The organism is Bacillus badius NBRC 15713 (assembly GCF_001591605.1).
Classification (GTDB): Bacteria; Bacillota; Bacilli; order Bacillales; family Domibacillaceae; genus Pseudobacillus; species Pseudobacillus badius.
Genome location: NZ_BCVF01000007.1, coordinates 56,810 through 110,674, shown reverse-complemented (window position 1 = coordinate 110,674; position 53,865 = coordinate 56,810). Strand labels below are relative to the sequence as shown.

Annotated in this window: 67 protein-coding genes (1 of these 67 running past the window's edge); 38 read left to right on the top strand and 29 right to left on the bottom strand. The window is 45.4% G+C overall.

The genetic code is table 11. The annotated features are described in order from the left end of the window. Positions 1–1,072, top strand: partial view of a non-ribosomal peptide synthetase family protein gene (locus BBA02S_RS05825; RefSeq protein ID WP_052477267.1) — the 3' end only. 2,651 nt of this gene lie to the left of the window's left edge; 1,072 of the gene's 3,723 nt are visible here — the last part of the coding sequence; its start codon lies beyond the left edge, outside the window; its stop codon occupies positions 1,070–1,072. 215 nt (positions 1,073–1,287) lie between these two features. Further along, the gene (locus tag BBA02S_RS05820) at positions 1,288–1,986 is read left to right on the top strand and encodes a 4'-phosphopantetheinyl transferase family protein (protein ID WP_041094739.1); all 699 of its coding nucleotides are present in this window, start codon (positions 1,288–1,290) and stop codon (positions 1,984–1,986) included. Positions 1,987–2,042: 56 nt separating this feature from the next. Here BBA02S_RS05820 and BBA02S_RS05815 read toward each other — a convergent pair whose 3' ends face one another. The 6 genes from BBA02S_RS05815 to BBA02S_RS05790 all read right to left on the bottom strand — a co-directional run bounded on the left by BBA02S_RS05815 (position 2,043) and on the right by BBA02S_RS05790 (position 6,142). Then, positions 2,043–2,645 carry a DedA family protein gene (locus BBA02S_RS05815; RefSeq protein ID WP_041094737.1) on the bottom strand — a complete coding sequence of 201 codons (603 nt, stop codon included), beginning with the start codon at positions 2,643–2,645 and terminating at the stop codon, positions 2,043–2,045. 221 nt (positions 2,646–2,866) lie between these two features. Further along, positions 2,867–3,280: a MarR family winged helix-turn-helix transcriptional regulator gene (locus BBA02S_RS05810; RefSeq protein WP_041094735.1), complete on the bottom strand. Its 414-nt coding sequence runs from the start codon at positions 3,278–3,280 to the stop codon at positions 2,867–2,869. Positions 3,281–3,438: 158 nt separating this feature from the next. Beyond that, complete coding sequence (locus tag BBA02S_RS05805) at positions 3,439–4,173, bottom strand: SDR family NAD(P)-dependent oxidoreductase (RefSeq protein ID WP_041094733.1); 735 nt, start codon at positions 4,171–4,173, stop codon at positions 3,439–3,441. A 15-nt stretch (positions 4,174–4,188) separates the two neighbouring features. Continuing rightward, positions 4,189–4,938 (bottom strand): SDR family NAD(P)-dependent oxidoreductase, encoded by a 750-nt coding sequence (locus tag BBA02S_RS05800; protein ID WP_041094730.1) that lies wholly within the window; start codon positions 4,936–4,938, stop codon positions 4,189–4,191. 131 nt (positions 4,939–5,069) lie between these two features. Beyond that, positions 5,070–5,522 carry a YndM family protein gene (locus BBA02S_RS05795; RefSeq protein ID WP_041094728.1) on the bottom strand — a complete coding sequence of 151 codons (453 nt, stop codon included), beginning with the start codon at positions 5,520–5,522 and terminating at the stop codon, positions 5,070–5,072. Positions 5,523–5,653: 131 nt separating this feature from the next. Next, complete coding sequence (locus BBA02S_RS05790) at positions 5,654–6,142, bottom strand: spore coat protein (protein WP_041094726.1); 489 nt, start codon at positions 6,140–6,142, stop codon at positions 5,654–5,656. Between the two features lie 142 nt (positions 6,143–6,284). Between BBA02S_RS05790 and BBA02S_RS05785 the strand changes: the two genes are divergently transcribed. Together BBA02S_RS05785 and BBA02S_RS05780 are read left to right on the top strand one after the other, a co-directional pair. Then, the gene (locus BBA02S_RS05785; protein ID WP_087903742.1) at positions 6,285–6,914 is read left to right on the top strand and encodes a spore coat protein; all 630 of its coding nucleotides are present in this window, start codon (positions 6,285–6,287) and stop codon (positions 6,912–6,914) included. A 173-nt stretch (positions 6,915–7,087) separates the two neighbouring features. Then, the gene (locus BBA02S_RS05780) at positions 7,088–8,302 is read left to right on the top strand and encodes a DEAD/DEAH box helicase (protein WP_041094722.1); all 1,215 of its coding nucleotides are present in this window, start codon (positions 7,088–7,090) and stop codon (positions 8,300–8,302) included. Between the two features lie 65 nt (positions 8,303–8,367). Here the strand turns inward: BBA02S_RS05780 and BBA02S_RS05775 are convergent, their stop codons facing one another. Next, positions 8,368–10,518: an MMPL family transporter gene (locus BBA02S_RS05775; protein WP_041113464.1), complete on the bottom strand. Its 2,151-nt coding sequence runs from the start codon at positions 10,516–10,518 to the stop codon at positions 8,368–8,370. 162 nt (positions 10,519–10,680) lie between these two features. Between BBA02S_RS05775 and BBA02S_RS05770 the strand changes: the two genes are divergently transcribed. From BBA02S_RS05770 to BBA02S_RS20195, 8 genes are all read left to right on the top strand, one after another. Further along, on the top strand, positions 10,681–11,196 hold the full coding sequence (locus BBA02S_RS05770; protein ID WP_041113465.1) for a DUF3231 family protein: 516 nt from the start codon (positions 10,681–10,683) through the stop codon (positions 11,194–11,196). A 443-nt stretch (positions 11,197–11,639) separates the two neighbouring features. Further along, positions 11,640–12,590 (top strand): ABC transporter permease, encoded by a 951-nt coding sequence (locus tag BBA02S_RS05765; RefSeq protein ID WP_041094716.1) that lies wholly within the window; start codon positions 11,640–11,642, stop codon positions 12,588–12,590. Further along, positions 12,583–13,533 carry an iron chelate uptake ABC transporter family permease subunit gene (locus BBA02S_RS05760; RefSeq protein ID WP_041094714.1) on the top strand — a complete coding sequence of 317 codons (951 nt, stop codon included), beginning with the start codon at positions 12,583–12,585 and terminating at the stop codon, positions 13,531–13,533. The genes BBA02S_RS05765 and BBA02S_RS05760 overlap by 8 nt, the downstream gene beginning before the upstream one ends. Beyond that, the gene (locus BBA02S_RS05755; RefSeq protein ID WP_041094711.1) at positions 13,527–14,285 is read left to right on the top strand and encodes an iron ABC transporter ATP-binding protein; all 759 of its coding nucleotides are present in this window, start codon (positions 13,527–13,529) and stop codon (positions 14,283–14,285) included. Before BBA02S_RS05760 ends, BBA02S_RS05755 begins: the two co-directional genes overlap by 7 nt. An 18-nt stretch (positions 14,286–14,303) precedes the next feature. Beyond that, positions 14,304–15,260 carry a siderophore ABC transporter substrate-binding protein gene (locus BBA02S_RS05750; protein ID WP_041113466.1) on the top strand — a complete coding sequence of 319 codons (957 nt, stop codon included), beginning with the start codon at positions 14,304–14,306 and terminating at the stop codon, positions 15,258–15,260. 209 nt (positions 15,261–15,469) lie between these two features. After that, positions 15,470–16,294: a manganese catalase gene (locus BBA02S_RS05745; protein WP_041113467.1), complete on the top strand. Its 825-nt coding sequence runs from the start codon at positions 15,470–15,472 to the stop codon at positions 16,292–16,294. A gap of 24 nt (positions 16,295–16,318) precedes the next feature. Further along, on the top strand, positions 16,319–16,483 hold the full coding sequence (locus BBA02S_RS20200) for a DUF1540 domain-containing protein (protein ID WP_082027992.1): 165 nt from the start codon (positions 16,319–16,321) through the stop codon (positions 16,481–16,483). A gap of 108 nt (positions 16,484–16,591) precedes the next feature. After that, the gene (locus tag BBA02S_RS20195; RefSeq protein WP_065849525.1) at positions 16,592–16,747 is read left to right on the top strand and encodes a DUF1540 domain-containing protein; all 156 of its coding nucleotides are present in this window, start codon (positions 16,592–16,594) and stop codon (positions 16,745–16,747) included. An 81-nt stretch (positions 16,748–16,828) separates the two neighbouring features. Here the strand turns inward: BBA02S_RS20195 and BBA02S_RS05740 are convergent, their stop codons facing one another. The 3 genes from BBA02S_RS05740 to BBA02S_RS05730 all read right to left on the bottom strand — a co-directional run bounded on the left by BBA02S_RS05740 (position 16,829) and on the right by BBA02S_RS05730 (position 19,369). Next, complete coding sequence (locus BBA02S_RS05740) at positions 16,829–18,250, bottom strand: HAMP domain-containing sensor histidine kinase (RefSeq protein WP_041095719.1); 1,422 nt, start codon at positions 18,248–18,250, stop codon at positions 16,829–16,831. Beyond that, positions 18,237–18,926 (bottom strand): response regulator transcription factor, encoded by a 690-nt coding sequence (locus BBA02S_RS05735; RefSeq protein WP_041094705.1) that lies wholly within the window; start codon positions 18,924–18,926, stop codon positions 18,237–18,239. The genes BBA02S_RS05740 and BBA02S_RS05735 overlap by 14 nt, the downstream gene beginning before the upstream one ends. An 80-nt stretch (positions 18,927–19,006) precedes the next feature. Next, a complete protein-coding gene (locus BBA02S_RS05730; RefSeq protein WP_041094703.1) occupies positions 19,007–19,369 on the bottom strand; it encodes a hypothetical protein in 363 nt (120 codons plus the stop codon). Between the two features lie 300 nt (positions 19,370–19,669). Here BBA02S_RS05730 and BBA02S_RS05725 point away from each other — a divergent pair, with 300 nt between their 5' ends. From BBA02S_RS05725 to BBA02S_RS05715, 4 genes are all read left to right on the top strand, one after another. After that, positions 19,670–20,725 (top strand): S-layer homology domain-containing protein, encoded by a 1,056-nt coding sequence (locus tag BBA02S_RS05725; protein ID WP_052477268.1) that lies wholly within the window; start codon positions 19,670–19,672, stop codon positions 20,723–20,725. 179 nt (positions 20,726–20,904) lie between these two features. Then, positions 20,905–21,075, top strand: coding sequence for a hypothetical protein (locus BBA02S_RS20565; RefSeq protein WP_156136528.1), 171 nt, complete (start codon positions 20,905–20,907; stop codon positions 21,073–21,075). Positions 21,076–21,154: 79 nt separating this feature from the next. Continuing rightward, positions 21,155–21,577, top strand: a complete 423-nt coding sequence (locus BBA02S_RS05720) for a GlcG/HbpS family heme-binding protein (protein ID WP_041094701.1) — start codon at positions 21,155–21,157, stop codon at positions 21,575–21,577. A gap of 28 nt (positions 21,578–21,605) precedes the next feature. Then, on the top strand, positions 21,606–22,583 hold the full coding sequence (locus BBA02S_RS05715; protein ID WP_041094699.1) for a S66 family peptidase: 978 nt from the start codon (positions 21,606–21,608) through the stop codon (positions 22,581–22,583). A 65-nt stretch (positions 22,584–22,648) separates the two neighbouring features. Here the strand turns inward: BBA02S_RS05715 and BBA02S_RS05710 are convergent, their stop codons facing one another. Further along, entirely contained in the window at positions 22,649–23,197 is a 549-nt protein-coding gene (locus BBA02S_RS05710) for a methylated-DNA--[protein]-cysteine S-methyltransferase (protein ID WP_041113468.1), read from the bottom strand. Positions 23,198–23,199: 2 nt separating this feature from the next. Then, positions 23,200–23,778 (bottom strand): bifunctional transcriptional activator/DNA repair enzyme AdaA, encoded by a 579-nt coding sequence (locus tag BBA02S_RS05705; RefSeq protein WP_041113469.1) that lies wholly within the window; start codon positions 23,776–23,778, stop codon positions 23,200–23,202. A 351-nt stretch (positions 23,779–24,129) separates the two neighbouring features. Here BBA02S_RS05705 and nagB point away from each other — a divergent pair, with 351 nt between their 5' ends. The 3 genes from nagB (at position 24,130) to adh (ending at position 27,771) form a co-directional block, all read left to right on the top strand. After that, the gene (gene nagB / locus BBA02S_RS05700; RefSeq protein WP_041113470.1) at positions 24,130–24,876 is read left to right on the top strand and encodes a glucosamine-6-phosphate deaminase; all 747 of its coding nucleotides are present in this window, start codon (positions 24,130–24,132) and stop codon (positions 24,874–24,876) included. A gap of 312 nt (positions 24,877–25,188) precedes the next feature. Continuing rightward, on the top strand, positions 25,189–26,199 hold the full coding sequence (adhP, locus tag BBA02S_RS05690; protein WP_041095717.1) for an alcohol dehydrogenase AdhP: 1,011 nt from the start codon (positions 25,189–25,191) through the stop codon (positions 26,197–26,199). A 54-nt stretch (positions 26,200–26,253) separates the two neighbouring features. Further along, positions 26,254–27,771 (top strand): aldehyde dehydrogenase, encoded by a 1,518-nt coding sequence (gene adh / locus BBA02S_RS05685; protein ID WP_041113472.1) that lies wholly within the window; start codon positions 26,254–26,256, stop codon positions 27,769–27,771. A gap of 36 nt (positions 27,772–27,807) precedes the next feature. On the opposite strand, the gene BBA02S_RS05680 is transcribed toward adh, so the two are convergent. The 4 genes from BBA02S_RS05680 to BBA02S_RS05665 all read right to left on the bottom strand — a co-directional run bounded on the left by BBA02S_RS05680 (position 27,808) and on the right by BBA02S_RS05665 (position 32,744). Next, complete coding sequence (locus tag BBA02S_RS05680; RefSeq protein ID WP_041113473.1) at positions 27,808–29,229, bottom strand: sigma-54-dependent transcriptional regulator; 1,422 nt, start codon at positions 29,227–29,229, stop codon at positions 27,808–27,810. 8 nt (positions 29,230–29,237) lie between these two features. Beyond that, the gene (locus BBA02S_RS05675; protein WP_041113474.1) at positions 29,238–30,872 is read right to left on the bottom strand and encodes a sensor histidine kinase; all 1,635 of its coding nucleotides are present in this window, start codon (positions 30,870–30,872) and stop codon (positions 29,238–29,240) included. A gap of 9 nt (positions 30,873–30,881) precedes the next feature. Next, positions 30,882–32,024: an iron-containing alcohol dehydrogenase gene (locus tag BBA02S_RS05670; RefSeq protein ID WP_041094687.1), complete on the bottom strand. Its 1,143-nt coding sequence runs from the start codon at positions 32,022–32,024 to the stop codon at positions 30,882–30,884. A 120-nt stretch (positions 32,025–32,144) separates the two neighbouring features. Then, positions 32,145–32,744: a nitroreductase family protein gene (locus BBA02S_RS05665; RefSeq protein WP_082028044.1), complete on the bottom strand. Its 600-nt coding sequence runs from the start codon at positions 32,742–32,744 to the stop codon at positions 32,145–32,147. 201 nt (positions 32,745–32,945) lie between these two features. Between BBA02S_RS05665 and BBA02S_RS05660 the strand changes: the two genes are divergently transcribed. Together BBA02S_RS05660 and BBA02S_RS20560 are read left to right on the top strand one after the other, a co-directional pair. Beyond that, entirely contained in the window at positions 32,946–33,257 is a 312-nt protein-coding gene (locus BBA02S_RS05660; protein ID WP_041094683.1) for a winged helix-turn-helix transcriptional regulator, read from the top strand. A gap of 156 nt (positions 33,258–33,413) precedes the next feature. Further along, on the top strand, positions 33,414–33,551 hold the full coding sequence (locus BBA02S_RS20560; protein ID WP_156136527.1) for a hypothetical protein: 138 nt from the start codon (positions 33,414–33,416) through the stop codon (positions 33,549–33,551). A 177-nt stretch (positions 33,552–33,728) separates the two neighbouring features. Here BBA02S_RS20560 and BBA02S_RS21725 read toward each other — a convergent pair whose 3' ends face one another. Next, on the bottom strand, positions 33,729–35,042 hold the full coding sequence (locus BBA02S_RS21725) for a globin-coupled sensor protein (protein ID WP_052474958.1): 1,314 nt from the start codon (positions 35,040–35,042) through the stop codon (positions 33,729–33,731). Positions 35,043–35,238: 196 nt separating this feature from the next. Here BBA02S_RS21725 and BBA02S_RS05650 point away from each other — a divergent pair, with 196 nt between their 5' ends. Then, complete coding sequence (locus BBA02S_RS05650; RefSeq protein WP_041113475.1) at positions 35,239–35,640, top strand: hypothetical protein; 402 nt, start codon at positions 35,239–35,241, stop codon at positions 35,638–35,640. 125 nt (positions 35,641–35,765) lie between these two features. Here BBA02S_RS05650 and BBA02S_RS05645 read toward each other — a convergent pair whose 3' ends face one another. Continuing rightward, on the bottom strand, positions 35,766–36,080 hold the full coding sequence (locus BBA02S_RS05645) for a thioredoxin family protein (protein ID WP_041094679.1): 315 nt from the start codon (positions 36,078–36,080) through the stop codon (positions 35,766–35,768). A gap of 166 nt (positions 36,081–36,246) precedes the next feature. On the opposite strand from BBA02S_RS05645, the gene BBA02S_RS05640 reads away from it, so the two are divergent. Next, positions 36,247–36,714: a hypothetical protein gene (locus tag BBA02S_RS05640; protein ID WP_041094677.1), complete on the top strand. Its 468-nt coding sequence runs from the start codon at positions 36,247–36,249 to the stop codon at positions 36,712–36,714. 133 nt (positions 36,715–36,847) lie between these two features. After that, positions 36,848–38,017, top strand: a complete 1,170-nt coding sequence (locus tag BBA02S_RS05635) for an FtsW/RodA/SpoVE family cell cycle protein (RefSeq protein ID WP_041094675.1) — start codon at positions 36,848–36,850, stop codon at positions 38,015–38,017. 207 nt (positions 38,018–38,224) lie between these two features. Here the strand turns inward: BBA02S_RS05635 and BBA02S_RS05630 are convergent, their stop codons facing one another. Next, positions 38,225–38,665: a universal stress protein gene (locus BBA02S_RS05630; protein ID WP_041094673.1), complete on the bottom strand. Its 441-nt coding sequence runs from the start codon at positions 38,663–38,665 to the stop codon at positions 38,225–38,227. Between the two features lie 184 nt (positions 38,666–38,849). Between BBA02S_RS05630 and BBA02S_RS05625 the strand changes: the two genes are divergently transcribed. Continuing rightward, a complete protein-coding gene (locus BBA02S_RS05625; protein ID WP_041094671.1) occupies positions 38,850–39,170 on the top strand; it encodes a YnfA family protein in 321 nt (106 codons plus the stop codon). Between the two features lie 73 nt (positions 39,171–39,243). Then, entirely contained in the window at positions 39,244–39,375 is a 132-nt protein-coding gene (locus BBA02S_RS20555) for a YfhE family protein (protein WP_156136526.1), read from the top strand. Positions 39,376–39,415: 40 nt separating this feature from the next. Here BBA02S_RS20555 and BBA02S_RS05620 read toward each other — a convergent pair whose 3' ends face one another. Both BBA02S_RS05620 and BBA02S_RS05615 read right to left on the bottom strand, forming a co-directional pair. Further along, complete coding sequence (locus BBA02S_RS05620) at positions 39,416–40,294, bottom strand: alpha/beta fold hydrolase (protein WP_041094669.1); 879 nt, start codon at positions 40,292–40,294, stop codon at positions 39,416–39,418. Between the two features lie 62 nt (positions 40,295–40,356). Next, positions 40,357–41,226, bottom strand: coding sequence for an alpha/beta fold hydrolase (locus tag BBA02S_RS05615; protein WP_041113476.1), 870 nt, complete (start codon positions 41,224–41,226; stop codon positions 40,357–40,359). A 120-nt stretch (positions 41,227–41,346) separates the two neighbouring features. Between BBA02S_RS05615 and BBA02S_RS05610 the strand changes: the two genes are divergently transcribed. Beyond that, positions 41,347–41,721, top strand: a complete 375-nt coding sequence (locus tag BBA02S_RS05610; RefSeq protein ID WP_061786748.1) for a DUF3888 domain-containing protein — start codon at positions 41,347–41,349, stop codon at positions 41,719–41,721. A 215-nt stretch (positions 41,722–41,936) separates the two neighbouring features. On the opposite strand, the gene BBA02S_RS05605 is transcribed toward BBA02S_RS05610, so the two are convergent. From BBA02S_RS05605 to BBA02S_RS05590, 4 genes are read right to left on the bottom strand one after another with little or no spacing between them, the layout of a single operon-like run. Then, positions 41,937–42,347 carry a DUF3021 domain-containing protein gene (locus BBA02S_RS05605; RefSeq protein WP_041094663.1) on the bottom strand — a complete coding sequence of 137 codons (411 nt, stop codon included), beginning with the start codon at positions 42,345–42,347 and terminating at the stop codon, positions 41,937–41,939. Next, positions 42,344–42,802: a LytTR family DNA-binding domain-containing protein gene (locus BBA02S_RS05600; protein WP_041094661.1), complete on the bottom strand. Its 459-nt coding sequence runs from the start codon at positions 42,800–42,802 to the stop codon at positions 42,344–42,346. The genes BBA02S_RS05605 and BBA02S_RS05600 overlap by 4 nt, the downstream gene beginning before the upstream one ends. Further along, the gene (locus BBA02S_RS05595; protein ID WP_041113477.1) at positions 42,786–43,034 is read right to left on the bottom strand and encodes a hypothetical protein; all 249 of its coding nucleotides are present in this window, start codon (positions 43,032–43,034) and stop codon (positions 42,786–42,788) included. Before BBA02S_RS05595 ends, BBA02S_RS05600 begins: the two co-directional genes overlap by 17 nt. A gap of 30 nt (positions 43,035–43,064) precedes the next feature. After that, positions 43,065–43,520, bottom strand: a complete 456-nt coding sequence (locus BBA02S_RS05590; RefSeq protein ID WP_041094657.1) for an OsmC family protein — start codon at positions 43,518–43,520, stop codon at positions 43,065–43,067. Between the two features lie 187 nt (positions 43,521–43,707). Between BBA02S_RS05590 and BBA02S_RS20190 the strand changes: the two genes are divergently transcribed. Then, the gene (locus tag BBA02S_RS20190; protein WP_082027987.1) at positions 43,708–43,842 is read left to right on the top strand and encodes an FbpB family small basic protein; all 135 of its coding nucleotides are present in this window, start codon (positions 43,708–43,710) and stop codon (positions 43,840–43,842) included. Positions 43,843–43,847: 5 nt separating this feature from the next. Here BBA02S_RS20190 and BBA02S_RS05585 read toward each other — a convergent pair whose 3' ends face one another. Next, entirely contained in the window at positions 43,848–44,312 is a 465-nt protein-coding gene (locus BBA02S_RS05585; protein ID WP_041113478.1) for a nucleoside deaminase, read from the bottom strand. 165 nt (positions 44,313–44,477) lie between these two features. On the opposite strand from BBA02S_RS05585, the gene BBA02S_RS05580 reads away from it, so the two are divergent. Both BBA02S_RS05580 and BBA02S_RS05575 read left to right on the top strand, forming a co-directional pair. Further along, positions 44,478–45,764 carry a glycoside hydrolase family 18 protein gene (locus BBA02S_RS05580; protein ID WP_041094653.1) on the top strand — a complete coding sequence of 429 codons (1,287 nt, stop codon included), beginning with the start codon at positions 44,478–44,480 and terminating at the stop codon, positions 45,762–45,764. A gap of 32 nt (positions 45,765–45,796) precedes the next feature. Next, on the top strand, positions 45,797–46,312 hold the full coding sequence (locus BBA02S_RS05575) for a ferritin (protein ID WP_041094651.1): 516 nt from the start codon (positions 45,797–45,799) through the stop codon (positions 46,310–46,312). A 72-nt stretch (positions 46,313–46,384) separates the two neighbouring features. Here BBA02S_RS05575 and BBA02S_RS05570 read toward each other — a convergent pair whose 3' ends face one another. Then, positions 46,385–47,011, bottom strand: coding sequence for an FMN-dependent NADH-azoreductase (locus BBA02S_RS05570; protein ID WP_041094649.1), 627 nt, complete (start codon positions 47,009–47,011; stop codon positions 46,385–46,387). Between the two features lie 204 nt (positions 47,012–47,215). Further along, positions 47,216–47,434, bottom strand: coding sequence for a hypothetical protein (locus tag BBA02S_RS05565; RefSeq protein ID WP_041094647.1), 219 nt, complete (start codon positions 47,432–47,434; stop codon positions 47,216–47,218). A gap of 162 nt (positions 47,435–47,596) precedes the next feature. On the opposite strand from BBA02S_RS05565, the gene BBA02S_RS05560 reads away from it, so the two are divergent. The 5 genes from BBA02S_RS05560 to BBA02S_RS21250 are packed head-to-tail and all read left to right on the top strand — an operon-like array spanning position 47,597 to position 52,246. After that, complete coding sequence (locus BBA02S_RS05560) at positions 47,597–48,400, top strand: formate/nitrite transporter family protein (protein WP_041113479.1); 804 nt, start codon at positions 47,597–47,599, stop codon at positions 48,398–48,400. Positions 48,401–48,402: 2 nt separating this feature from the next. After that, a complete protein-coding gene (fdhF, locus tag BBA02S_RS05555) occupies positions 48,403–51,384 on the top strand; it encodes a formate dehydrogenase subunit alpha (RefSeq protein WP_041094642.1) in 2,982 nt (993 codons plus the stop codon). After that, a complete protein-coding gene (locus BBA02S_RS05550; RefSeq protein ID WP_041113480.1) occupies positions 51,359–51,856 on the top strand; it encodes a helical membrane plugin domain-containing protein in 498 nt (165 codons plus the stop codon). The genes fdhF and BBA02S_RS05550 overlap by 26 nt, the downstream gene beginning before the upstream one ends. Positions 51,857–51,874: 18 nt before the next feature. After that, entirely contained in the window at positions 51,875–52,099 is a 225-nt protein-coding gene (locus BBA02S_RS05545; RefSeq protein ID WP_041113481.1) for a heavy-metal-associated domain-containing protein, read from the top strand. A gap of 15 nt (positions 52,100–52,114) precedes the next feature. Further along, complete coding sequence (locus tag BBA02S_RS21250; RefSeq protein WP_255211744.1) at positions 52,115–52,246, top strand: hypothetical protein; 132 nt, start codon at positions 52,115–52,117, stop codon at positions 52,244–52,246. Positions 52,247–52,333: 87 nt separating this feature from the next. On the opposite strand, the gene BBA02S_RS21245 is transcribed toward BBA02S_RS21250, so the two are convergent. Further along, positions 52,334–52,459 carry a hypothetical protein gene (locus BBA02S_RS21245; RefSeq protein WP_255211743.1) on the bottom strand — a complete coding sequence of 42 codons (126 nt, stop codon included), beginning with the start codon at positions 52,457–52,459 and terminating at the stop codon, positions 52,334–52,336. A gap of 194 nt (positions 52,460–52,653) precedes the next feature. Between BBA02S_RS21245 and BBA02S_RS05540 the strand changes: the two genes are divergently transcribed. The 3 genes from BBA02S_RS05540 (at position 52,654) to BBA02S_RS05530 (ending at position 53,864) form a co-directional block, all read left to right on the top strand. Next, positions 52,654–53,148, top strand: a complete 495-nt coding sequence (locus BBA02S_RS05540) for a hypothetical protein (protein WP_041113482.1) — start codon at positions 52,654–52,656, stop codon at positions 53,146–53,148. A 214-nt stretch (positions 53,149–53,362) separates the two neighbouring features. Beyond that, positions 53,363–53,689, top strand: a complete 327-nt coding sequence (locus BBA02S_RS05535) for a nucleoside triphosphate pyrophosphohydrolase (RefSeq protein ID WP_041094634.1) — start codon at positions 53,363–53,365, stop codon at positions 53,687–53,689. Continuing rightward, the gene (locus BBA02S_RS05530; protein ID WP_041094632.1) at positions 53,682–53,864 is read left to right on the top strand and encodes a phospholipase D-like domain-containing protein; all 183 of its coding nucleotides are present in this window, start codon (positions 53,682–53,684) and stop codon (positions 53,862–53,864) included. The genes BBA02S_RS05535 and BBA02S_RS05530 overlap by 8 nt, the downstream gene beginning before the upstream one ends. Position 53,865: the final 1 nt, after the last annotated feature.

Here is a 53,865-nt window from a genome sequence, read left to right as displayed (position 1 = left end):
AGGCTCTCATATTTTAGAGCAGCTGCTGCGCCAAACGAAAGCGGATGTCTACTGCTTAGTACGCGGAGAATCCTCCGAGCAGGCAAAGAGCCGGCTATGGAATGTACTTGCCCATTACTTTGGCACAGAGATAGAAATGGAAGCCGGCCAACGTGTCAAGGTGATAGTCGGAGATTTAGAGAAGGAAGATCTTGGGCTCTCTAAAGACGATCAACACCTTATAGAAAAGCAGATCGACAGCATTATTCACTGTGGGGCGGATGTTAGGCACTTCGGGGAAACGGATCATTTTTCGAAGGTGAATAAGCAAAGCACAGAGTCTCTTCTTAAGTTTGCCGAAAAACGGAAGGGTTTGCGTTTCCACTATATTTCTACTCTTGGTATTCCTGAGGACCTTGCATTAGAAGGAAAGTGGGATGCAATGGCAAGCATGGAGGACTGGCTGAATGCTTCCTTAACGAATGTATATGTAAATAGCAAACTTGAATCAGAAAAGCTGTTGTTTAGAGCAGCTGTTGACGCAAATATTCCGGTAACGATTTACCGTGCCGGCAATTTAACTTGCCATTCACGGACAGGAAGGTTCCAAAAGAACATCGACAGCAACGCTTACTACCGGATGCTGAAAACGATGCTGGCTTTAAAAGCTGCCCCAAAAGTAGATTGGCATGTAGATTATACACCTATAGATTATGCAAGTGAGAGTATTGTTGCTTTAGCGCTGCAGGAGGAATCCGCCGGGCGGGTGCTTCATATTTGTAATCAAGCGCAGATCCATTATTCAGATATGATCAAGCATTTGAGAACGTGCGGATATGACATCAAGCTGAAAGAGCCTGAAGCATACGAAAAGTGGCTGTTTGGCGATCCTGATATCGATCCTGAAATTCTGCAGCTGACCATTGCCCAGCTGGAAGGAGATGGCGCCAAGGATTCTCCTTATCGCTATACTTGTCCGGAGACGAAGCAGCTGCTGCAAAAGACGAATGTCAGCTGTCCGAAAATAGATGAAGAGTTTTTCGCCAAAATGATCTCCTATGCCACGGAGATTGGTTATTTTCCGCAGCCGTAACAGATAGTAAAGAGAAGGATTATACAATTGGCAAACGTTTGTTTTTTTAGCTGCTCTCTTGCTTGCTCATTGCAGGCAAGTGCTATAAAAACAAGCGTTTTTATTTTTAATCGCTCCTGTTAAGAAGAGCGGCTTGGTGTTTGACCGCGGGAAGCGTTCCCGCCGTAAATTTCTCGGAGTCTATAAATAAAAACATTTGTGAGGAGCCAGACAGATTGATTGAACTGTTGATTGCTGAAAGAACAAAGGGAGAGCCATTCTCTCCCGCTCTTTATTCTGTTTTGACAGATGAGGAACGGGCCCATGTGCATCGTTACCGAAGGAAAGAAGACCAGATGAACTCTGTCATTGGCACGTTATTAGCCCGTTATTTAATGGAACGTCATCACACAGGGCAGCGTCCGATTAAACGAATGGCGAGCGGCAAGCCGTACGTGGAGCATTTTTCGGGGCAGGTCAGCATGTCTCATTCTGAAGAATTCATTGCTTGTGCGTTTCATCCAAACGGGAAAATTGGCGTCGATATTGAAAAAGTGCGCGACATTGATTTGGAGGTCATTGCTGAATTTCTTAGCAAAAGCGAACAGAGAACCTTCCAAACAATGGAGACTAAGGAGGAAAAGTTGTTCGCTTTATATACATACTGGACGTTAAAAGAAGCTCTTTTTAAAGCGGAAGGGACAGGGATAGCAGGAAGAGCCCTTACATCGATTGAATTTAATCTAGCTGCTCCTCCGGTTTTGCATTCGCCTTCCGAATTGGCCGGGAAATGGAACTTCTTGTTTGCCCCGAGTTTTCCGGCGTATTGCTGCTCTGTGTGTTATTCTTCAGAGCCAGCCGTAACGGTCAATATTCAGACGGTGACTTTACATGAGCTGAAAGAATATTTCACTCTCAGACTATATGGGAATTAGCAGTATAAACAAAGAGGAAAAAGCAGAGGCTTGACCGCAAGCCAGCCTCTGTTTTCCTATTTTCTTTTAACTGCTAAAAGGAACAGGAGAATCGTTAGGCCGGCACCAACTAACGCATAAATGATCGCGGCATACATGTCCACAAAAAGAACGATTTGCTCCCATGATTCCCCAAATAAAGCCCCGGCATAAACAAGAAGAAGATTCCACACAAAGGTGCCGATCGTGGTGAAAAGCAAAAAAAGCGAAAACCTCATTCGCGCCATGCCGGCCGGAATGGAAATCAAGCTGCGCAAGAACGGGATGACCCGGCAGACGAGAACGGTCCAGTACCCATAATCATTGAACCAATGATCCGCTTTATAAATATCTTTTTTGTTGAGGTGGAGAACATGTCCCCAGCGGTCAATGACCTTTTCAAGCCGTCCGACATCAAGCAGGTTGCCCGCTTTATATAAGATAACGGCTCCGGTAATCGATCCGCCTGTTGCTGCCAGGACGACACCGGGAACGGTCAGTGTTGAAAAGGTGGTCATGGTGCCTCCAAAAGTAAGGATAACTTCAGAAGGAATCGGCGGAAAGATGTTTTCGATAGCAATCAACAGAAAAATACCGATATAGCCAAATTGCTCCATCATCTCAATCATCCAGCTTTGCATACAAGCATTCACCCCGGTAAAGTTTTTGGCTGCTGTTTTACTATGATATGAGAGAGGGAGTGGAGAAAGTCGCTTTTAAATTATTAAACAGGTTTTTTTAGGAAGCGGTCCAGTTTTTATTCAAGAAGGATAGGCAAACAGTTTTTTAGAATCGCAGAAACTGTATGAGCACTTCCAAACGGATCAATATCATGCGTTTGGAAGTGCTCATGTACCCTGGCTTAGCTATTTAACTTTTCATAGATGGCCCGCAGCTGCCGGCGCTCTTCGGGCGTTAATTTTTCAAACAGCTTCTTTCGCAATTCTTGTCCTTCTTTGTGTGCTCTATGAAGCATTTCATGGCCAAGTTCTGTAATTTCAAGATAAAGAATTCGCCGGTCATTTTCATCAGCAAGACGTACGGCCAGCTTTTTAGAAATAAGCTTTTCCGATAAGTGTGTTAGAGATGGCGGGGTCAAGCCGAGTGCTTTGGCAATATCAGAAGGGCGGCTTTTGCCATGTTCATATAAGTGACTTAATACTAAAATGTGAGAAACGCCTAGATTTTCATTAAACGTTCGATTCCACTGGATAATTAATTTATTGGTGACTTGATCCATGGCATGTAAAAGTTCAAAAATTGATTCTTGTTCCATAAAATCCCTGCTTTCTATCCTGCGGTTCTTAGTTGATTATAACAAAAAATAAAGCTAACCCGAGAAGTTATTTGATTGGAGCTTCCGGGCTAGCTTTTTGATTGATAGGATGGGTTAAAGTATAAAAATCTATGAGAGGCGGACAACCGCCGACATGGTTATTGGGCAGAAAAACCGCCATCAATAACAAGCTCTGCACCAGTGACGAAAGACGATTCATCAGAGGCTAAGTATACAGCAGCATTTGCAATATCTTCAGGCTGCCCTAAGCGCTGCAGCGGAGTAGCTGCTACCATTTGTTCTACGTAGCTTTTCGTAGATTCGAGGCCCTTGGTCATCGGTGTTTCGATAATCCCAGGGAAAAGTGCGTTGACGCGAATGCCAAGCCGTCCGTATTGAGTAGCTGCCGCCTTGGAGATGGCGCGCACAGATCCTTTCGAAGCAGAATATGGATTGAATCCCATTCCAATTTGGGCTGTAAAAGAAGAAATATTGACGATTGATCCTTGTTTTTGTTCGGCCATGTAAGGAACGACGTGTCTGATTCCAAGAAATGGACCAAAGCCATTGATGGAAAGCATTTTTTGCCAGTCCTCAATAGTCACTTCTTCAGGCGGTTTTTCCGAGGAAATCCCGGCGTTATTGACAAGAATATCAATTTTGCCGAATTTTTCTTTTACCGTTTTTAATAGCTGTTTCCAGTCTTCATCAGAAGCAACGTTTAATTTCATGCCATGGACGTTGTCAACCTTGCTTATTTCAGCTAGCGCTGCTTCGTTAATGTCAGCGGCAATGACTGTTGCTCCTTCTTCACTGAAACGGTGTACCATGCGCTCGCCGATTCCAGAAGCGCCCCCTGTAATAATAGCTACTTTATTTTCTAATCGTTTCATTCTAACGTCCCCCTATTAACGTAGTTTAACGGAACCGCCGTCAACCATAATTGTTTGTCCGGTAATGTAATCTGAGTCAGCGCTTGCCAGAAATACAGCTGTCCGTCCAATGTCCTGTTCCGGATCGCCGAGTCGGCGAAGCGGAATTTTTTCAACCATTTGATCATACGCTTCTTCGTTATGAGCCCGCCAATGTTCCATGCCAGGTGTGAGAGCAATTGGAGAGATAACGTTGACATTAATGCCGTCTACGCCCCATTCGTTCGCTGCCACGCGTGAAATGGCACGGATCGCTTCTTTGGCTGCTGCATAAGAAGCCTGGGTTACTTGTCCCTCAAGACCTGCTCCTGATGCAAAGTTAATCACTTTCCCTTTTGTTTTCTTCAGTTCCGGATAGCAGGCTTGCATGAAATGGAATGTTGGATAAAAGCCTGTTCCAAAAGAGAGATCAAGGTGCTCCATCGTTGTTTCAATAAAAGGTACGTTTCTTGATGCGTGAGCGTTGTTGATTAATATATCGATTTTACCGAAATGTTTAACTGTATCATTAACAATTGATTCAATATTTTCTTTTACAGAAATATCCTTTATGAAAAGCAGGCCTTCCTTCAGTTGGTTGACCTCTTCTAAAACTTTCTGTCCATTTTCTTCATTTACATCTACGATCACGACATGTGCGCCCTCTTTTGCCAAGGCGAGTGACATGCCGTGCCCGATGCCGCCAGCACCGCCAGTTACGATCGCTACTTTTCCTTCCAGCTTCATCGTTTTCCCTCATTTCCAAATAGTATTTAGAAGCCTAAGTATTTTACATTTAAATAATACAACAAAAAGAAAGTGGGAACAAGATAATTGCTCACAGGAAAGAGAAAGTCAGGGCCTGTACGGCCGCTGACTTATTTATCTTCTTCCGTGTACACGTCTTCCTTATGAATGTCTGTTTCTTCTGCCATCTCTGCGGAAAACGCCGGGTCCCGCTCAATGTAGCTTCTATCCTGACCAGCAGTAAATACGCTTCTCATTAGATAAAAGTGGAAAAGAACTTCTGCAGAGGCGATGACAGCTGCTGTCCAGAAGCTGGCCCACCCAAGCGAAATATTTTCATTAATCACGGCACTTCCGATGATCCAAATTCCAATGTATGCTAAGCCGAAATCCGCAGCGACGGCTGTCATATTGCCATAACGCGGCAGGACAAATAAATCACCGAGGATATAGGCAGCGATAGTTAGAAGAATACTGATCGTCAGAATTTCTCCAAAGTCAATGCCGTAGAATGCACCCATAATGACCCATACAGCTGCTGTTACGACGACAAATTTGATCAGTAGCGCTTTTACATGTTCCATGTATCTAACCTCCTTGTAAAAATAGTTTGATGCTCAAGCAAAAAATTATTCTTTCCTTATACAAACACTTCCCGGAGTCCATAAACAAACAACAGGCGGAGCTGCTCCTGCAAGAGAGATCCGCCTGTTGCTTATATTTTTTGCGAGAGAGCTGTGTTGGCGATAGCCACATCGTTTTGCAACAGTCTGTTTAAATCGTAAGAAGGGTAATACCCTTTTTTGTACATATAATTGTAAATAGCGGTGTGGGATTCGATCGCTCCATTCAGCTGTTTGACGAGCACAGCACGCAGCGCAGGGGTAGCCGTTTCCGTAATGGCAATGGCTAAATTACGCACCGCTGTTTTTAAAAAAGCGAGCAGGTCACCAGCATAAAACGGCAGTTCATCGACACGCAGGTTTTCTTCCCGCTGCATGTGCGGAGCCATCCTGTAAAAGCGGAGCAACTCCTGGATATTCCCGGTCAGGCTGTGAATGGCTTGCTGATAAATCTTTTTCAGCTCTGGATCAGTGATCTTAGGATAGGTTTTCTTCAACTTCATTAATCCGAGGGATTGAAAGACGGTCAGCTCATGCAGTTCCATCGTTTCATGCCAGGCTAAATGGCGATGTTCATTCATCAAAGGATCTCCTCCTGTTATCGCAGTCCTGCTATTATATGCCTTGGATTTGGTTAAGGAATTTGTCTGCTTTTACTTGTATAAATAAAAATCCGCCGCAGCATACTAACGGCGTACCACTCAACTACAGGAGGGATTTACTTTGATGAATCAAAACGAACAGACTCATACGAACATGCATACAGGTGCTGTGTCGCCGCAAATGAATCACGGAGCTCACGAGGTGCTTGATGTTCATGAAGTCTTATCCGGTGCGGTAGGTACGATGAATGAATACATGATGCTTCGTTCTCACGTGAAAGATCAGGAGCTGCTCGATATTCTTGACCGTCAGTATCAGTTCATGCAGCAGGAATACAATACCACGCTGGATTGTTTCCAATCTGGCCAAGATCCGGCTGTCCCGACCCAAAGCTATAAAATGCAGCAGGATAATGACTTTATCTATGGTTTAACACCAACACAGCCAAAAAAACCGATGCAATCTACATCTGAGATTAACGATGCGTTCGTATCAGGAGCGATGCTTGGGGCAGTGAAGTCCACTGCTTCCATGAAAACAATGGCAGCTTTGGAATCAACAAATCCAGTTGTGCGCCGCGTGTTGGCTGATTCGATCCCGAACTGTATTGAGATGGCGTACGAGCTTTCCATTTACCAAAACAAACATCATTATTACCAAGTACCGCAATTTGCCCAGCAGGACATGCAGCAAATAATGCAGTCATATGCACCGGCAACTGGCACACCAGGAAATATGTCAGCTCATTAAAAGAGAGAGCGCCATCTCGATCAGGAGATGGCGCTTTATGCTTTCTAGAAAACGGTTTTTCTCCTCGTCTTACTCCTTCCGCTTGAAATATATTCATTAGTCAGCAGAGCCGTGTATAATGGAAAGACTCTGTTCATTAGCATATAGAGAAAATAAAGAAAGAGGTGAATGGCTTGTCATCATTTATACAATTAGGAGTAAACCCAGCATGGGCCGGCAAATTAAAGGAAAAGAGCATAGAATCGCCCACCCCTGTGCAAGAAAAAGCAATTCCGCTTTTGATGAAGGGAGAAGACGTTATTGCCCAGGCAAAAACAGGAACAGGAAAGACGTTTGCCTTTTTACTGCCAATGCTTGAAAAAATAACAGAAGAAAAGCAGGAGGTTCAGGGATTGATCGTCACGCCAACGCGAGAGCTTGCGCTGCAAATAACCGAAGAGCTGAGAGGCCTGTTGGAAGCAGAGAGCGGCATACATGTGCTGGCAGCTTATGGAGGCCAAGATGTAGAGCAGCAAATTCGACGGCTTGATAAACAAGTTCATATTGTGGTCGCCACGCCTGGGCGGCTTCTTGATCATGTGCGCCGCGGAACGATTGATTTAACTGGAGTGTCAATGCTCGTGCTTGATGAAGCGGATCAAATGCTTCACATCGGCTTTTTAGATGAAGTGGAGGCCATTATAAAGGAAACTCCTTTTACGAGACAGACAGCTTTGTTTTCAGCAACCATGCCAAAAAACGTCCGCCAGCTGGCAAAAAAATATATGAAAAACCCGCAGTCAGTACATATCAAGAGCAAAGAGGTGACAGTCGAGCAAACGAAGCAATTTGCAGTTGAAACGACGGATCGCCGTAAGCAGCTGGCGCTTTGTGAGGTAATTGATGAGGTGCAGCCGTTTTTAGGCATTATTTTTTGCCGGACAAAACGCCGTGTCAGCAAGCTGTGCGATGAGTTAAAGGCGAAAGGCTACAACATTGATGAACTGCACGGGGACTTGTCACAGGCAAAGCGGGAACGGGTAATGAAAAGATTTCGCGAAGCGGAGCTGCATCTGCTGGCTGCAACAGATGTCGCCTCCCGTGGACTCGATGTGGAAGGAGTCACCCACGTATTCAACTATGATATTCCTCATGATATGGAGAGCTATATTCATCGGATCGGGCGCACGGGGAGAGCCGGCGAAGAGGGAGTGGCGTATACCTTTGCGGCTTTGAAGGATAAAGAATTTCTCCGCCTCATCGAAAAAGAGCTGGGCCGGCCGCTTGAACGGAAAACCGTTGTGAATGGCGTTTCATCCGCGGAAGATCAACAAGAGCGGGAAGGCCGTGAACGGCTGAAGCCGGAAAGAACGTCGGCAAGAAGACCAATGAAAAAGAAAAGAAAATGAAACAAGGGGCTGGCCCAAATGGTCATGAAACATGACTTTTGGGCCAGCCCCTCTTTTTAGTTATATTAAAGTTCCTTTGTCTGCTTGCTTTTTGTGCGGAACGGATACCACCAATTCCAATCGCCAAGCAGCTTCATCAAGCTCGGCACAAGCAGCAGGCGAATAATAGTGGCATCAATCGCGATGGCAAGGGCGATGCCGATGCCAATCTGCTTAACAGGCACGACACCAGTAAAGGCAAATGCTCCGGTAATGACAATCATAATGAGGGCAGCAGCCGTAATCACCTTGCTCGTATTAGCCAGGCCCTCCACAGTAGAATAAGTGTTATCTCCCGTTTCCAGGTAGTATTCACGGATGCGGGAAATTAAAAAGACTTCATAATCCATGCTCAAGCCAAAGACAAGACTAAAGACGAGCACAGGCAAGAGCAGAGAAATGTCCATCTCATGAAGGCCAAAGTGGCCGCCTTGGAATAGCCAGACGAGAATGCCGAATGTGGAGGTAAGTCCAAGCACATTCATTAAAATGGCTTTGAGCGGAATAATAATCGAACGGAAGGCGAACATTAGAATCACAAACGTTGATAACAAAATGATCGCGAGAATCACACCGATTTTATCAAAAATTTCATCATAAATTTCTTGGTTGAATTTTGGATGCCCACCAAACTGAATCGAGACAGGCCAGTTTTTATCGCTCCATTGGCGGGCCAGCGTTTGGGCAGCGTCCGAATTCGCTTCCACATCTAAATGAATCGGGATCATCAGCTTTTCCCCGCGCACGAATGGCTTGATGGCCGGCCGAAGCTGTTCCTTCATTTGCGGCTGTTTTAGGGCGGCCGCCAGCTGCTCCGGTTCTTTTATATTGCTGGCAGAAAAAACAGTATCCACTTCATTCACATGTTTTTCAGAGAGAAAGGAAGCAGTGAGCTTCTTCATTTGTTCTAATCCGGCTTCGGTAAGCCAGCCATCTTTTCGTTCAGCAATCGCATAAATGGTGCTTTTGTTTTCTCCCATAAATTCCTGTTCGATTTTTTCATAAGCGATCCGCGAATCAAAGGTTTTCGGCAAAGCGTCGGCCGTTGGAATGGCGAGCTTCATGTCCTTGACAGGGAGAACCCCGGCAATCAAAATGGCGATCGCTGCAATGGTAATTAATACAGGCCGCTTCATTACAGCAGCCGCAAATGCCCGCCAGCGTCCGCTGGTGTCTTTATCTGTACGCAGGAGCCGCCATTTATAAATCCGCTTATCCAGCACATATAGAAGGGCTGGAAGCAATGTAAGAGATCCAAGCACAGCGATGGCAATAACTACCATTCCGCCGATGGCTACATTTTTAAAAATATCAATATCGATCAGCAGCATGGAACCAAGGCCGATAAATACACAGACAGCGGAGAAAAGAATCGAATGGCCGGCTGTCATAATGGTCGTGATTAAGGCATCTGTCTTTGGTTGTTTTTGAAACTCTTCTTTATAGCGGTTGATAAATAAAAGCGAAAAGTCAATCGACAAAGCCAAGCCAACCATCGGCGCGATGTTTAAAATGAAAATTGCGAGATCTACTTCCTTGCCGATCAAGGCAAGCAACCCAAAACCAATGACGATAGTAATCCCGCCAACAATCAATGGCAGAACAGAAGCCGTAACGGTGCCAAAGGCAAGCAAAAGCACGAGCAAGGCAACCGGAAGGCCAATGAGCTCTGCTTGTTTCAAATCATTTTGGCTCGCTTCGTTAATATCTTCCGAAATGACAGGCTGCCCTGTTAGTTTGATTCCTTCCTTGCCTTTGATTTGCTGTTTTAAATCATCAATCACAGCTGCTGCATCGTCCGCTTTATCATCAATGTGTATAAGACCGTAAGCGGTATCTGCTTTCAAAAGCGATGGGTTGTTTAAAGGAGACTCAATGGCAGAAACAGCCTCTAAGCTGTCGGCTTTAGCGAGCGTTTGGCCGATGGTTTCTTTAAAGTCTGCTTCTGATTGGCTTTTCTCTTTTTCAAACAGCATCATAATAGTGGATTCCGGGAAATCAAAGGTGCTCGTCAGCTCTTTTTCAACTTGTTCATATTCTCCGTCCATCCGAAATCCATCGCCTTCAAGCAGAGAAGGCAGCTTAAGGGCGAACATGCCCATAATCACTGCGGCTGCCAGCCACAACACAAGAATGGCTTTATGAAAACGGACGAGGAAAGAAGCAATTGTCTTCATGGTGAATCGTCCTCCTAATTTTTTTTCATACATATAATCATACGATACTGCCTTTCATTTTTGAAATGAAAAATCATTGCCGGCACATAAGACGGAGCGTTCGGGTGAAACTATATTTGTGTGCTAAGACACACAAGCAATCGATAAGTCAGGGGGATGAATATGGGAATTTTAAGCGGAAATCCGAAAAATGAGCCGATGCATTACGGAGAAGTAATGAGCGTATGGTCTTCCTTATTTGCAGCAAATGGCATGATCGACAGTTACCAGACATTGCTAAATCATGCAGGGGATAAACAACTGAAAGAGCTCATAGAAGAGTCCATCCAGCAAGCACAGATGGAAGCAGAGCAGCTTGCCCAGCTATTGAAAGCGAATGGCATTGGACTTCCTCCGGGCCCGATGGAGCGGCCGCTGGCGGATGTTAACAGCATTCCTGATGGTGCCCGTTTCCAAGACCATGAGATATCCACTCTCATCTCCAGCAATATCGCAGCGGGATTGGCTGCCTGCAGCCAGGTGATTGGCCAATGTATCCGCGAAGATATTGCAGCGATGTTTTTGCAATTTCATAACCAGAAAGCGGCATTGGGCGGCCGGTTTCTTCAGCTGAATAAAAATAACGGCTGGCTTGTGCCTCCGCCGCTGCATCACGGCGAACCGGTTGTGATGGGCTAAAGAAGTGCAGGGGACTGTCCAATACGGCTTTAAAATAAAAACAGGTAGAGAAAAAGCTGGATCTTTCTCCGCTGATTGAGGTGAAGAGGGCGGCTCAAAAAGTCATGTGTCATGACTTGTGGGTCGCTCTTATTTTTAGTGAACGGCAAAAAGCCGAACAGGGGAGTGTTAACTTGTTAATTACCAGAATTGCCAATTAGCTATTGACAATGATAAGCATTATCATTTAACATTGTTAATGAGAATGAATATCAGTTAACGGAGAAAGCGAGCAATGAACATTCGTGACTGCTTTTGTTGAAATATACGAGCAGCGTTCGTCCATTTTAATGGAGAGCTTGTTCCACAATTAATAAGGCTTATTTTTTTACTCCTTATTGATAATGAGTTTCATTTTCGTTTTTTTCTTCTGAACTGACAGCTTTTATGTAGGGAATGTGGTTATGAAAAAAAGATACTTAGTGATGGCGCTGATCGTTTTGTCCATTGGTTCTTTATTTATTGGAGTGACGCATATTTCTCCGCTTCATTTGTTTAATCTGACAGATGATCAAACGCAGATTGTATGGAAAAGCCGGATTCCGCGTCTTGTCAGCATTATTATTGCCGGAATGAGCCTGAGCATCAGCGGCCTGATCATGCAGCAATTAAGCAGAAACCGGTTTGTTTCACCGACTACAGCAGGAACGCTTGATTCTGCCCGGCTTGGGATTTTAGTCTCGCTTATTTTATTTACAGCCGCAAGCCCGATTGAAAAGATGGTGGTTGCATTCCTTTTTGCACTGGCCGGCACCTTTTTATTTATGAAAATCCTGGATAAGATCAAATTTAAAGATACGGTGTTTATTCCGCTTGTTGGATTAATGTTCGGGAATATTTTAACATCGATTGCTACTTTCTTTGCTTATAAATATGATTTGATCCAGAACATGGCCGCCTGGCTGCAAGGGGATTTCTCCATGGTGATCTCTGGACGATACGAATTGCTTTATATTAGTATCCCGCTTTTAGTCATTGCATACATATATGCGGAACGCTTTACCTTGGCCGGCATGGGGGAGGATTTCGCCATGAATCTCGGCTTGAATTATAAGCGTGTCGTCAATATCGGCCTCGTTATCGTAGCCTTGTCCGCTACATTAGTCGTATTAACGGTCGGCATGATTCCTTTCTTAGGATTAATCATTCCGAATATCGTTTCGATTTATCAGGGAGACCATTTGAAAAAGAGTTTATCTCACACCGCGCTGCTTGGAGCAGTTTTTGTTCTGTTTTGCGACATCATTGGCCGTGTGATCATTTATCCATATGAGATTCCGATCGGACTGACTGTCGGGGTCATCGGCAGCGGCATCTTTTTATATTTGCTGATGAGGAGAAAGGCGTATGAGTAATGGGAAAAAACTGATCCTCCTGTCGGCAATGGCTGTCCTGTTGATTCTTGTCTTTTTGTTCACTGGACTGGGAAACAACTGGGATTATGCTTTGCCGCGCAGAGGAATGAAGATTTTCGCTATTGTTTTGACTGGAGCGGCGATTGCCTTTTCCACATTGGTGTTCCAGACCATCACCAATAACCGGATTTTAACGCCGAGCATTTTGGGCTTGGATTCGCTTTACATGCTCATCCAGACAGTGTTAATTTTCGTATTCGGCTCCGCCAACTTAACTTTAATGAACAAGCAGTTGAACTTTGTGATTTCAGTGATCCTGATGGTGGTGTTTGCCGGCATTCTCTATAAGATCCTGTTTAAGCGCGAAGGGGAGAATATTTATTTTCTTTTATTGGTTGGCTTGATTTTTGGCACGTTCTTTCAAAGCTTTACATCTTTTATGCAAGTGCTCATTGATCCGAATGAATTTCAAATCATTCAGGACCGAATGTTTGCCAGCTTCAATAATGTTCAGACTGACGTTTTGACGATTGCGGTCATTGTGCTCGCGTTCACATCCCTTTATTTTATTCGCTTTATGAAATACTTGGATGTCCTGTCACTTGGCAAAGAGCAGGCGATCAACCTTGGTGTGGATTATGATTATACGGTTAAGCGCTTGCTGATCGTCGTTGCTGTTCTCATTTCTGTATCAACCGCGCTGGTAGGCCCGATTACCTTTCTTGGACTGCTCGTCGTGAACGTGGCTTACGAAATGTTTCGGACGTTTAAGCATTCCTATTTATTGGCCGGTTCGATCTTAATTAGTATTATCGCTCTTGTCGGCGGTCAGCTGATCGTTGAACGGGTGTTTACATTCAGTACGACACTGAGCGTCATCATTAACTTTGTCGGTGGCATCTACTTTATCTACTTATTATTAAAGGAGAATAAAAAATGGTAGAGGTTAAAAATGTATCAAAAAGATATGGAAACAAGGCTGTGATTGACCAGGTTTCCGTATCAATTCCGAAAGGGAAGATTACTTCTTTTATCGGGCCGAATGGGGCAGGGAAAAGCACCCTTCTATCCATGATTAGCCGGCTGATTGCTAAAGACGATGGAGAGATATTGATTGACGGAGAGCATGTTAACCAGGCGAAAAGCAAAGAGCTGGCTAAGAAAGTGGCGATTTTAAAACAATCTAACCATCTAAATCTGCGCTTAACCATTCGCGAGCTGGTTTCCTTCGGACGCTTTCCTTATTCTCAGGGGAAATTGTCCCGGGAAGACTGGAAGCATGTAGATGAAGCCATTCGCTACATGGAGCTTGGCGACATTCAAAATAAGTATATTGATCAGCTAAGCGGCGGTCAGCGCCAGCGGGCATTTATTGCCATGGTCATCGCCCAGGATACAGAATATGTGCTGTTGGACGAGCCTTTGAATAACCTTGATATGAAGCATTCGGTGCAAATTATGAAAGTACTGCGCCGCCTGGTCAATGAACTTGGAAAAACAGTCGTGATTGTGATCCATGATATTAACTTCGCTTCCTGTTATTCCGATTACATCGTTGCGCTAAAGGACGGAAAGGTTGCCAAAGAAGGTACGGTTGATGAAATGATGGAGTGTCAGGTTTTAAAGGAGATTTATGAAATTGATATGAAAATTGAAACAGTCAATAATGAAAAAATTTGTGTGTATTTTAAGTGAAAAGCAGAGGAGAAGAGAATGATGTGGAAGAAATTATCTTTATTATTCATGATGGCACTGGTTGCCGTAATTATGGCGGCCTGCGGTTCTAATAACGAAAAAGAAACAGGCAGCAAGCCGAAAAAAGAGGCGGAAGAAGTAACTGTCAAGCATGAACTGGGTGAAACGAAGGTAGAGAAAAACCCGGAAAAAGTAGTGGTATTTGATTTTGGTTCCCTTGATACGCTGGACAAGCTGGGTGTGGAGGTAACGGGCCTTCCGAAAGAAAATATTCCTAAGTATTTGTCCAAGTATGAAGAAGATAAGTATGAGAACACAGGGAGCTTGAAAGAGCCTGATTTTGAGAAGGTCAATGAATTATCGCCAGATTTAATTATTATTTCCGGGCGCCAGGCTGAATTGTATGATCAATTTGCGGAAATCGCTCCAACTATTTACTTAGGGGTGGATCCGGCTGATTATATGAATTCATTCAAAAACAATGCCACAACAATAGGGGAAATCTTCGGGAAAGAAGAGGAAGTAAAAACAGAATTGGCAAGAGTGGAAGAAGAAATCGGTCAATTGAAGGAACAGGCATCGAAGGAAGATAAAAAAGCTTTAGTTGTGTTAGCAAGTGACGGAAAGGTCAGCGCTTACGGTCCAGGATCCCGCTTTGGCTTGATCCATGATGTATTCGGAGTCAAACCGGCCGATGAAAATATCGAGGTATCTAGTCACGGACAAAGCATTTCCTTTGAATATATCGTGGAGAAAAATCCTGATTACTTGTTTGTTGTTGACCGGGGCGCAGTTGTTGCAGAGGGCGGCGGTTCCTCTGCCAAACAAGTGATTGAAAATGACTTGGTGAAGAATACAAACGCCTATAAGAACGATAATATTGTTTACCTCGACCCTGGTTATTGGTACTTATCCGGCGGCGGATTGCAATCCGTTCCTGAAATGGTGAAGGAAGTACAAGCAGGATTGAAGTAAGAGACATAACCTCCAGCAAAGCCTTGCTTTTGCGGAGGTTATTTTTTATTCTCAAGTTCTCAGTTGAAATTTCATCCTAAGAAGGTGAAATAACAAGGCCATTTTTATCTTAAGGGTTGTTTAAAAAAGGAAAAGCGTGGAATAACATACTATCTTGATAATAGTCGGATCTCATCGGAAGCTTACTAAAACAGCAAAGGTGGTAGTGTATGTTTTTCCATAAGAAAGAACTTCAATTCCACGCAAAACCAGATAAGCCGGATCCAGTATATGCAAAGCAATTGCAGGAAATTCTCGGCGGGCAGTTCGGTGAAATTTCAGTGGCTATGCAATATCTTTTTCAAGGATGGAACACAAGAGGCAACGAAAAGTATAAGGATTTGATTTTAGATACAGGAACAGAGGAGCTTGGACATGTAGAAATGATTGCAAAGATGATTGCACGCCTATTAGATAAAGCGCCGGTTAATGAGCAGGAAAAGGCGGCTAAAGACCCCGTCATCGGTGCTGTAATGGGCGGGATGAATCCGCATCATGCGATTGTCTCAGGGCTGGGTGCTATGCCGGAAAATAGCACAGGCGTGCCGTGGAGTGCCGGTTACATCGTGGCGAGCGGCAATTTGCTGGCTGATTTCCGCGCAAATTTAAATGCAGAGTCTCAAGGACGGCTGCAGGTAGCCCGGTTATACGAGATGACCGAGGACCGCGGTGTCAAAGAGATGCTGTCCTTTTTGCTGGCGCGTGATACCATGCATCAAAACCAGTGGATAGCAGCAATTAAAGAGCTGGAAGAAAAAGAAGGGGTTGTCGTTCCTTCCACCGTGCCGGCTGAATATGAAGCAACAGAGTTTTCCCATAAATTGTATAACTTTTCTGAAGGAGAAGACAGCAGAAAAGGAAGCTGGGCGGAGGGCACAGCACCAGATGGACAAATGTTTGAGTATGAGGAAATGCCGGTCATTTACGGAGAAAAACCAAAGCTTGCTCCTGCTCCGGCATATATGCATAGCACCCCGCCTCATGACCCGAAATAAAAAACATTAAAGGAGGAGAGAACATTGAAGAAAGAGGTATTAGACGGTGTCTTATGTGAAGTAAATAACTGTGTGTATTGGGAGAAAGGAAATCGCTGTTCTGCTGATGAGATCCTGGTTGTCAGCCAGCAAGGCCATAAGGCATCAAACGTAGAGGAAACGGACTGTCAGACATTTGAGAGAGCATAACATCGAAAAAAGGGCTTGCCGGCAACGGCAAGCCCTTTTGCCTGTCCAAAATAAGGAGGGAATGAAGCAGATATTTTTGAGGAAGCTACAAAGGAGGGGGTGTAAGTCTTGGCAAAAGATGTCTTATGTGAAGTAAACAACTGTGCTTATTGGGCCCAAGGAAATGAATGTACAGCAGACCGCATTTATGTTGTCAGCCATAAAGGAAACCAAGCGGCTACTACGAAAGAAACGGACTGCAAAACATTCGAGCCGGAAGTATAATCAAAAAGGCTGACTCTCTTGCTGTAGAGTCAGCCTTTTATTTTCCTGTTAGCGAAGCCGGATGGCAGTTTAACTAAACAGCTAGGACAGCGGAAGCAAAATTTGAAAAGTCGTGCCAAAAGGCGAGCTTTGCTTTAATGTGAGCTCTCCTTTTAACGCTTGCGCCAGCAGTTTACTGTAAGGAAGACCAAGCCCGAGGCCGCGCACTTTATATTTTTTATGCTCGCCGCGGTAAAAGCGTTCAAAGATCAAGTCTTGTTCAGCAGGAGGGATGCCGCTGCCGTTATCCTTCACTTCAATTGAAAGCATTCCATCTTCTTGTTCTGATAAAATAACCTCAATTTTCCCTTTGGAATCAACCGCATGCCGGGCATTATTCAGCAGATTCACAATGATTTGCTGAAGCCGGACGGCATCAGTTGAAATGGAGCGTTTATCTGGCAACGGAGACAGCGAGACGGTGATATCCTCAGTTTCTTGTCCTAAATGCCACTGGTGGACAATTTCTGATATTAGTTCGTTCACAGCATGTTCCTCAACAGCTACAGGCAAAGCATTTGCAGAAAATGAATTAAACTCTAATAAATCGTTGACCATTTTCTGCATTTTCGTTGTTTCTTTTAAAGAGATATCAATAAAGTTTTCAGCTTCTTCACCTGTCACTACTCCGTCCTTCACCGCTTGCAGCAGGCCGCTGATAGACGTAACTGGCGTTTTTAATTCATGGGTCACCCCAGCCAGCAATTCTGCGCGCAGCGACTCCAGTTGCTGAAGCTTTTGTGCCATTTCCTTAAATGAATGAACAAGGTCGTATACTTCCTGTTCCTTAATTTGCTCCGGAAGCCGCACTTCATAATTGCCTTCTTGGATTTGCTTGGCCGCTTTAGCCACTTGGCTGATTGGCGTTGCCAGCCGGCGCGACAAAATATAAATCGCCGCCCATCCAAATAACCCCAGACTAATGATCAAGCCTGTCAGGAGGCGGTATTCCTCCGTCACATTTTCAAGCTCATTCTCCGGCTGAAGCATGACGACCCACCCAAAGGTGATATCATCAACCATGATCGGCTTTTTAATCATCCACATGCGGGAGCCGTTTGCTGCTTCAGGGGAAAGCTTAATAACATCGCCTTTTTTCTGTAAAAGGGAGACGGCAAATGAGCTCGTTTCAATTCCGGAGGCAGGCTGGTTAGCTGAAAGCACCTGCCCCTTTGGATCTGTAATGTAAATAGCCGGAGGGTGATCTGATTGTAAAAAAAGCTCGCGGCTTTTTAACATATTTTTATCAATAGTAGGAGAAACGGCCTTTCCTTCCTGGCTGCCGGCGATCCGGTTGGCTAATTCTTCAGCAATAAATTCCGATACTTCAAGCCGGTTGTTCAGCATTGTATGCTGCAGCCAAATAACTGTCAGCATGGCAGCGATCAAGAGGCCAAGGCAAAGGGCGGCGACATAACGTGTTGTCCAGTAACGCAGCAAAGAAATTCTTCTAGTTGTCTTCATGAACACAAAATTGATACCCCAATCCCCGTAATGTTTTAATTTCTCCTTCTGTTTCCGGCCAGTTTTGCAAGGCTTTGCGAAGCCGTTTAACGGATAGGTCTACTGCGCGGTCACTTCCGTCGTAGTCTTGTCCCCAAACGTGCTCAATAAGCTGTTCACGTGTAAACGTTCTGTTTGGCTGGGAGGCAAGAAACAGCAGGACCGATAAATCACGCGGCGTCAGTGCCAGGTCCACGCCTTTCAACGTCACCCGGTGCGCTGAGCTGTCAATCGTTAAGCTCCCGTAGTGTTTAACTGCGGAAGAAGCTGTGTCGCCGCCTGATCGCCGCAGTACGGCCTTGACCCGTGCAATGACCTCCTCGCCGTTAAATGGCTTGGCAATATAATCGTCTGCTCCATCATTGAGCCCCTTCAGCCGATAGTTGACATCACCGAGTGCGGTCAGCATGATGACCGGGCAGGAGCTGGTTTGGCGAATCTCTTTAAGCACAGTCCAGCCGTCTGCTTTCGGCATCATGACATCCAGCAGCACCAGGTCAGGCGGCTCCGAATAGAATAAATCAATCGCTTGCTGTCCGTCAAAAGCTTGGGAAACATGAAAGCCGGCTTTGACTAAATAGGCTTTTAATACTTGGCTGATGGCCAGTTCATCTTCTGCTAGCAGTACAGCTGTCACCTTGCTTCACCTCGTTTTTCTTCATTATAATGAAAAAGCAAATAAGCTGCCAAGGTGACAGCTTAAGGAAAAGATTTCATTTAGCGCTTTTCGTTCAGTGATTGCTGGGCTTTGCGGATTTCTTGCTTGAGAGTGTGAAAGTCTTTATTTGCTGTATCAATGCCAAAGGCTGCCGCCTGTTGCTGTACTTTTGCTTCCCGTACTTCCTTAGCAAGTGTTTCTATATCTTTGTTTTCAGAATGAATGCCCAATGCTTCTGCTTGTTCGCGCATGACGTCGGAAAAATCTTTGATCGGCTTTATTTGCTGGCCTTCTTTATATTTATAAGACGTCATTTCCGCTTTTGTCGTTGCCGGGCCTGCAGCTGTCATGGAAGGAGCAGATCCTAAAATGCCAATGGAGAGGGCGCCGCTCATTACATACGACATCGTTTTTTTCTTCATCTATTTATTCCTCCTATATGCAGAAAGACTTTAATAACGATTTGATATTCTTACTATAAAGGACGAATGTGTCAACAGCATGTCAAATAAAAAGTTTTATGTTTATTTTTTTTATTTAAGAGAAAAATAGTTTTATACAGAAAGTGTAAAAAAATCATTATTTTTTGATGTCAATCAGAGTGGACTGAAATCTTTTTCCTATATGCATAATAGGTCAATCAGGCGATGAGGTTGGTTGTCGAAATTGATATAATAAGGCGGATTATTAGATCATCACTTACTTAGCAGAGGTGGACATTTATGAAACTATCAAAAAAAATGGGAGCAGCAGCAGCGGCACTTATGCTTTCCGGCAGTCTTTGGGCTGCTCCTGCAGAAGCAGCCTTCAGTGATATTTCCAGCGGATATTGGGCGTATCCGCAAATTGAAAAAATGGCAGAGCGGGGAATCATCACTGGATTTAATGATGGGACCTTCCGGGCGGGCGCGAACGTAACTCGGGCAGAAAGCGCCATTTTTATTGGGCGGGCGCTAAATGTAAAGGCGCAACAGGTAAGCGGATTGCCGTTTAAGGATATTTCTCCTTCCGGCACAAGAGCGTATCCATACATTGCCGCTTTAACGGAGCAAGGGGTATTTTCTAACACGGAGCATTTTTATCCGAACCGTATGCTTACAAGAGCGGAATTGGCCAAAATTTTAGTGGCAGCTTTTGATTTGCCAAGAGCCAAAGGGCCGGTGTTTGCTGATGTGCCAGCGAATCACTGGGCAGCTGAATACATCGGAACACTTGCGGGTGCAGGCGTAACATCTGGAACATCGGCTACTACCTTCTCACCGGATGGAAAAGTGACAAGAGGTCAGCTGGCTGTCTTTATTAGCAATATCCTTAAGCATAATGAGGCCAGCGGGCAAGATCAGAAATTGACCGATCCGCAGCCGCCTGCCAAACAGCCAGTCACTGATCATCAGGCGGACATTTCCCAGCAAATTCTGCAGCTCGTTAACCAGGAGCGGGCGAAAGCCGGATTAGGAACGCTGCGCTATGCTGATGATGTCGCAAAAGTGGCCCGGCTAAAATCAGAGGACATGGCAAAGAACAATTATTTTGACCATACCTCTCCGACATACGGCAGCCCGTTCAAAATGATGGACCGGTTTGGCATTCATTACACCTTTGCCGGTGAAAATATTGCCGCTGGCTACAGCACGGCAGAAGCTGTAATGAAAGGCTGGATGAACAGTCCTGGCCACCGTGCGAATATTTTAAGCCCGGATTATGCTGAAATGGGGATAGGCATCGCTAAAGGCGGCGACTATGGCATTTACTATACACAAATGTTTGTGAAACGATAATAAATACAACCTTATTACATGATCTCATGGTCAAATGACAGGAGAAAAGAGGGCCGGACACAGATGCTGTTCGGCTTATTTCTTGCAAATGTGACACAAAAGGAAATAATTTGCTTTTTTCTTGGAAGTTTCAAAATTTTATAGTATGATAAACTTGTTTCGGCAGGGAAAGAAAACTAGTGGATAATCGAGGTAAACAAATGAAGGTGCAAGAACAGGAACAGTTATTGTTGCTCATGCAGGAAGCTTATGAAGAAGCTTATCGGGATGACAGTAAAGTTGAAAAAGTTATGCACATAATTAAAGAAAGAATGCAGGAAATGTACAAAGAGAATGTACATAGCAGGTAAAGGCGGCCACTGTGCCGTCTTTTCTTAATATAGCTAGAAAAGCAAGCTTCATTTAGAACAAAGTAAGGGGGAAAGAGGCATGAAGGGGTTTATTGAACAAAAGACAATCTCCAGCGATTTGGCTGAGCAAATGATTCAGGCGGCAAAGGGAAAGGCGAAGGAGCTGGGGATTACTGTGAACGTAGCCATTGTGGATGGCGGCGGAAATTTGCTCGCTTTTTCCAGAATGGACCGGGCACCGTTATTAAGCATTGAAATTGCCCAGGATAAAGCCTATACGGCTGCTGCGTTTGGACGGCCTACACATGAATGGTATGATGTTATTAAAGATAAGCCGTCACTGAAAACCGGTATTGTGCATACGAAGCGGCTGACCGTGTTCGGCGGCGGTTACCCGGTACGCTGCGGAGAAGACTTGGCAGGGGGCATCGGAGTAAGCGGCGGTTCGCTTGAACAGGATCAGGCCTGCTGCGAAGCGGCGCTAAAATTAATTACATCATGAATTTGTCAGAAAGCTGGAGGGAAGAAATATGCAGCCACCGCGTTTGCAGCCCGGAGATGAAATTCGGGTCATTGCTCCGTCAATGAGCATGGCAATTGTAAAAGGAAAACAAATAGAACTGGCGAAAGAACGGCTGGAGGGACTTGGATTTCATGTTACTTTCGGCCGCTATGTTGATGAGCATGATCTCGTGTTTTCCACATCTGTGGAAAACCGGCTGGCTGATCTGCATGAGGCATTTGGCGATCCAAATGTGAAAGCCATTTTCACAGCTATTGGCGGTTATAATGCCAATCAGCTGCTCGCCCGCATAGATTATGAGCTGATTCGAAATAACCCTAAAATCTTAATAGGCTACAGCGACATGACAGCGCTGCAGCTGGCTATTTACCGCAAAACAGGATTAATTACTTATTCAGGTCCCTTCTTCTCTACATTTGGCATGAAGCAGATGGCGGACTATACAATTCAGGGAATGCTGGCTGCCTTAACGAATGATGCGCCGTTTGAATTGGAAGCTCCAGATACGTGGAGCGATGATAAGTGGTATTTAGATCAGGAAGACCGCACATATTATCCAAATGAGGGCCCGTTGGCGGTCAACGAAGGAAAGGCGGAAGGAAGGCTGGTCGGCGGCAATCTCTGTACGCTTAATTTGCTGCAGGGAACGGAATTTATGCCTTCTTTAAAGGATGCGGTGCTTTTTATTGAAGATGACAACGAGACTCACTTAATGAAATTCGACCGCGATTTGCAGTCGGTTCTTCATTTACCGGAGGCGAAAGACTTGAAAGCGGTCTTGATTGGCCGTTTCCAAAAAGAATCTGATATTACCGAAGCGGCCCTGGTCTCGCTTCTGAAAAATAAGCCGGAGCTTGACGGCATTCCCGTACTTGCTAATGTCAGCTTTGGCCACACAGATCCAATAGCCACGCTGCCTGTGGGCGGCTATGCGGAGATTACGGCGGAACATGGCAGGGTGGACATCCTTGTTTACGGAGCATAATATTTATCAAAAAAGCTTGCCTGGACCATCAGCAAGCTTTTTTCTGATGACTTTTTATGGCTTCGTTAAAGAAATCTGCGCGAAAGGCTGGCCGTGCTGCCTATGTTTGCTTCCAACTCCAGCAATGCCTGCTTCATCTCAATGCCCCCGCGGTAACCGGTCACAGCCCCGTTCTTTGCGATCACCCGATGACACGGTACAGCGATTAAGACAGGATTGGCGCCGATCGCCGCACCGACAGCCCGGACGGCTTTAGGATTTTCAATCAGGCTGGCAATATCCGAATAAGAGCACGTCTGTCCATACGGAATCTTGGTCAAGGTCTCCCATATTTTTTCCTGAAAAGGCGTTCCTTTTATATCGACAGGAAGGGAAAAAGCCTGCCGTTTTCCTTGCAAATACTCGGTCAGCTCCTCTGTAAACGGCTGCAATTCCTTCGCGTTTTCTGCCAAAACCGCCTGGGGAAAACGCTTATGAAGAGCCTGTTCGAATGAGGCATAGGATTGGCCGGGAGAGCTGACATAACAAAGCCCTTTCTCCGTTTTTGCTGCATACAACTGCCATTGTCCACAAGCTGTAGTCGTCCAGTGAATGATTCGTTCTGTTGGCTTCATCTTCATTCCTCCACTTTTTTATTATGAGCCAGCTTCCGATAAGCAGACGGCGTGCATCCGAAGGTTCTCTTAAACAATGTAATAAAATAAGGTGTACTCGAAAACCCGACATTTGAGCTGATGAGGGCAATGGATTGCTCTGTCTCCTCCAGCTGGTTCATCGCTTGCTTCAACCGGACTTGTTGAAGGTATTCCGCTGGAGACAGTCCCTTTAGCTGTTTAAATAACCGTTGCAAATAAAAAGGGCTGCCATGAAACGCCTCAGCTAACATGGATAAGGTAAGAGTCTGGCTGTAATGCTGCTCGATCCACCTGGCGATTTGTCCAATCCACTCTTCAGCAGGCAGAAGAAGAGCATCAGGCTTGCAGCGTTTGCAAGGCCGGAACTGTTCTTTCAGTGCTGCGGAAGCATTTTTGAAAATGCGGACATTTTCTTGGTTAGGTGCTTTTGATTTGCAGGAAGGGCGGCAGAAAATTCCGGTTGTTTGCACGCCGTAAAAAAATACGCCGTCATACGCCTCGTCACATTCTATAATGGCTCTCCAGCATTCAGCCGGGATGCTTGTTTTGTCTTCCATCATTAGCTTCACCTCTCCTTTTATTGTACACGATCATCTGGCTGGTTCAGCAAGCCAATAATATGAAAGCAAAATAACGTAATTTTCATAAAAAGCAACCAAATATCCCCATTAGGCGATAGCTTATTTGTCAGGTGTATGGTAATAATAAATAAAACGATAGAATCAGCCGTCGTTTTGTCTTTAGCTATGTTTAATCAGCCTAGTGATTGTCATTCTTTTTGCTGTATTGATGCAGAGGAGATGCTGCGCGCTTTCAGCCGCCTTACTGGCACTGAGAGAAAAAACGAGTGAACGATCAGCAGCGAGCTTTTGGCATAGACTAATTTTTATATTTTTAAAGGAGTAAGGGATATGGATGTTATAAGAGTAAAAGACTACAAGGAATTAAGCGAACAAGCTGCCAAGTTCGTACTGGAAAGGGTAAAGAAAAACCCTAAGATGATCCTCGGGCTGGCAACAGGGGGAACGCCGGAAGGAATGTATGAGCAGCTAGTGACGGATCACCGGACGGCCGGTACAAGCTACAAGCAAGTCACAACATTTAATCTGGATGAATATGCCGGTCTTCCGCGGAAAGACCGCAATAGCTACTATTCATACATGAGAGAGCAGTTATTTGACCATATTGATATTCCGAATGACCAGGTTCATTTGCCAAATGGCGAAGCAGAGGATTGGCAGGAAGAATGTCTTCAATATGAGCAAGCTATCGCAGAAGCAGGCCAAGTGGATGTCCAAGTGCTTGGCATTGGAGGGAACGGCCACATTGGGTTTAATGAGCCGGGTACTTCCTTTGACTCTACAACTCATATTGTCACGCTGGATGAATCCACACGAAAAGCCAACGCCCGCTATTTCTCCAATCTGGATGAAGTACCGACACATGCGCTGACGATGGGCATTCAAACGATTATGCGTGCCAAGGAAATTGTCTTGCTGGCTTCAGGCGAATCAAAAGCCGATGCCATGGCCCGCTTACTGCAAGGGGAAGCAGATGAGAGCTTTCCGGCATCGGCTCTGCTTTCACACCCTAATGTGACAGTGATTGCCGATGAAGAAGCGCTGAAAAAAGTAACTATAAAAGAAGCGTTTGCTTAAGCCTGGTTTTTTGGCAAATTGCTTATCAGAAAGGACAGTTCTGTTTTCCGTTGTTTAAGGAGGACAGAGCTGTCTTTTGTTTTCATTGGGCTGAAGCTGACTTTTAAGAGGAGGCCGATTTGTTGTCTGACTAAGCCGAAAAATCGGCCCGAATAGCCGATTTGTTGGCTGCTGTTCGTTAAAGACCTTATCATATCAGCTGCTTAAAGCTGGCACGCTCCTTGCAATAAAGAGACTGAATAATCAAACAAAGGGGGAAGCTTTATGAAGGAGACAATTGTGCAAGAAGGCAAAAAAGCGGGTACAAGCTTTATGAAAGCTGCGGTGGTCAATGAGTTTAAGCAAGATTTAGAGGTAAAGGACGTATCGAAGCCAAAGCCAGGACCTGGAGAAGCACTTGTGAAAATCGAGGCATGCGGTGTGTGTCATACCGATTTGCACGCTGCTCATGGCGACTGGCCGGTAAAGCCGAAACTGCCGCTTATCCCTGGTCATGAAGGAGTCGGAGTGGTTGAAGAGGTCGGGGAAGGTGTCACTTCATTAAAAGTGGGAGACCGTGTCGGTATTCCATGGCTATATTCGGCGTGCGGTGAGTGCGAATACTGTTTGCAAGGCCAAGAAACCCTTTGTCCAAATCAAGAAAACGGCGGTTATTCTGTTGATGGCGGTTATGCGGAGTATTGTCTTGCAGCAGCCGACTATGCAGCAAAAATCCCAGATTCGCTTAGTTCTGTGGAAGCAGCTCCTATTTTATGTGCTGGAGTAACCACCTATAAAGCGCTTAAAGTGTCGGGAGCCAAGCCGGGAGATTGGGTCGCCATTTACGGCATTGGCGGTTTGGGGCACATCGCTCTCCAATATGCCAAGGCAATGGGCTTTAATGTAGTAGCTGTAGATATTTCAGATGACAAGCTTGAACTGGCTAAAAAACTCGGCGCGGATGAAGCGGTAAATGGCATGAAGGAAAATCCAGTCGAAGCTATTCAGAACCGGGTAGGCGGTGTGCAAGCAGCAGTCAGTGTAGCAGTTACGAAGAAAGCATTCGAGCAGGCTTACCAATCTGTTAAACGCGGCGGAACATTAGTGGTCGTCGGCCTGCCGAATGACGAACTGCCAATCCCGATTTTCGATACTGTATTAAATGGAGTAACAGTCAAAGGGTCAATCGTCGGCACGCGCTTGGATATGAAGGAAGCGCTTGATTTTGCCGCTAGAGGAAAAGTAAAGGCCCAGATTGAAACAGCGCCGCTTGACGAGATTAATGAAGTATTTGACAAGATGGTCCAAGGAAAAATTAACGGCCGGATCGTCTTGACCATGTAAAAACAGCAGGACAGCCGTTTAGCAGATATATTCAAAGTGAAAGGGCGAGGCGTAATGATCTATGCAAATCCAGGACAGGAAGGGTCAAAAGTAACCTTTAAGAAACGCTATGAAAATTTTATTAACGGACAGTGGCAAGCGCCTGTCGGCGGCCGATACTTTGAAAATGTGTCGCCCGTAACGGGCGAGGTGTTTTGCGAGGTCGCCCGTTCGCAGGCGGAAGACATTGAACTTGCTTTGGATGCGGCGCATGCCGCCAAGGATGCCTGGGGACGGACCTCTGCGGCGGAAAGAGCCAACCTTTTAAATAAAATCGCTGACCGCATGGAAGAAAATCTGGACATGCTTGCGGTTGCGGAAACGTGGGACAACGGCAAAGCCGTCCGGGAAACGCTGAACGCCGATCTTCCGCTGGCGATTGACCATTTCCGCTATTTTGCAGGGGCCATCCGTGCGCAATCAGGCTCACTCAGCCAAATTGACGATGAGACGGTAGCTTATCATTTTCATGAGCCGCTCGGCGTGGTCGGACAAATCATTCCGTGGAATTTCCCGCTGTTAATGGGCGTTTGGAAGCTCGCCCCGGCCTTGGCCGCTGGCAACTGTGTCGTGTTGAAGCCGGCTGAGCAGACACCGGCCTCTATTCTCGTGTTTATGGAGCTGATTCAGGACTTGCTGCCGCCGGGTGTCGTCAATATTGTCAACGGATTCGGGCTCGAGGCCGGCAAGCCGCTTGCATCCAGCCAGCGCATTGCCAAGATCGCCTTTACCGGCGAAACAACGACCGGACGGCTCATCATGCAATACGCTTCCCAAAATCTGATCCCGGTCACGCTGGAGCTGGGCGGCAAATCGCCGAACATCTTCTTTGAGGATATCATGGAGAAGGACGATGCCTTTTTGAATAAAGCGATTGAAGGTTTTGTGATGTTTGCCTTGAATCAGGGGGAAGTGTGCACCTGCCCGTCTCGGGCCTTGATTCATGAAAGCATTTACGACCAGTTTATGGAACGCGCCCTGCAGCGTGTCCGGCAAATTCAAACCGGCAACCCGCTGGATACAGACACGATGATGGGCGCGCAAGCCTCCAGTGAACAAATGGAGAAAATCCTCTCCTATATAGATATCGGCAGCCAGGAAGGAGCGGAGTGCCTCGCGGGCGGCGGCCGAAACACCATCGCCGGGTTGGAAAACGGCTATTATATCCAGCCAACTGTCTTTAAAGGCACAAATAAGATGCGCATCTTCCAGGAAGAGATTTTCGGGCCGGTCGTCTCCGTCACTACCTTTAAGGATGAAGAGGAGGCGCTGGCGATCGCCAATGACACGCTGTACGGGCTTGGAGCCGGCGTCTGGTCCAGGCATATGAACCGGGCGTACCATTTTGGCCGCAGCATTCAGGCGGGGCGCGTATGGACAAACTGTTACCATCAATACCCGGCTCATGCCGCTTTCGGCGGCTATAAAATGTCGGGCATCGGGCGTGAAAATCACTTGATGATGCTGTCTCACTATCAGCAAACGAAAAACCTGCTTGTGAGCTACAGCGAGGAGGCGCTTGGGTTTTTTTGATCAAAAGCAAGCAGCCGGCACTTGAGCTGGCTGCTTTTATTTTTCATTCAAATAGTAGCGTATTTGTCTTTTGGACAGACCGAGCCGGGAAGCTGCCTGTTCACGGTTACCGGCAGTTTCTTTTAAGGTGCTGTGGATAACCGCTACAATAAGATCTTTCTCCATTTTTTTCATGGTCTGGAGCAGTTCGTTTAACTGAACGGTCTGCTCACCTTTATATAGATGCTCTACTTTGCGGGACAGCTGCCGCCAGTCATTGAGAAAATCATCTTGTGTATTCAAAGCGACCGTCTGGACAGCTGGATGCTGGCCATTTACTTTTCCGGGCAGCAAGTGAGGAGGAATAATCATGCCTTCATGTGCTAGAGCAGCCGTGCGGCGGATCACATTGGCAAGCTCTCTCATATTTCCAGGCCAGTCATAGCGCACCATTTGTTCAATGGTTTCCTCGGCGAAAACGATCTTCTCATTTGTTTGCTGAATGAGTGATTGAATAAGAAACGGAATATCCTCCCGCCGTTCCCTAAGCGGCGGGATGGTCAATTTCACGACATCCAGGCGATAGAGCAGATCCTCGCGGAAAGAGTTCTGGCGAACGGCTTTTTCCAGGTTAACATGTGAAGCGGCAATGATGCGGGCGGTGGTCCGTCTTGGGACAGTTCCCCCGATTTTCATAAACTCCCCCGTTTCGAGCACCCGCAGAAGCTTTACTTGGGTAGCTGGAGTTGCCTCCGCGATTTCATCGAGGAACAGCGTGCCGGACGAAGCAGCTTCAAAATAGCCGACCCGCTCAGCTGCAGCGCCGGTAAAAGCCCCTTTCACATGGCCGAACAGTTCACTCTCAAGCAAGGATTCCGAAATGGCTCCGCAGTTGATGCCGACAAATGGTTTATCCTTCCGTTCGCTCGCCGCGTGAATATAATTGGCCAGCACTTCTTTTCCTGTGCCTGTTTCCCCTTCTATTAAAATAGTAATATTTTTAGAAGCGATTTTATAAGCAAACTGATATAATTCGTGCATTTGGGGGTTCGTGCCAAGAAAACAGCCAAGCTGTTCGGCAAGGGCTGCATAGCCGGCTTCCTTACTACTTAGGAAAGAGTTTTTCAACAGGCGATCAGCTAGCTGTTCAATGGCTTCAATATCTTCGAATGGTTTTTCAATAAAGTCAGCAGCTCCCTTTTTAATGGCTTCTACAGCCGTTTTCACCGTACTGTAGCCCGTCATGATGATGCAAGAGCAATGGGGAGCCTTCTTCTTTAAATCATGCAAAATATCAAGCCCATTGCGGTCAGGTAGCCGGATATCAATAAAGGCCAGCTGAAAGGACGAATAATCGCTCATTTGGTCAAAACGACGGCCACTTTCAATATGAGTCGTTTCATATCCTTTCAAGCGAAAGAGACGTTCTAGAAAACGGGCAACTTCCCGTTCATCTTCCACGATTAAAATGCGTTTCATCAGTTTATTCACAGCCTTTCATTTAAGAGGGGGATGGATAACGTGAAGATTGTCCTGTGCGGCTGTATACTTTCTGCAAAGAGCCGGCCTCCGTGTGATTTAGCAATTCCAAAGCTGACGGGCAGCCCAAGACCGGTCCCGCTGCTTGCTGCCTTCGTAGTAAAAAACGGGTGGAAAATTTCATTGGCAATAGCAGCATCAATTCCGCTGCCGTTATCTATTACTTTCAAAAAAGCTGACTGTTGATCAGCTGCTGTTTCAATGATCAACTTTCGTTTTCTGTCTGTTACTTCCTCTAAAGCATCCTTAGCATTAATAAGCAGGTTCACAGCAATTTGGCTCAGCTGCTGTAAATTTCCATTGATAAGAGGGAGGGAATCAGCCAGCCTGATATCTAATTGGATGTTTTGCTTTTCAATTTGCCGGCGCGTCAAACTTAGAGCCTCTGTCACAGCTTGATTTAAAGAACAGGGTTTAAAAGCAAACTCCTCCTGTCTAGAAAAAGCGAGCAAGCTGCGTATAATGGTTCGGCAGCGCTTTCCGCAAAGGTCGATGTCATCGAGCAGAGGCTTGATTTGTTCATTTATCTTATTCCTTCGCAACAGCAGCTGCGTGTTGCCGATGATGGCGGTTAACGGATTGTTCAGCTCATGCGCGACTCCCGCTGCCATTTCCCCGATTGCTGCCAGTTGGCCGGAATGAAGGAGCTGGGCCTCCATCTGCCGTTTTTCGGTGACATCTTTACTGTACAAAATAACAGCATGAAGAGCAGCTTCCTCTCCGAAAAGCGGGTAGCAGGAGCAGTCATAAAACTTATTTTGGAACCGCAATTCGGCATAGTGCGGCTTATGGGACTTCACGGTTTCTTCAAACGGATTGTTTGCAGATCGAGAGGCCTCTTGTATGAAGGGACGAATATCTTCAAAGTCTTCCAGTGGCCAGGCAGACACAGCGGCATCATTTTTTGATAAAACGGTCCCGTTCGGAGAAATGATCAAAATAGCATCAGAGACGGCGCGGAAGGTTTCTTCCCACTGCTGCTTACCGGCAAAAACCTCTTCATACAACCGGGCATTTTCAACACAGACCGCAATTTGTCCGGCTAAATGCAAAAGGAACGCCTGGTCATTGGCATCATAAGAAAAGGGAGAACATCCGCCCAATGACAGCACTCCAATGATTTTTCCCCGGCTTGTCAAGGGGAAGAGAAAGACAGATTGAAGGCTGAGCTGCTGAAAAGCTTCTTTTTCAAGGAACTCGCAGGTGTCCCCTTTCTGATAGATCCTTTCCTGTCCTGTTGCAAACACTTCATAATATAGAGAGTTCTTGTGAGGAAAAGGTGTTCCCTTTTTTAAGTAGAGCGCTTCTTCCGGAGAAACATAAGATAGACGGAGTTCTTTGCCATCAAACAGAGCAAGGCTGACACGTTTGATGGGATAGATGTCCCCGAGCCTTTTTAATGTTTTTTCCAGCATTTCTTGAACAGACATATTCATATTAAAGCTTCTCATCACTTCATTCATTAATTCCAGCTGGCTGTTTCGTTTCTTTAATTCCTCTACCGTTGTTTTTAATTCTGTATAGTAGTTTTGTTTTGATGATCGAACGCCTGTCAGCAATTCAATCATTTCCTGTTTTTTCATCGCTGTCACCTATAAAGCTTTGCGGAGAAGCGAGGCCACTTCCTCCGCAGTAATGTCGCGCGGATTGGTAATCATGCAGGCATCCGCTAAGGCTGTTTCACTAATTTCAGGGATAAAAGCTTCTTCAAATCCCATTTCTGATAAGGTCAGCGGAGCGCCGATGTCGATGGATAGCTTTTTGACAAAGCTGATCGCCTTTTCCCCGGCCGCTGACGGAGAAAGTGATTGTACATCTTCTCCCATGAGAGAAGCGATTTCTTTAAATTTATCGGGTGATGCCAGCAGATTGAACTCCATGACATGAGGAAGAAGCACTGCATTGATATCGCCGTGAAGAAAAGGGTAACGGCCGCCGATTGCATGGGCCATCGCATGCACGGCGCCAAGAATGGCATTGGAAAAAGCTAGGCCTGCATGCAGGCTTGCCATTGCCATTTGCTCTTTCGCCTCTTTGTTGTATTTGGAGGCAACAGAAGGGCGCAAATAACGGGACGATAAAGCCAGAGCGTTTTTGGCGTGAACATCTGTAAGCGGAGTAGCCGCCACACTAACGAAGGATTCGATGGCATGAGTGATGACATCAAGGCCTGTAGAAGCGGTCAAATACGAACTTTTTGTCGAAAGAGCATCAGGATCCACTACGGCGATATCCGGAACAAGAGATTTAGAGACAATCGTCATTTTTTTCTGCCGGTCTGTATCAAGGATGACAGAAAATTGAGACACTTCAGAGCCTGATCCGGCAGTTGTCGGCACCATCACCAGTGGAGGGAGCGGTGAAGAAATACGGTCTACCCCTTCATAGTCGCGGATATGTCCGCCATTTGTCGCAAGCACGGCAGCTGCCTTGGCAGTATCGATTGCGCTTCCGCCCCCTACTCCCACTAGAGCATCGCATTCATAGTCCAGATAAGCGCGGGCGCAGCTTTCCACTTCTTTATCCTTAGGATTAATGCTGACATTGGAAAAGAGAAACGAGGCGAGACCTGCTTCTCGACAGCTTGTTTCCACCAAGTCTGACCAGCCGGCCTGAGTGACTCCTTCGTCCGTAACGATCAGCACTCGCTTGGCCCCGAGGCGGGTACAGCTTTCCCCCGTATGCTTCATTGACCCGCTGCCAAAAATAATTTCGGGCATCACAAATTTATACATAAAGACACCGCCTTTTGTTTAATTTCTCTTTCCTTATTGTATCATTTCACCGAAAGGTTTTTTATATGGAAAAAGGGCTTATTCAGCCAAAATAGCTGGATAAGCCCTTGTTTATTGATCTTATTTAAACACTTTCATACGCTCGCTCAGCGGCTGGAATTCCTTGTCGCCAGCAGGTGCCACAGGCTGGCCGAATGGCATTTGAGCATGAAGTTTCCAAGAGGCAGGAATATTCCACTCGTTGCGGACTTTTTCATCAATAAGCGGCTGATAGTGCTGAAGGGTAGCACCGAGGCCCTCTTGTTCTAATGCCGTCCAGACAATAAATTGCAGCATGCCGGATGATTGCAGGGAGTATTCCGGGAATTTATCGCTGTATGTCGGGAATTGTTCTTGAAGAGCTCTTACTGCTTCTTCGTCTTCGAAAAAGAGAACGGTGCCAGAACCGGCTTTGAACATTTCCATTTTTTGTTCTGTTGGGCCAAAGTCTTCTGCTGGAACAATTTCACGCAAAGTTTCTTTCGTTAAATCCCAAAACTTGTCATGATGCTGATTAAATAAAACAACAACCCGGCCAGATTGGGAGTTAAAAGAAGTTGGTGTGTGTTTTACTGCGAACTCAACCACTTCTTGAATACGCTCGTTTGATACAGCGTGATCTTTGCTGATGACATAAATAGAACGTCTTTCTTCTACCGCAGTATAAAAGTCTTTTGCCATTTTCATTTCCTTCTTTCTTTTCATGATTTTCCGCCATAGAGGCGGCGAATATAGACTAAAGCTTAAAAACTTCGTTTGTTACATTTCGTAACTAAATATAAAATAAAAATAAAGGTATGTCAAGTAACTTTGTTCATTAAAGTAAATAGATTTCTTTTTAGAGAAAAAAGGGTATAATAAGGCTATGAAGAGGTGAAATTGATGGGAAATTTTCAGCTTTGCCCTAAATTTGAAAAGGGAATGCAGATGCTCGGAAAGCGGTGGACCGGCTTAATTATTAATCAGCTTCTTTCCGGGCCGCAACGGTTCTCGGAAATTAAAGCGGACCTTCCAATCAGCGGCAAGCTGCTGACAGAGCGTTTGAAAGAAATGGAAGAAGAAGAACTTGTTACCCGGAAGGTGTATGCAGAAGTGCCTGTGCGTGTAGAATATGAGCTGACGGAGAAAGGAAGAGCGCTTCAGCCTGTTATGAAAGAAATCTCTAAATGGGCGGAGGAATGGGTGGAAGTTTAAGCAGACTCTGTTTAAAAAGTGAAACAAGGTGGAAAAGGAGGGAAGGGAACAAGTAGTTCTCTTTGCATCAAGCTTACTTGCCGGGATGGAACAGCTTCGGCCTGGGCCGTACAAGGAAGCAGCCTAATCACATTTTAAACTAAAGGAGCTTAACACATGACACAAGATCTGCAGCAATTTCTTTCAGTTATGAGAGAGGCTTATGAAGAGGGCCAGAAACAAGAGGCTACATTAAATAGCGTGCTTAAGTTAATTGAAGAAAAAGTGGAATGGGCTGTTGCGCCAACTAATTAAAAATGAGTTTGCCCGGCTTATCGGGTTAGGTTTGAACGAAAAGAAAGCGTGGAGAAAGGGTATTTTCTCGACGTTTCTTTTTCGTCTCCGGGAGTGAAGAGGCAAACGTCCTTGTATCAGGGGCTCAAAACCGCGAAAAAAGCACTCCCCTATTACGATGGGAGTGCTTTTTCAGTATTAATTGTCATGGTGAAGATCGTCGGTCGAGTCGCTCAAGGCAACAGCGGAATTGGCGACCTCCTGGGAAGCATGATCAATTTCATCGACGATGCGATTAAGCTGAGCCATCTCTTCTTCAATACGGTGATTTTGCTTTTTCGTATTCGTGATGAGCTCCAGTAATTCGTTAAAATCTTCATCTGTTTTTCCCATGCTTTCCATGCCTTCTATGACTAAATCATTTACTTTATCAACTGATTGGCTCATTTGGCCGATTAAGTGATTTGTTTTCATGATGTGATCGGACACATTTGCAGTAGATGTTTTTGTTTGATCGGAAAGCTTGCGGATTTCTTCCGCAACGACAGCAAAGCCTTTGCCGTACTCGCCCGCGCGCGCCGCTTCAATAGAAGCATTCAATGCCAGCAAATTCGTCTGGCCGGCAATGTTGCCAACGATAGTAATGACTTCTGTGATGCTGGATGCGATGTGGTTCAGCTCAGTGGAGAATGCTTGAATGTCCAAGACAGCCGTTCGGATGTCTTGCAGTTTTTCTCCCTGATCTTTCAGCATGGTTTGTCCGCGAACGGAGTGGCTGGCCGATTCGTCAGCGAGGGTCATTCCTTCTTTGGAAAGCTGCAAGATGGAGTCAGACTTTAAGCTGAGTTCTTTGAGCGAAGCACTTGTCTCTTCCGAAATAGCAGCAAGTTCTTGGGAAACGGAATGCACGCTCGCAATCATTGATTCTCTTTTTTGCTGAACGATCAGGCGGAGCCGTTCTTCTTCGTTTTCATAGGCTTCAAGAACGAGCTGCTGTTCTAAATTTAATAGCTTGGATACAGAGGAAATAGCTTCGATTTTCTCATCAGTTGTTCGGTCTTCTTGAGAAATCAGCCAAATCAAAGAGTTGAAAAGCTCTTGAAAGGCGGACATGTACCATTGTGTTTTCAGTCCGATGCGCACGTGTACGTTGGCAATGCGCCGCCGTTTTTCAATAAACTCTTCATTAATTTCTCCGTTGAATAACTCTTTCATATGCTGTCTTAGTGTTTTTTTTAATCGATCCACACTGCTGTGTTCACTGATAATATCCAGCAGTTCGGGCTGTTTGCCGATGGCATCATAAAATGTGTTGACGATACAATCCAGGTGCTCTTCCACGAGAGGCTGAAGCGTTTTAACGATACCTAGGTCCCGTTCAGATAAGTTGATCATATTAATTTGATTCATCATCTTGTCTCCCGGACGGATCGACAGCCGTCCGGCTGCCGGCACTGTTGAAGAAACGATTCTTTCAGCGGTTCTCCTCGGCTTTATTCTCAAAAAGTTCATACTTCCACTCCTAATAATTCCCATCCTTTAAGGCAACAGATCCTTATGGATTTGTGAAGGAATTGTTTCTTCTTTTGTTATCGGAGGTTTACAAAAATTATTAACAGAACTCAACAAAATGTTGTGTCTTTTTTGTTGCGTGTCTTTATATCGGACTGCGCGCATAAGGTATAGAAAGAAGAGAGGAGCAAAAAACATGAAAATCAGAGAATTTCTTATAAACCCTTATATTCTTGTTGTCTTCGGTGTGTGGTTTTTCACTTCTTTTCTTATTGCTTTTTATATGGATTGGGCTTTTGTTGGAGTTGCTCTGTTAGGAGCCGTCTGTTTCTTTTGGTATATCTCCGCTGTTTACCGGTTTGTTCTCTCCAAAGGCATCCTTTGGAGAGAACGCGGAGAGGATCATCTCTTTATGTCGCTTTGGTATGCATGGCCGGTTTATGTTCTTTTGTCACTCACTATCTTTTTGTTATCAGATGAATTATGGGCACTCGCTTACGCGTCAGGGGGAGCAGCGGGCATCCTCGCTGGTGAATTCCGGCACGCTGGCCTGGCAGAAAAGAAGGAAAAGGAGCCTTTTAAAGCACAGGCTCAGTGATAAGGAGACAGGAATCGTCCTATCGTTTCCGAGCTTAGCGCAGCGGCGGAGAGAGAAAAGCAGTCCTCCTTTTATAGCCTTGCGATGAAAAGCGTCCCGGCAGCAGGCACCGGGACGCAGAGGATTTAGATAGATTGCAGAAATTCAATGACTTGTTCTGGTGATTTGGCATTGGCACTATGAAGATGGGCTTGCTTTTCGCTGTTTTTAAAGATTAACAAGCTTGGAATGCCCATTACATCATACTTTTCTGCGAGTTCAGGAAATTCATCACGATCGATTTCATACCAATCATATTGGGTATATTCAGCGATAATATCATCAATGAACATATCCATGCGGCGGCAATCCGGACACCAGCCGGCCGTAAATTTCATAATTACCGGTTTTTCTTGGGAAATTAGTTGTTGAAACTGATCTTTACTTTGCACTCTTTCCATTTTTCATTCTCCTTCAGTTATCATTCTGATTTCCATTGTATGACTTGGACAGGCTGGAGACAAATAAAAGATTTCAATTTCTTTAAGCTTTTATTAAATGGGAGTGGAAAGCGGCTGCTTTTTTTATAATAAGGGAGAACTTCTACATATTGAAAGGAGCAGTGCGATGCATTTATCCTATGGAATCACAGGATTTTATAATAGCGGCGAAAATCCGCCCCCGCGAAATGACGGGAAGCTCTTTAAGAAATTGTGTTTTGAAGCTGCACGGAGCATAGAGGCGGAGCTGATAACCTTTCAGCCGCCGCGTGTCGATACGAATTTTTTTGAAGCTGTTCTTGACAATGGAACGAAACGAATCCATATTTTGATGAATGCCCACTATCCAATTATCGCTTTTGCGGCCTCGGTGTCTTTTAAGCATATTATTTTTTACGATGAACCGGCGTTAAGTGAAATCTTTAAAGGCTTTTATGTTTGTGAAGAGAAAGAATTAAATCAATTGTTACAGATAAAAAAGGCCCCCGTGGTTTCAGTTGGGCAAGAAAATGACTTAAATAGCGCGGAGATGGGACAAATTGTCCACTGGCAGCCGTGTACCATAGGAGAGCTTGTGTTCAATCATTGGGATTAGCGGCAGGAAAAGAAAAGGATGCACCATTTTTTCCAGCAGTTTTCTCACACTAGTCAATGTTAAACTGTTGTGAAATTACACTTTAACGTTATAATGTAAGATGTGTAATTTTATAAGAAAGAGGCATCCTTTCATGACTTCTCCAAATAAAAACTCCAGCCGTATCGATTACGGCTTGATATTAATATTGTTAATGATGTTTATAACAAGTTGCATTGCGATTTACAGCGCTCAGACAACAGGTCAGTATGACAGCAACTTCGTATTGAAGCAAGTTCTTTACTATATGGTCGGCATCGGGATCATTTTGGTTGTTGTCCGGTTTGACTCCGAGCAGTTAATGGGCATGGCCTGGTATTTATATGGTCTTGGCATTGTGCTGCTGATGCTGTTGATCGTATCTCCGCCAAGCATTGCTCCCCGAATTAACGGCGCAAAAAGCTGGTTTCAGCTGCCGGGATTGTCGCTGCAGCCATCGGAATTTATTAAAGTTTTTTTAATTTTGACGCTTGCCCGCGTGCTGATCGTCCATCACCAAAAAAATCCGGTGAAGACGATTCGCTCCGATATGTGGCTGCTTATTAAGCTGGGGCTTGTTACATTGTTTCCGCTCTTGCTTGTTATGCAGCAGCCTGACCTTGGAACATCACTTGTGTTTTTATCGATCCTGCTTGGCATGATCTTTGTTTCCGGTATTACATGGAAAATTCTGTTGCCGCTATTCAGCTCGGCCGCCGCGCTGACTGCTGGTATTTTCTATATGGTGCTTTGGCATCCGCTCCTGTTGGAAAAATATCTTGGCGTGAAACAGTACCAGTTCGGCCGTATTTATTCGTGGCTGGACCCCTACACGTATGAGAGTTCCACCGGGTTTCATTTAACGAGATCGTTGCTTGCGATCGGCTCGGGACAGACGATGGGAAAAGGGTTTGGCTACCGGGAAGTTTATCTTCCGGAAAGCCATACGGACTTTATATTCAGCATTATCGGTGAGGAATACGGCTTTATCGGCGCCAGCATTGTCGTCAGCCTGTTCTTTTTGTTAGTCTATCATATTACTAAACTAGCTTTGGGCACAAAGGTTCCTTACTATACGTATATGTGCGCCGGCGTTATCGCGATGATTACGTTCCATGCGTTCCAAAACATTGGCATGACGATCGGACTTCTGCCGATCACAGGTATCCCGCTGCCATTCATCAGCTATGGGGGAAGTTCACTGATGGGGAACATGTTTGCCATCAGCTTGATTTTCTCCATGACCTTCAATGAACGGCAATACATGTTTTCTTCAGATCGATAGCGATCTTCATAGAACGGAGCCCGACAAAGTTTTCTGTCGGGCTCCGTTTTTGTGTATAAGGAAGAAGAGGTTTATGCAGGTATGCCGCCGATGAGGCTGCACAATAGGAATGCTTAGGCGGAGATGATTGAATAAATGCTCCAGCCAGAATGTAATCGATAGCTGGCTGGAGCACGGATGGTGAAGGGTGTTTTTTCTGTTTTTTCTTTAGTTGCGAACGATTAATACATCGCATTTAGCCGTGCGGGTGATGCGTTCCGAAACGCTTCCGAGGAAAACCCGCTCCATGCCATGAATGCCAGTTGCCCCGCAGATGATTAAGTCAGCTTGAGCCTGATCGGCAATTTTATTTGGAATCAGTGCTTTGGGAGAACCTGTTTCCATGATAGTGTGAACGCTTGGTGCTCCGGCTGCTTCTGCTGCTTCCTTGTACTCTGCAAGCAGTTTTTCCCCTTGCTTTTCGTTGTAGTCTGGAATAGAGGCGTGGGCCAGTGCTTCCACGGAAGCAAAATAGCCGTTGTCCACGATATGTACGATATGAAGAGCTGCCTCATTGCGCTTGGCAATCTCTACTGCTTTCTCAAGTCCTCTTTTTGCTTCATCCGAACCATCTACTGCAATTAAAATATTTTTGTAGGTCATGTCCATTGTTCATCCCCCTTTTCTTTCATTGTACCTAATCCGTTAACCGGAAACATCAGGAAATTTCTAAAAGTTGTGGACACTTTGAAAACATCCACTGTGAATGATTATACAAAAAATGACAAGGTTTACGCATCGCATTCCATCGTTTAATATGAGAAGAAAATGCCAAGAAGGAGTTAGAAAAGCGATGAGAGCAACAGCTTTGTTTGTTTTAGCCGGAATAGCTGAAATTGGCGGCGGCTATTTAATATGGCAGTGGCTTCGAGAAGGCCGCCCCGGCTGGTATGGTTTGCTTGGCGGAATCGCCTTGGTATTATACGGAGTGGTTGCTACGTGGCAGCTGTTCCCAAGCTTTGGCCGGGTATATGCTGCGTATGGCGGCGTTTTTATCGTTTTGAGCTTGCTTTGGGGCTGGCTTGTTGATAAAAAGGCGCCTGATTCTTTCGATTGGGCGGGGGCCTTTATTTGTCTGCTTGGAGTAGCGGTTATTTTATGGCCTCGAAGCTAATGATGCCTTTGTCCGATTAAAGCATCTCTCCTCTGGGAAAGGTAAGGGATAAACAGAGGAAAGGAGGAGGAAAATGAGAAAAGAACCGCACAAGCAAATGACGGACAAAAGCAACGGGCTCAGTGATACGCAAGAGGTGTTATACCAGCATGAATTCAATCGCGCCGATGCGGCTGATAAAGAGAAAAGTAAAAAGAAAAAATAAGCTGAGCAAGGGCTGTTTGGAAAAACAGCCCTTGCTTTTGCTAATAGTGCTTTATTAGAAAGCTTTTTATATCAGTGTTTATCTTCTCCATGTGTGCGGGCGAAGGGAAATGCCCCATATGATAAGCGCGCCATTCCAGTAAGTCGCCGAAAATAGCGGCCGCTCCTGGGAATAAATTCTCTGCCGGAAAGAAGATATCGTCTTCTCCTGCAACGATCAAAATAGGGAAGCGAGCACCTGCCAGTTCTTTTTGGGTTGTTAATTTCGGCATATTCTGCTCAAGGGAAACGTGTGTAAAAATCAGTCCGATCATTTCTTGGTCGATTGCCTGCATGCTGCCGTTCGACAAGGAAGCGGCAAGTGTTTCGAGAGGCTGGGATGAATGGCCTGCTTTATAAAGAAACAAAGGAAGCAAGATCTCTTTTATCATTTTAACTTTTGAGCCGATGCTGACGCCGGCTGGCGATACCAGTGCTGAACAGGCAATTCTCTCAGGAAAAAAAGCAGCGAGCCGTAAAATAATTCCTCCGCCATAAGAAGGGCCAATGAAGGCTGCCCGCTCGATATCATAATAATCAAGAAGATCGCTGAGCCATAAGGCAAAGCTGTCATCTTTGGCTGAGACCCGTGTTTCATCGCTAAAGCCCGGATGGCCGATTGTATCAGGAGCATAGACTTTATACTCCTTCAGCAACGGGCTGAACCAGGACAAGGTCATCGGATTAATACAATTGCCGCCTTGAAGAATAAACAGCGGCTTTCCATCCTCTTTTCCCATTCTTAAAACATGTGTCCGGCCAAATCTTGTTGGTACGTAGTCTCTTGTTATATGTAAAGGAAAGGCCTGCAAATATTGTTCATATTGCTGCAGAATCAGCTGTTTTCCTTGATCGCTTTTGTAGATGCTCTGTTTTTTCATCTTTTTCCCCTTTTTGTCTACTGTAACAGAACTTTCCATTCAACAGTAGAGGGAAAAGTTAGTTAGTGATAATGGTGAAGCAGAAAAGCTTTCATATCTTCATTCATTTTTTCCAGATGATGAACAGCAGGGAAGTGCCCCATATTATAAGCCTTCCATTCCAGCAAATCGCCAAAAAGATGAGCAGCCCTTTGGAAGAGCTGGCCTTCCGGAAAAAATACATCCTGCATGCCGGCGATGATAAGCGTTGGAGAACGATAACGATGCAGTTCAGCTTTCGTCGTCAATTTTGGCAAATCATGTTCGAGTTTGACATGCTGAAAGATCGTAGCAATAATTTCCCGGTCAATTGTTTTCATTTTGCCGGCCGACATTGCATCAGCCACTGCATGGATTTGTTTTGTTGAATCGTTCAGCTGATATAAAGTAAAAGGAAGCAGCATTCTTTTAATCGTCCACCATTTAGAGAAGGGGCTAATGCCTGCGGGAACGACAAGAATAGAACTGCTGATTTTCTCTGGAAAAAAAGCAGCAAGCCGCAATACAATGCCACCTCCGTAAGAAACACCGGCGAAGGCACAGGAATCAATGCCGTAATGATTTAATAAATCGTTCGTCCAGAGGGCGAAGCTGCGATCCTCAGGATTGATTCTTCTTTCATCGCTAAAGCCTGGATGGCCAATGGTATCTGGCGCATAAATCTTATAATCCGCAAACAGCCCCTCAAACCAGGAAAGGGTCATTGGGTTCAAGCAATTGGCCCCGTGAAAAATGAATAAAGGCCGTCCATCCTCTTTTCCAAGCTGCAATACATGCGTCCGTCCGAACCTGGTTTGTACATACTCTCTTTTTATTTTGCCGTCGAATAACTGCAAATATTCTTCGTACTGCTGCAATACATACTGCTTAATTCGGGGATGCTCATAAATCATGCTTTTCTTCCTCCTGTTCGTCTTTCTTTTAGGATAGCCACTTTTGGCAAGTGGCATAAGTTAACGCTCATAAAGGCAAAGCATTTAGAAAAAACTAAGTGTGAAAGAAAGGTGAGACTGTTGAAAAGGATAGTTTATTTTACGATGTTATTGTTTTTTACCTTTTTTGCCGGCACCTGTACTGCAAATGCCGAGAAGGTAAGCATGGAGGATATGGAAGACGTGCTTATTGCCCAATTCCATCCACAAATATCACAATCCATAAGAAGCGTCTATCATGTCAGGCTTCCGCAGTTTGAAAATGCGCATATTGTTTCTATAGAAAAAGCGGCCCTTCCTGAGCCTTCAGAAGAAATGAAGCCTGGCATTGAATATGAAATCACACTGAAAGTAACCGTGCTAAATGTGCCGAGGAACGCTAACTCACTCCTTATTACACTTAGTAATAGCCAGTCCAGCGGGGAATTTGTTGTGAAGCAGGTGAAAAAGGGGTAAGTGTTTATAAAAGGCTGGCCGGCGTGCGTATCCGTATGGATTTCGCGCATAACGGCTGCAATTGCGTGCATAAAAGCAGACTTTGCGCGCATAACAGACAAAATCGCGTGCATAAATCTTTCCGCAAAAAAACTGCCCGGCTGTTAGCTGCCGGGCAGTTTTTTTACCAAATTTTCAGCTTTATGCGATACAGCCGCCTTCATTCACGCAGATAATTAAATATGCTGTAAGTCGTCGTTTAGTTTTTTTGCTTCATTCTTAAAATAAAGGTAGAAGCAAATCCAAATGATTGCATATAGGCCGACGAACAGGCCGGCGAATGAGAGAACGCTCTCCACACTTAGGGTAACCCAGCCAACTCCGAAGGAAAGAACGAAGTAAAGAAACGTGACAGTGACGAAATGCAGGGCTGTTTGCTGCCAGAGGTGAAGAGACTTTATTTCAAAATAGAGCGGGGTAACCGAGAAAAACCATCCGCAAAACATGTTAGCGAAGGCATTCTTAATGAATAGCTGGCCTTCAAGTGTTTCTTTATTTCCGAAATAAATGAGGCAAATGGTGATCATGACAGTAAGGAAGGCGCCGAAGAAGATGCCGGCTATACTTCTGACTGCAAAGGTTTTCATAATGATTTCCTCCTGTTAATTTTTAATGCAGCTTTGATGGAGCTGACATAATGCCGTGTGACATATTCTTTTTTTCCAGACTTGAAGTGAACACAAAGTGTGCCGTTAAATGACGCCTCGAAACGGCTGAGCTCATGCAGATTGGCAATCACCGATTTAGAGAGGCGGACAAACTGCTTGGGGGACAGCAGCTGTTCCAGTTCATACAGCTTTTCTCTTACTTTAAATTCACCATCATCTGTGACAGCGAACACTTCATCTTTACTGGCATAAAAGCAGTGAATAGCAGCCGGCTTTAGAATGTGCTGCATTTCGCCATTTTTACCGACAATAAACTCTATCTCTCTGCCCTTTAAGAAATCGAGTATATCTTTAATAGAATCATCTACCTCCTTGCACTGAATGGTTACTCTCGTTTCCTCATAATCGCTATCAATATCAAGTGATATCTTCATTGCCGTTCCCCCTTGCTGTTGTCTTTGTTAATTCCATTGTATGACAAATCCAATGGCTTGTATCTCTCATACAGACAAGACGCGTAAGAATGCTAGTAACGTACAGATTTCTTCCGATAACATGCAGAAAAAGCTGTCCGGCGTGCGTATCCGTATGGTTTGCGCGCATAACGGCTGCAATTGCGTGCATAAAAGCAGACTTTGCGCGCATAACAGACAAAATCGCGCGCATAAATCTCTCCGCAAAAAAACTGCCCGGCTGTTAGCTGCCGGGCAGTTTTTGGATGGAAGGCTCTAGTTGGATGTCGACATTGCCCTGAAGCGCGCGGCTGATCATACACGATGTTTCAGCTTTTTTGGCGAGCTTGCTTGCCAGAGACATATGCTTGTCCGTAGCGTCGGTTGTCAGTGTAATGGCGGGGCGATGGATAATGGTTTTGTATGTAATTACTCCGTTCGTTACTTCAACGATGCCTTCTGATTCCATTGTCAGACTTTCTTTCTCCAGTCCGCTGCGCTCCATCATTGCTGCTAGCGTAATAATGTAGCACGTAGCGGCAGCCCCAAGCAGCATTTCATCGGGATTTGTCCCGATACCAGGACCATCCATTTCCGGCGGAATCGATACCTCGGTTTTTAACTGGCCGGCTTCAATATAGCCTATGTCATTACGCAGTCCCGGCCAATTTGCTTTTAAATGAAAGCTGTGTACAGTCATTATCTTCTGCCTCCTTAGTAATTGATCGCTTTATGTGTAAACTTCATACAATTGTCAAAATCCGAACGTTTAAAACGAATGAAAATGGTATATATTAAGGATAGATAGTATTTTTCAGAAAATTCTATCACAGTTATTCTTTAATGAAAGGTCCAACGGCCAAATATAGATAAGGGAGTGTAAAAACTTGCGTATCAAACACAAAAAGTCTCTTGAGGAATTGATTCGAGAGAATAAAGAACAATTGCTGAAAGACAAGCAAGCGATTGAAAAAATTGAAAAACGTATTGAAGAACGTCATGAGTTGAAAAAGCTAGCTTAAATGAGCTAGCTTTTTTCTTTTGTCCGTTTTTTCCAAAGGATCAGCGGATTTTCCTGATCTTGATCTAAAGGCATATGAATCATAGAAAGGGTTCGCTCTTCTTTTGATTTTTTCAAGTCTTTATAAATTAGTCCGGATGTTGCCAGGCCAGCATCAGCGGCTTCTTCAACAGGCACGCAATAAAAAGCGTCTGTAATTCCGGCAAAGTACATGGCAGCGAAGCACATTGGGCAAGGCTCTCCGCTCGCATACATGGTATAGCCGGCTAAATTGTTCGTTGCCAATTTTTCCTGTGCCCTCCGAATGGCGAGCATTTCCGCATGCGCGCTTATGTCATGCTTTTTATGAAGCTCATTGACTCCTTCAGAGATGATCCGGCTATCTTTTACAAGCACTGCTCCGAACGGCTGCCCGCCATTTTTGACATTCTCCGCCGCCAGTTCCACAGCCCGTTTCATAAATGAATCCATTTTGATGCACTCCTTTCCAATGTTTATGCCGTTATTATAAGTCATTTGCCCGGCATTTGGCTGCTATCTAGTCCGCAAATAAGAATTTTCACTGAATACTAGGCTTGTACGAGAAATATACTTGATTATGAAGTGAGCTTTCACTTAGAAAGGCGGGTGTTTATTTTGCAAATCCATGTTGTCCGGCGAGGGCAAAGCTTATACAGTATAGCGGCTATTTATGGAACTTCCGTGCAATCGATTGCACAGGCGAATGAATTGCCTGATCCTTCGCGGCTGGTCGTAGGTCAGGCATTAGTCATTCCCATTACGGGAAGCTATCATTGGGTGCAACGGGGACAATCCCTTTCCTCTATTGCAAGGATATATGGCCTGTCCGTCAATGAACTTGCCCGCATTAATAATCTTCCTGCTTCGTCTTCTCTCCGAATCGGCCAGCGCCTGTATATTCCTCCGCGGCCAAAGCCGACCATTGATGCGCTGCTCTACGTGGAGCCGCAGGCAACAGTCAGTCAGGCAATGATTAATGAGGTGCGTAACCGTGTCGGCTCTTTAACGTATCTTGCTATGTTCAGCTACCAGATGAACCGTGACGGCTCTTTGATTGCACCGTCGATTGATGGCATCCCGGCGATCGCCAGTGCGGCTGGAACCGTTAATGCCATGGTTGTCAGCAACCTTGAAGAATATCGTTTCAGCCCTGATTTGGCTCATGCCATTTTTACAAATGATGCGGCCCAGAACCAGTTGTTCGGAAACATTATCCAAGTCGCCAATGACGTGGGCTACGGAGATATTCATTTTGACTTTGAGCTGCTGCTGCCTGAAGACCGGGAGTTATACAATACATTTTTGCGGAGAGCCAGGGACCGGTTTCATGCAGCTGGTTTGATGCTGTCCAACGCCATTGCTCCTAAAGCGAGCGATGTGACGACAGGCATTTACGGCGCGCACGATTATGCTGCAATCGGCAGCATTGTTGATCTTACTGCGCTGATGACTTATGAATGGGGGTACACATATAGCGAGCCGCAAGCAGTCAGCCCGATCGGACCGGTCCGCAATGTAGTGCGCTACGCGGTAAGTGTAATTCCGCGCGATAAAATTTTGCTTGGCCAAAATTTATACGGCTATGATTGGACCGCGCCTTACCCGCCGGCAGGAGGTCCTCCGGCAAGAGCGGTCAGCCCGCAACAGGCGATTGCCATCGCTTTAAGGGAAAATGCGGAAATTCAATATGATAATGAGGCACAGGCTCCATTCTTCCGCTATATTGATGCTGCCGGCCTGCAGCATGAAGTATGGTTTGAGGATGCCCGCAGCATTCAGGCGAAGTTCGATTTAATTAAGCAATTTGGACTGAGGGGAATTATGTATTGGAAGCTCGGCCTTGCCTTTCCGCAAAATTGGCTGCTGCTTCAGGATAACTTTACCATCCGCAAGCGGTCATAAGGAGAAGCAGGACTTACTGAGGGAGGATCGCTATGCTTAATGAACAAATTCAAAAGCTGCTCAACAACTTAATTCAAGTCGAGCATGTTTCCACTACCTTATATTTAGCTATGTCTGCTTACATGGCCAGCCGCAATTATACGGGGATGGCCAGGTGGCTGAGACTGCAGGCTGAAGAGGAAAGGACGCATATGCTGAAGTTAATCGATTATGTAACCGACCGCGGCGGACAAGTGGAAATTCAAGCGCTTCCGGCTCAGCCGGCTGCATTCGGCACGCCGCTGGAGACGTTTCAAAAGGTGCTGGAGCATGAACGTTTTGTCACAAATTCTTATCGTCAGGCTTATAACTACGCAGCTCAGCATGATCAGCAAACAGCCGTCCTTTTCCAAGAGTTTTTAAGAGAGCAGGTAGATGAGGAAGCGCAAGCACAAACGATTGTCGACCGGTTAAAGCTTGCGCAAAACAATCCAGCCGCTTTATTGATCTTAGACCAGGAGCTGGGAAGAAGAACGGCTGCGGCTCCTGGTCCTGCAGCAGGAGGATAAATACTGGACCTTCTTTGCGGCGTGTTTCGGAAAGAGAAAGAGGATGACCTCAGGTCATCCTCTTTGTTTTGATTAAAAGGAAGCAGCCGCCGTTGCCGCTTGTTTCATTCCTTCTTCAATTATTTCTTCTGCTCTGTCAGGGAATTGGTTGTGACCTTCAACAACCACCGTTGTCATATCTGTGATTCCCCAGAAGCTAAGCATGTTTCTTACATAATTCAAAGACATTTCTGTTGCCTTGGCCGGCCCTTCAGAATAAATGCCGCCGCGTGCTTGCAGAAGTGCCACTTTTTTATCAGTAAGCAAGCCGACAGGACCCTCTGGCGTGTATTTAAATGTTTTGCCAGCCTGTGACAAATAATCTAAATACGTGTGCAGAGCTGCCGGAACCGTGAAGTTCCAGAGCGGGAAGGCGATCATTACTTTATCTGCCTCAAGAAATTGGTTTAAATATTTATTCACTGTCGCTGTGGCTGCTTGTTCCTCTGCTGTCAGCTCTAAGCCGCGCGCAGTTTTGAACATGCCGTTAATCATCTCCGTGCCGTAATAAGGCAGCTCTTCTTGAAATAAATCAAGCTCGGTTATTTCATCATGAGGATGTGTTTCCTTGTAGCTGTCTACAAAAGCATGATACAGCTTTACGCTGACCGACTGATCAATCGGGCGCGGATTTGCTTTAATAAATAAAACCTTTGACATACAAAACCCTCCATCTAAACCATTCGTTATATCGATAAGATAAATAAAAAGTAAGCTTATTGACTTTATTAGTTTAAAACGATAAAAAAGCCGCTGTCAAACAATTGGATTTATCAGATTTTAATCTTAGAAGCTTCTTTATGAACAAGGAGCTCGAAAAAAAGGCTGTATCACGACAGCCTTTTTATTCGGGTCCCGGCACGCTTAAGGCAAAGAATAAACCTCGCTATGCGGCGCTTCTTCCAGCTTGGATTTAATAAGCTTGCCCTCGTGAACAAGTCTTTGCAATTCTTCCTCGACATCTTTCGGTCTTACACCTAGAATGTCAGCAACCTTTACTGTGGAGATAGACATATATTTTGGCTTCTTGGAGGAAGATAGGATCATTCCCTTTATTCTCTCAAATAGCAGCTCTTTTTCCATGATGTATGTCCTCCTTATTCCTTGGCTTCTGAAAAAGGTTCCTATGTAAAAAGATAACCTGTGTTCTTTTGTTATATACCAAAGAAATCACCCTTGATTTATTCATGAAGTTTCGATTGCAGGAGATGCTATACCAAAAAAGCAAAAGAAAGGAGGAGGGAGGTGGCTTATCACAATCCTCAGCATATTGCGCGTCTGGCAATAGAAGCTGGAACAAAAAAAGTACACTTGCCGTTTCTAAGTGTCCTGTTGTTAGGGTTTTTAGGCGGGGCATTTATCTCCATTGGTTATCTCGCAGATATACGGGTGATTGCCAGTCTTCCTCATGAGTGGGGCTCTTTCTCGGCTTTTTTAGGCGCTGCGGTGTTTCCGGTGGGGCTTATGCTGATTATCGTTGCCGGAGGAGAGCTGTTAACAGGCAACATGATGGCTGTTTCGATGGCTTGTCTTGCCAAGCGTATCACGGCAGCACAGCTGATAAAGAATTGGTTCTGGATTACAATAAGCAATTTCATAGGGGCCCTCTTCGTTGCTTATTTTTTCGGCCATATAGCTGAATTGACGGCATCTGGGCCATATTTAGAAAAAACCGTCTCCACAGCGGCAGCGAAATTAGAATCTGAGCCGCTGGCGGTTTTATTTTCGGCGATCGGCTGCAACTGGCTCGTCGGGCTGGCTGTTTGGATGGCATATGGAGCGGACGACATCGGCGGAAAGATATTAGCGATCTGGTTTCCTATCATGGCATTTGTCGCCATTGGTTTTCAGCACGTGGTCGCCAATATGTTTATTATACCGGCAGCTATCTTTGAAGGGCACTTTAATTGGATGGACTATTTTCGCAATTTTATTCTTGTATTTATTGGGAATGCTATAGGAGGAACTTTATTTGTTTCCGTGTTTTATTGGACAGCTTATCGGCAGGAGCTTGTGCCAGACAGCAGTTTTGAAAGCAAGGAGGAATAAAAATGTCAGGATCTTCATTCTCCATTCGCATCAATGATAAGGAGTTTACAGCTACACCTGGGCAAACAATCTTACAAGCCGCTCAGTCAGGAAACTATTTCATCCCTAGTATTTGCTACCATCCGAACCTGGGAACCATTCAAACGTGTGATACGTGCTTTGTGCAGGTAGGGGGAGAGATGGTGCGGGCCTGTTCTGTAAAAGCGGAACCAGGCATGCAGGTGGATACCCTGTCAAAGCCAGTGCGGGAAGCTCAATATGAAGCGATGTCGCGCATACTGAAAAACCATGAACTCTATTGTACGGTTTGTGATAATAATAACGGGAATTGCACAGTTCACAATACGGCCGAGTATTTAGAGATTGAACATCAAAAGTATGAATTTGAAGCGAAGCCTTATCCCCCGGATCATTCGCATCCTTTTTACCGATACGAGCCTGACCAGTGTATTTTGTGCGGAAGGTGTGTCGAGGCTTGCCAGGACTTGCAGGTCAACGAAACGCTCACTATCGATTGGAGCCGGAACGCTCCCAGGGTGATTTGGGATAATGATGTTCCGATTGATGAATCCTCGTGTGTATCATGCGGGCATTGTGTAACTGTTTGTCCATGCAATGCATTAATGGAAAAATCCATGCTCGGCGAAGCTGGGTATTTGACGGCGATTCCCCCGAAAATCCTGGAGCCGATGATCGACTTAACTAAAGAAGTAGAGCCCGGCTATAAAGAGATCTTTGCGATATCCGAGGTAGAGGCGGCCATGAGGAAATCACGCATTAAGCGGACGAAAACGGTTTGTACATATTGCGGGGTCGGCTGCAGCTTTGAAATGTGGACAAAGGACCGGCAGATTTTAAAAATTGAACCTTCCGCTGAGGCGCCTGTCAACGGTATCTCAACTTGTGTAAAAGGAAAATGGGGATGGGATTTTGTCAACAGCGAGGAGCGATTGACAAAGCCTTTAATCCGGCGGGAGGATGAATTTGTCGAAGCGACATGGGAGGAAGCGCTTGACTTGATCGCCAGCCAATTGACCGCCATTAAGGAGCAGCATGGGGCTGATTCCATTGGCTATATCGCTTCCTCCAAATGTACAAACGAAGAAAACTTTTTATTTCAAAAACTGGCGCGCGCCGTTATGGGCACCAACAATGTGGATAACTGTTCACGATATTGCCAGTCTCCGGCTACTGCGGGACTGATGAGAACAGTGGGCATCGGCGGAGATTCCGGAACGATACAAGACATTGAGCAATCAGAATTGATCATTGTAATCGGAGCGAATGCGGCAGAGTCGCATCCGGTATTGGCCACGAGAGTGAAAAGGGCTCACAAATTAAATGGGCAAAAGCTGATTGTGGCGGATTTAAGGGAAAACGAACTGGCGCAAAGGGCAAATCTGTTTTTCCGTCCGAAGCCAAGCACCGATCTTATTTGGATCTCTGCCGTCACAAAATATATATTGGACCAAGGCTGGGAAGATCAAGAGTTTCTAAACAATCGGGTGAACGGCTTGGACGAGTATATTCTATCGTTGGAGAAATTCACGCTGGAGTATGCCGAGGAGGCGACCGGTCTTGCGAAAGAACAGCTGATTCAGGTAGCTGCCATGATTCATGAAGCAAAATCAGTGTGCGCTCTTTGGGCAATGGGCATTACACAGCATATGGGAGCAACCGATGCCAGTACAGCGATTGCCAATTTGCTGTTGATTACTGGCAACTTCGGCCGCCCTGGTACAGGAGCTTATCCGCTCAGGGGGCATAATAATGTGCAGGGAGCCTGTGATTTCGGAACAATGCCGGCTTGGTTTCCTGGATATGAGCCTGTTCAAGACGCCGGCGTAAGAAAACGTTATGAAAAAGCATGGGGCGTTGATTTGCCGGCAGAGCCAGGCTTTAACAACCACCAAATGGTGGAAGGAATTCAAACAGGCCAAATCAAGGCGATGTATTTGTTTGGTGAAGAAATGGCCCTTGTGGATTCTAATTCCAACCATGTAGAAGCGCACTTTGAGCAGCTGGACTTTTTTGTTGTTCAAGATGTTTTCTTCAGCCGCACCGCTCAATATGCCGATGTTATTCTCCCGGCTGCACCAAGCCCTGAGAAGGAAGGAACCTTTACGAATACAGAGCGGAGAATTCAAAGGTTTCATAAGGTAATGGAACCGCTGGGCGACTCTAAACCGGACTGGATGATTTTTCAGGAGTTGGCTAGAAGGATGGGAGCTGACTGGAATTATCAGCATCCAAGCGAAATTATGGACGAAGCGGCCCGGCTTGCTCCGATTTTTGCCGGGGTAAGCTATGAGAGGCTGGAAGGCTGGAATAGCCTTGTATGGCCGGTGGCTGCTGATGGAACGGATACACCTCTTCTTTATCGGGAGCGTTTCGCCTTCCCTGATGGCAAGGCAAGATTGTATCCGGTGGACTTTACACCTCCGTATGAAGCAGGAGAGGAATATGATTTGCATTTGAACAACGGCCGCTTGCTGGAGCACTTCCATGAAGGAAATATGACCTATAAATCAGAAGGGCTGACGCATAAAGTTCCGCATCCGTGGCTGGAAATATCGCCTGAACTTGCTGAACAGAGAGGTGTTTCAGATGGAGCGCTAGTGCGGTTAACTTCTCCTTACGGGCATGTGAAAGTCAGGGCGATCGTCACAGACCGTGTAAGGGGCAACGAGCTGTATTTAACGATGAATTCCATGGAGGAACAAGAAGCGGTTAATCGTTTAACGAGCAGCTATCACGATAAGATTACCCACACGCCGAATTATAAAGAGATGAGTGTCAAGATGGAGGTTATCGAAGAAAGCGGAGAGTCTCCGCTGCCCCGTGTGAATCACCGGTTTGGAAACCGCGTTCCCCAGATCAGCGTAAGAGTGGAGGAAAAGTGGAAACGGCCGGATTTCACGCCGATTAATGAGATGATCCAAATAAAGGGGGATGAGTATGGCGAAGGCAGTCAGGCAAATTAGCAGAAGCCTCCCGAATGAGCAGGAGGAACAGTCCCAGGCAGCAGCGGCGATCATGAAAGAATTAGCGGACAACCAAGAGGCGATTATCAGTATGATCGCCATCGTAAAGAACCTCCACGAGATGGGCGTTCTCAATATGATAAAAGGCTTGCTGGAGCAGCGTACAGACGTAGGAGCTATTGCTATCCAGCAGATGAACCAGCCGGGGATGCACAACGTGATTAAAAATGGAATGAATGCGGTGAAGTTTTTAGGAGCGATTAACCCGGAGCAATTGGCGAATACTCTAGATGGCGTAAATTATGGGCTTCAAAGAGCTTCAAAAAGTCTGGAAAACAATGAGGAGCCCAGCATGTGGCAGCTTGGAAAAAGCATGCGCACTCCCGAAGCCCGCGCTTCCCTGGCAGTGATGACGGAGTTTTTGCAAGGAATGGGACAGTCTTTCCATCAGGACAAGAAGGAATCCCAGTAATTGAAGGAGGTGCCTGTCATGCAAAGAGGAGTGATTAAAATAAAAAGTCAGCTGACCGAGCAAGAGGCAGAAAAAGTCTCTAAAGCTTTGGAATCAGTATGGGGAGTCAGAAGAGCGGAAGTCAATGCAGCCAGCAGTGAAGCCTCCTTCAGCTACAATGAAGAGGCGGCTTCCTACATGGACTTCCAGCAAGCTATCACCGACTTGGGCTTTGAGGTAGAACCCAATACGGGATTTTTTTAGAAGGGGTGATGGACAATGAAGGTCTGTGAAGTTTGCGGACAGGAGGAGACGCTGGAAAGCAGTGAAGATCAATGGCAGGCCAGCAGGCTGCATATTTGTGAGAGCTGCCGGACGGATCGCCAATCGCCGTCAATTGGCGACGAATAATGCCAAAATAGACTGCCCCCTGTAAAGTGGCTCTTTGCAGGGGGTTTTGATGTGCGGATGAAAAGTGATCAATTGCCTGTCTTTAAATCAGCTTTCGCCCCATCGTTTGAGCCAAATCAGCGGGATAATTACGGCAAAAGGCAAGCCAATCACCAGTAAAGCCACAGGAATAACCAATAAATATTTGGCAAAATAAATATCTTCCTCTTTCAACCCCATGGTAAAGCGAACAATTTCTGTGCTTAATAAATGAATAACGTAAAGGTGCCAGTCAGACTCGTTAAAAGCCCGAAGTGGAATGCCTTGTCCATCAGCTGTCTCCTCTTTCTGTAATTAAATGTTTTGTAAATTCCACCATTTATGTAGAGTGATTTCTATATTAGGATATTTATAAAGGGGATGATCTAATGCCAAATCCTATCAAAGGAAAGAGCATTCAAGAAATAGCAGCGGACAGGAGAGTCACACAATTACTAAGACAGCAAATAAAAGCTGAGGACATCTGGGAAAGAGCATGGAAATATTGCTTGAAGCTGGGCCGCTTGACGCATGCGCCGGTCACCGCGAAGGAATATTTGCGCATGAAAGAATTCGCCGCGGACGAAGCGCTAGTTGAGGAGGTTTTTCACGCATTGAAAAGATATGAGGTGCCAAACGGAAATCCGGTTTTGACAGGGTTTGATGTCATCGGCTATTTTTACTCCATTGCCTTAATCTCGCAGGCAAAGCAGAATCGGGACAAGCACCTCCTATTTTTGCATCAATTAACTGACCAGTGGATCAAAGAAGAGAATTCCTATGGCCGCTTGCTGCATCGGAATATGAAAAGGCTGAGCAAACAATACCCTGATTTAAAGGCGCTCGAAAGCAAATGGGCGCTGTTTGTGGATAAATCAGGATAAAGGACGAGCAATTTTTTCAATCTCCTTCTGTAATGGAAGAAGGAAGTTTACTTTAAGCGTATGGTGTTTTGCTTGGCAGTGACTGTTGTTGGCTTGCTGCTTATTTATGAGCCCTTCCAGCTTCACAAGCCAGGTGCCTAGAGGCCATCTATTTAAGCTGCTAGGCTATTTTTCTGATAAAATGATAGTACTTACAGCAAAAGGAGAGAGAGAGATGCCGATCTATAACAAACTCGTCCGTGACCGGATTCCAGAAATCATTGCTCAAAGCGGAAAAACGTCCAGTACTCGCATTCTGGATGAAGCTGAATATATACAGGAAATACGTCAAAAAATGAATGAGGAGCTTGCTGAGTATAAAGCAGCTGCAAACGATGAAGAAGCTATGGAGGAACTGGCGGATATGCTTGAGCTCCTTCACGCTGCTGCAGTCATCCACGGAGCGGACTTTAACCGCTTGGAAGCCATTCGAGAGCAAAAAGCCGAAAAGCGGGGCGGGTTTCGCGAACGTATTTTTTTAATTGAGGTAGAAGATGACTAAGCTGCAGCTAGTGACGGAGAACCTTTTGGAAACTATCACCAAGCTGGCAGAAAAAGCAGAAGAAATTTATATTTTAACCTCCTTCGTCATGCAGTCGGGGGTAAAGAGGATTCTTCCCGCTTTACAGCTGGCTGCTTTGCGCGGGGCAGAAATTAAAATTTGTACGGGCGATTAAG

What these genes read in the sequence shown, in the direction of transcription:
- BBA02S_RS05750 (WP_041113466.1), top strand. Translation starts at nt 14,304, where the DNA reads ATGATGTGGAAGAAATTATCTTTATTATTCATGATGGCACTGGTTGCC.
- BBA02S_RS05630 (WP_041094673.1), bottom strand. Translation starts at nt 38,665, where the DNA reads ATGGACATGACCTACAAAAATATTTTAATTGCAGTAGATGGTTCGGAT.
- BBA02S_RS20555 (WP_156136526.1), top strand. Translation starts at nt 39,244, where the DNA reads ATGAGAAAAGAACCGCACAAGCAAATGACGGACAAAAGCAACGGGCTC.
- BBA02S_RS05565 (WP_041094647.1), bottom strand. Translation starts at nt 47,434, where the DNA reads ATGGAAAAAGAGCTGCTATTTGAGAGAATAAAGGGAATGATCCTATCT.
- BBA02S_RS05575 (WP_041094651.1), top strand. Translation starts at nt 45,797, where the DNA reads ATGCTTAATGAACAAATTCAAAAGCTGCTCAACAACTTAATTCAAGTC.
- BBA02S_RS05805 (WP_041094733.1), bottom strand. Translation starts at nt 4,173, where the DNA reads ATGAAACGATTAGAAAATAAAGTAGCTATTATTACAGGGGGCGCTTCT.
- fdhF (WP_041094642.1), top strand. Translation starts at nt 48,403, where the DNA reads ATGTCAGGATCTTCATTCTCCATTCGCATCAATGATAAGGAGTTTACA.
- BBA02S_RS05740 (WP_041095719.1), bottom strand. Translation starts at nt 18,250, where the DNA reads ATGAAGACAACTAGAAGAATTTCTTTGCTGCGTTACTGGACAACACGT.
- BBA02S_RS05800 (WP_041094730.1), bottom strand. Translation starts at nt 4,938, where the DNA reads ATGAAGCTGGAAGGAAAAGTAGCGATCGTAACTGGCGGTGCTGGCGGC.
- BBA02S_RS05705 (WP_041113469.1), bottom strand. Translation starts at nt 23,778, where the DNA reads ATGATGGAAGACAAAACAAGCATCCCGGCTGAATGCTGGAGAGCCATT.
- BBA02S_RS05600 (WP_041094661.1), bottom strand. Translation starts at nt 42,802, where the DNA reads ATGAAGATATCACTTGATATTGATAGCGATTATGAGGAAACGAGAGTA.
- BBA02S_RS05665 (WP_082028044.1), bottom strand. Translation starts at nt 32,744, where the DNA reads ATGGCAAAAGACTTTTATACTGCGGTAGAAGAAAGACGTTCTATTTAT.
- BBA02S_RS05765 (WP_041094716.1), top strand. Translation starts at nt 11,640, where the DNA reads ATGAAAAAAAGATACTTAGTGATGGCGCTGATCGTTTTGTCCATTGGT.
- BBA02S_RS05720 (WP_041094701.1), top strand. Translation starts at nt 21,155, where the DNA reads ATGAAGGGGTTTATTGAACAAAAGACAATCTCCAGCGATTTGGCTGAG.
- BBA02S_RS05725 (WP_052477268.1), top strand. Translation starts at nt 19,670, where the DNA reads ATGAAACTATCAAAAAAAATGGGAGCAGCAGCAGCGGCACTTATGCTT.
- BBA02S_RS05595 (WP_041113477.1), bottom strand. Translation starts at nt 43,034, where the DNA reads ATGCGCGCGATTTTGTCTGTTATGCGCGCAAAGTCTGCTTTTATGCAC.
- BBA02S_RS21725 (WP_052474958.1), bottom strand. Translation starts at nt 35,042, where the DNA reads ATGAACTTTTTGAGAATAAAGCCGAGGAGAACCGCTGAAAGAATCGTT.
- BBA02S_RS20560 (WP_156136527.1), top strand. Translation starts at nt 33,414, where the DNA reads ATGACACAAGATCTGCAGCAATTTCTTTCAGTTATGAGAGAGGCTTAT.
- BBA02S_RS05670 (WP_041094687.1), bottom strand. Translation starts at nt 32,024, where the DNA reads ATGTATAAATTTGTGATGCCCGAAATTATTTTTGGCAGCGGGTCAATG.
- BBA02S_RS05775 (WP_041113464.1), bottom strand. Translation starts at nt 10,518, where the DNA reads ATGAAGACAATTGCTTCTTTCCTCGTCCGTTTTCATAAAGCCATTCTT.
- BBA02S_RS05710 (WP_041113468.1), bottom strand. Translation starts at nt 23,197, where the DNA reads ATGAAGCCAACAGAACGAATCATTCACTGGACGACTACAGCTTGTGGA.
- BBA02S_RS05790 (WP_041094726.1), bottom strand. Translation starts at nt 6,142, where the DNA reads ATGAATGAACATCGCCATTTAGCCTGGCATGAAACGATGGAACTGCAT.
- BBA02S_RS05530 (WP_041094632.1), top strand. Translation starts at nt 53,682, where the DNA reads ATGACTAAGCTGCAGCTAGTGACGGAGAACCTTTTGGAAACTATCACC.
- BBA02S_RS05770 (WP_041113465.1), top strand. Translation starts at nt 10,681, where the DNA reads ATGGGAATTTTAAGCGGAAATCCGAAAAATGAGCCGATGCATTACGGA.
- BBA02S_RS05620 (WP_041094669.1), bottom strand. Translation starts at nt 40,294, where the DNA reads ATGAAAAAACAGAGCATCTACAAAAGCGATCAAGGAAAACAGCTGATT.
- BBA02S_RS05625 (WP_041094671.1), top strand. Translation starts at nt 38,850, where the DNA reads ATGAGAGCAACAGCTTTGTTTGTTTTAGCCGGAATAGCTGAAATTGGC.
- BBA02S_RS05795 (WP_041094728.1), bottom strand. Translation starts at nt 5,522, where the DNA reads ATGGAACATGTAAAAGCGCTACTGATCAAATTTGTCGTCGTAACAGCA.
- BBA02S_RS05680 (WP_041113473.1), bottom strand. Translation starts at nt 29,229, where the DNA reads ATGAAACGCATTTTAATCGTGGAAGATGAACGGGAAGTTGCCCGTTTT.
- BBA02S_RS05810 (WP_041094735.1), bottom strand. Translation starts at nt 3,280, where the DNA reads ATGGAACAAGAATCAATTTTTGAACTTTTACATGCCATGGATCAAGTC.
- BBA02S_RS05570 (WP_041094649.1), bottom strand. Translation starts at nt 47,011, where the DNA reads ATGTCAAAGGTTTTATTTATTAAAGCAAATCCGCGCCCGATTGATCAG.
- BBA02S_RS05645 (WP_041094679.1), bottom strand. Translation starts at nt 36,080, where the DNA reads ATGGAAAGAGTGCAAAGTAAAGATCAGTTTCAACAACTAATTTCCCAA.
- BBA02S_RS05715 (WP_041094699.1), top strand. Translation starts at nt 21,606, where the DNA reads ATGCAGCCACCGCGTTTGCAGCCCGGAGATGAAATTCGGGTCATTGCT.
- adh (WP_041113472.1), top strand. Translation starts at nt 26,254, where the DNA reads ATGATCTATGCAAATCCAGGACAGGAAGGGTCAAAAGTAACCTTTAAG.
- BBA02S_RS05550 (WP_041113480.1), top strand. Translation starts at nt 51,359, where the DNA reads ATGGCGAAGGCAGTCAGGCAAATTAGCAGAAGCCTCCCGAATGAGCAG.
- BBA02S_RS05675 (WP_041113474.1), bottom strand. Translation starts at nt 30,872, where the DNA reads ATGAAAAAACAGGAAATGATTGAATTGCTGACAGGCGTTCGATCATCA.
- BBA02S_RS05545 (WP_041113481.1), top strand. Translation starts at nt 51,875, where the DNA reads ATGCAAAGAGGAGTGATTAAAATAAAAAGTCAGCTGACCGAGCAAGAG.
- BBA02S_RS05745 (WP_041113467.1), top strand. Translation starts at nt 15,470, where the DNA reads ATGTTTTTCCATAAGAAAGAACTTCAATTCCACGCAAAACCAGATAAG.
- nagB (WP_041113470.1), top strand. Translation starts at nt 24,130, where the DNA reads ATGGATGTTATAAGAGTAAAAGACTACAAGGAATTAAGCGAACAAGCT.
- BBA02S_RS05730 (WP_041094703.1), bottom strand. Translation starts at nt 19,369, where the DNA reads ATGAAGAAAAAAACGATGTCGTATGTAATGAGCGGCGCCCTCTCCATT.
- adhP (WP_041095717.1), top strand. Translation starts at nt 25,189, where the DNA reads ATGAAAGCTGCGGTGGTCAATGAGTTTAAGCAAGATTTAGAGGTAAAG.
- BBA02S_RS05635 (WP_041094675.1), top strand. Translation starts at nt 36,848, where the DNA reads ATGACTTCTCCAAATAAAAACTCCAGCCGTATCGATTACGGCTTGATA.
- BBA02S_RS05640 (WP_041094677.1), top strand. Translation starts at nt 36,247, where the DNA reads ATGCATTTATCCTATGGAATCACAGGATTTTATAATAGCGGCGAAAAT.
- BBA02S_RS05540 (WP_041113482.1), top strand. Translation starts at nt 52,654, where the DNA reads ATGCCAAATCCTATCAAAGGAAAGAGCATTCAAGAAATAGCAGCGGAC.
- BBA02S_RS05760 (WP_041094714.1), top strand. Translation starts at nt 12,583, where the DNA reads ATGAGTAATGGGAAAAAACTGATCCTCCTGTCGGCAATGGCTGTCCTG.
- BBA02S_RS05605 (WP_041094663.1), bottom strand. Translation starts at nt 42,347, where the DNA reads ATGAAAACCTTTGCAGTCAGAAGTATAGCCGGCATCTTCTTCGGCGCC.
- BBA02S_RS05755 (WP_041094711.1), top strand. Translation starts at nt 13,527, where the DNA reads ATGGTAGAGGTTAAAAATGTATCAAAAAGATATGGAAACAAGGCTGTG.
- BBA02S_RS05815 (WP_041094737.1), bottom strand. Translation starts at nt 2,645, where the DNA reads ATGCAAAGCTGGATGATTGAGATGATGGAGCAATTTGGCTATATCGGT.
- BBA02S_RS05590 (WP_041094657.1), bottom strand. Translation starts at nt 43,520, where the DNA reads ATGACTGTACACAGCTTTCATTTAAAAGCAAATTGGCCGGGACTGCGT.
- BBA02S_RS05535 (WP_041094634.1), top strand. Translation starts at nt 53,363, where the DNA reads ATGCCGATCTATAACAAACTCGTCCGTGACCGGATTCCAGAAATCATT.
- BBA02S_RS05585 (WP_041113478.1), bottom strand. Translation starts at nt 44,312, where the DNA reads ATGGATTCATTTATGAAACGGGCTGTGGAACTGGCGGCGGAGAATGTC.
- BBA02S_RS05660 (WP_041094683.1), top strand. Translation starts at nt 32,946, where the DNA reads ATGGGAAATTTTCAGCTTTGCCCTAAATTTGAAAAGGGAATGCAGATG.
- BBA02S_RS05615 (WP_041113476.1), bottom strand. Translation starts at nt 41,226, where the DNA reads ATGATTTATGAGCATCCCCGAATTAAGCAGTATGTATTGCAGCAGTAC.
- BBA02S_RS05650 (WP_041113475.1), top strand. Translation starts at nt 35,239, where the DNA reads ATGAAAATCAGAGAATTTCTTATAAACCCTTATATTCTTGTTGTCTTC.
- BBA02S_RS21250 (WP_255211744.1), top strand. Translation starts at nt 52,115, where the DNA reads ATGAAGGTCTGTGAAGTTTGCGGACAGGAGGAGACGCTGGAAAGCAGT.